At 72.0% G+C, this 57,671-nt stretch carries 44 protein-coding genes (1 of these 44 running past the window's edge); 27 read left to right on the forward strand and 17 right to left on the reverse strand.

The window, feature by feature from the left end; all coding sequences use genetic code 11:
- The first annotated feature begins 133 nt into the window (after window positions 1-133).
- Entirely contained in the window at window positions 134-2,038 is a 1,905-nt protein-coding gene (locus ACIQMX_RS31685) for an alkyl sulfatase dimerization domain-containing protein (protein ID WP_363076703.1), read from the forward strand.
- Between the two features lie 78 nt (window positions 2,039-2,116).
- Here the strand turns inward: ACIQMX_RS31685 and ACIQMX_RS31690 are convergent, their stop codons facing one another.
- The 3 genes from ACIQMX_RS31690 to ACIQMX_RS31700 form a co-directional block, all read right to left on the reverse strand.
- The gene (locus ACIQMX_RS31690; protein ID WP_363076705.1) at window positions 2,117-3,292 is read right to left on the reverse strand and encodes a macrolide family glycosyltransferase; all 1,176 of its coding nucleotides are present in this window, start codon (window positions 3,290-3,292) and stop codon (window positions 2,117-2,119) included.
- Window positions 3,293-3,523: 231 nt separating this feature from the next.
- Window positions 3,524-4,165, reverse strand: coding sequence for a CatB-related O-acetyltransferase (locus ACIQMX_RS31695; protein WP_402483243.1), 642 nt, complete (start codon window positions 4,163-4,165; stop codon window positions 3,524-3,526).
- A gap of 103 nt (window positions 4,166-4,268) precedes the next feature.
- The gene (locus ACIQMX_RS31700) at window positions 4,269-5,675 is read right to left on the reverse strand and encodes a lipase family protein (RefSeq protein ID WP_402483246.1); all 1,407 of its coding nucleotides are present in this window, start codon (window positions 5,673-5,675) and stop codon (window positions 4,269-4,271) included.
- Window positions 5,676-6,156: 481 nt separating this feature from the next.
- On the opposite strand from ACIQMX_RS31700, the gene ACIQMX_RS31705 reads away from it, so the two are divergent.
- Window positions 6,157-7,686, forward strand: coding sequence for a glycoside hydrolase family 43 protein (locus ACIQMX_RS31705; RefSeq protein ID WP_402483249.1), 1,530 nt, complete (start codon window positions 6,157-6,159; stop codon window positions 7,684-7,686).
- 60 nt (window positions 7,687-7,746) lie between these two features.
- Here the strand turns inward: ACIQMX_RS31705 and ACIQMX_RS31710 are convergent, their stop codons facing one another.
- Window positions 7,747-8,457 (reverse strand): hypothetical protein, encoded by a 711-nt coding sequence (locus ACIQMX_RS31710; protein ID WP_402483252.1) that lies wholly within the window; start codon window positions 8,455-8,457, stop codon window positions 7,747-7,749.
- A 208-nt stretch (window positions 8,458-8,665) separates the two neighbouring features.
- Here ACIQMX_RS31710 and ACIQMX_RS31715 point away from each other — a divergent pair, with 208 nt between their 5' ends.
- Entirely contained in the window at window positions 8,666-9,454 is a 789-nt protein-coding gene (locus tag ACIQMX_RS31715; RefSeq protein ID WP_363076713.1) for an IclR family transcriptional regulator, read from the forward strand.
- Between the two features lie 71 nt (window positions 9,455-9,525).
- Here the strand turns inward: ACIQMX_RS31715 and ACIQMX_RS31720 are convergent, their stop codons facing one another.
- A complete protein-coding gene (locus ACIQMX_RS31720) occupies window positions 9,526-11,826 on the reverse strand; it encodes an FAD-dependent oxidoreductase (RefSeq protein ID WP_402483255.1) in 2,301 nt (766 codons plus the stop codon).
- Window positions 11,827-12,257: 431 nt separating this feature from the next.
- Between ACIQMX_RS31720 and ACIQMX_RS31725 the strand changes: the two genes are divergently transcribed.
- The 4 genes from ACIQMX_RS31725 to ACIQMX_RS31740 all read left to right on the forward strand — a co-directional run bounded on the left by ACIQMX_RS31725 (window position 12,258) and on the right by ACIQMX_RS31740 (window position 17,014).
- A complete protein-coding gene (locus ACIQMX_RS31725) occupies window positions 12,258-13,184 on the forward strand; it encodes a sugar ABC transporter permease (protein WP_363076717.1) in 927 nt (308 codons plus the stop codon).
- Window positions 13,184-14,104, forward strand: a complete 921-nt coding sequence (locus ACIQMX_RS31730) for a carbohydrate ABC transporter permease (RefSeq protein WP_363076719.1) — start codon at window positions 13,184-13,186, stop codon at window positions 14,102-14,104. Before ACIQMX_RS31725 ends, ACIQMX_RS31730 begins: the two co-directional genes overlap by 1 nt.
- Window positions 14,105-14,180: 76 nt before the next feature.
- Window positions 14,181-15,488 carry an extracellular solute-binding protein gene (locus ACIQMX_RS31735; protein WP_363076721.1) on the forward strand — a complete coding sequence of 436 codons (1,308 nt, stop codon included), beginning with the start codon at window positions 14,181-14,183 and terminating at the stop codon, window positions 15,486-15,488.
- A 221-nt stretch (window positions 15,489-15,709) separates the two neighbouring features.
- The gene (locus tag ACIQMX_RS31740; protein WP_402483259.1) at window positions 15,710-17,014 is read left to right on the forward strand and encodes a BNR-4 repeat-containing protein; all 1,305 of its coding nucleotides are present in this window, start codon (window positions 15,710-15,712) and stop codon (window positions 17,012-17,014) included.
- A gap of 89 nt (window positions 17,015-17,103) precedes the next feature.
- Here ACIQMX_RS31740 and ACIQMX_RS31745 read toward each other — a convergent pair whose 3' ends face one another.
- From ACIQMX_RS31745 to ACIQMX_RS31760, 4 genes are all read right to left on the reverse strand, one after another.
- Window positions 17,104-18,816, reverse strand: coding sequence for an aldehyde dehydrogenase family protein (locus tag ACIQMX_RS31745; protein WP_402483262.1), 1,713 nt, complete (start codon window positions 18,814-18,816; stop codon window positions 17,104-17,106).
- Between the two features lie 65 nt (window positions 18,817-18,881).
- Window positions 18,882-20,177, reverse strand: coding sequence for an MFS transporter (locus ACIQMX_RS31750; protein WP_402483264.1), 1,296 nt, complete (start codon window positions 20,175-20,177; stop codon window positions 18,882-18,884).
- Window positions 20,178-20,266: 89 nt separating this feature from the next.
- Window positions 20,267-21,196 (reverse strand): TauD/TfdA family dioxygenase, encoded by a 930-nt coding sequence (locus tag ACIQMX_RS31755; protein WP_363076729.1) that lies wholly within the window; start codon window positions 21,194-21,196, stop codon window positions 20,267-20,269.
- Window positions 21,197-21,681: 485 nt separating this feature from the next.
- Window positions 21,682-23,202 carry a class I adenylate-forming enzyme family protein gene (locus ACIQMX_RS31760; protein ID WP_402483267.1) on the reverse strand — a complete coding sequence of 507 codons (1,521 nt, stop codon included), beginning with the start codon at window positions 23,200-23,202 and terminating at the stop codon, window positions 21,682-21,684.
- A gap of 73 nt (window positions 23,203-23,275) precedes the next feature.
- On the opposite strand from ACIQMX_RS31760, the gene ACIQMX_RS31765 reads away from it, so the two are divergent.
- The 3 genes from ACIQMX_RS31765 (at window position 23,276) to ACIQMX_RS31775 (ending at window position 26,790) form a co-directional block, all read left to right on the forward strand.
- On the forward strand, window positions 23,276-23,893 hold the full coding sequence (locus ACIQMX_RS31765) for a TetR/AcrR family transcriptional regulator (protein WP_363076733.1): 618 nt from the start codon (window positions 23,276-23,278) through the stop codon (window positions 23,891-23,893).
- Between the two features lie 32 nt (window positions 23,894-23,925).
- Window positions 23,926-25,584 (forward strand): acyl-CoA dehydrogenase family protein, encoded by a 1,659-nt coding sequence (locus tag ACIQMX_RS31770; RefSeq protein ID WP_363076735.1) that lies wholly within the window; start codon window positions 23,926-23,928, stop codon window positions 25,582-25,584.
- A gap of 129 nt (window positions 25,585-25,713) precedes the next feature.
- A complete protein-coding gene (locus tag ACIQMX_RS31775) occupies window positions 25,714-26,790 on the forward strand; it encodes an NAD-dependent epimerase/dehydratase family protein (protein ID WP_363076737.1) in 1,077 nt (358 codons plus the stop codon).
- A 58-nt stretch (window positions 26,791-26,848) separates the two neighbouring features.
- Here ACIQMX_RS31775 and ACIQMX_RS31780 read toward each other — a convergent pair whose 3' ends face one another.
- Window positions 26,849-27,955, reverse strand: coding sequence for a HAMP domain-containing sensor histidine kinase (locus ACIQMX_RS31780; protein ID WP_363076739.1), 1,107 nt, complete (start codon window positions 27,953-27,955; stop codon window positions 26,849-26,851).
- Complete coding sequence (locus ACIQMX_RS31785) at window positions 27,952-28,737, reverse strand: response regulator transcription factor (protein WP_363076741.1); 786 nt, start codon at window positions 28,735-28,737, stop codon at window positions 27,952-27,954. The genes ACIQMX_RS31780 and ACIQMX_RS31785 overlap by 4 nt, the downstream gene beginning before the upstream one ends.
- A 123-nt stretch (window positions 28,738-28,860) precedes the next feature.
- Here ACIQMX_RS31785 and ACIQMX_RS31790 point away from each other — a divergent pair, with 123 nt between their 5' ends.
- The 3 genes from ACIQMX_RS31790 to ACIQMX_RS31800 are packed head-to-tail and all read left to right on the forward strand — an operon-like array spanning window position 28,861 to window position 31,060.
- Window positions 28,861-29,565, forward strand: coding sequence for a glycosyltransferase family 2 protein (locus ACIQMX_RS31790; RefSeq protein WP_402483272.1), 705 nt, complete (start codon window positions 28,861-28,863; stop codon window positions 29,563-29,565).
- Window positions 29,562-30,239: a DUF2064 domain-containing protein gene (locus ACIQMX_RS31795; protein WP_402483275.1), complete on the forward strand. Its 678-nt coding sequence runs from the start codon at window positions 29,562-29,564 to the stop codon at window positions 30,237-30,239. Before ACIQMX_RS31790 ends, ACIQMX_RS31795 begins: the two co-directional genes overlap by 4 nt.
- Window positions 30,236-31,060 (forward strand): class I SAM-dependent methyltransferase, encoded by an 825-nt coding sequence (locus tag ACIQMX_RS31800; protein ID WP_402483277.1) that lies wholly within the window; start codon window positions 30,236-30,238, stop codon window positions 31,058-31,060. The genes ACIQMX_RS31795 and ACIQMX_RS31800 overlap by 4 nt, the downstream gene beginning before the upstream one ends.
- 325 nt (window positions 31,061-31,385) lie before the next feature.
- On the opposite strand, the gene ACIQMX_RS31805 is transcribed toward ACIQMX_RS31800, so the two are convergent.
- Window positions 31,386-32,696, reverse strand: a complete 1,311-nt coding sequence (locus ACIQMX_RS31805) for a molybdopterin-dependent oxidoreductase (protein ID WP_402483280.1) — start codon at window positions 32,694-32,696, stop codon at window positions 31,386-31,388.
- A 177-nt stretch (window positions 32,697-32,873) separates the two neighbouring features.
- On the opposite strand from ACIQMX_RS31805, the gene ACIQMX_RS31810 reads away from it, so the two are divergent.
- The 10 genes from ACIQMX_RS31810 (at window position 32,874) to ACIQMX_RS31855 (ending at window position 45,107) form a co-directional block, all read left to right on the forward strand.
- On the forward strand, window positions 32,874-34,268 hold the full coding sequence (locus ACIQMX_RS31810; RefSeq protein ID WP_402483282.1) for a hypothetical protein: 1,395 nt from the start codon (window positions 32,874-32,876) through the stop codon (window positions 34,266-34,268).
- Window positions 34,269-34,426: 158 nt separating this feature from the next.
- The gene (locus tag ACIQMX_RS31815; protein ID WP_363076753.1) at window positions 34,427-35,035 is read left to right on the forward strand and encodes a hypothetical protein; all 609 of its coding nucleotides are present in this window, start codon (window positions 34,427-34,429) and stop codon (window positions 35,033-35,035) included.
- Window positions 35,036-35,528: 493 nt separating this feature from the next.
- On the forward strand, window positions 35,529-36,548 hold the full coding sequence (locus tag ACIQMX_RS31820) for a LacI family DNA-binding transcriptional regulator (RefSeq protein ID WP_363076755.1): 1,020 nt from the start codon (window positions 35,529-35,531) through the stop codon (window positions 36,546-36,548).
- 86 nt (window positions 36,549-36,634) lie between these two features.
- On the forward strand, window positions 36,635-37,927 hold the full coding sequence (locus tag ACIQMX_RS31825) for an extracellular solute-binding protein (protein WP_402483285.1): 1,293 nt from the start codon (window positions 36,635-36,637) through the stop codon (window positions 37,925-37,927).
- Window positions 37,924-38,859, forward strand: coding sequence for a sugar ABC transporter permease (locus ACIQMX_RS31830; RefSeq protein ID WP_363076759.1), 936 nt, complete (start codon window positions 37,924-37,926; stop codon window positions 38,857-38,859). The genes ACIQMX_RS31825 and ACIQMX_RS31830 overlap by 4 nt, the downstream gene beginning before the upstream one ends.
- A 1-nt stretch (window position 38,860) precedes the next feature.
- Window positions 38,861-39,718 carry a carbohydrate ABC transporter permease gene (locus ACIQMX_RS31835; RefSeq protein ID WP_363076761.1) on the forward strand — a complete coding sequence of 286 codons (858 nt, stop codon included), beginning with the start codon at window positions 38,861-38,863 and terminating at the stop codon, window positions 39,716-39,718.
- 5 nt (window positions 39,719-39,723) lie between these two features.
- Window positions 39,724-40,803: a glycosidase gene (locus tag ACIQMX_RS31840; RefSeq protein WP_402483289.1), complete on the forward strand. Its 1,080-nt coding sequence runs from the start codon at window positions 39,724-39,726 to the stop codon at window positions 40,801-40,803.
- On the forward strand, window positions 40,800-42,062 hold the full coding sequence (locus ACIQMX_RS31845) for a Gfo/Idh/MocA family protein (RefSeq protein ID WP_402483291.1): 1,263 nt from the start codon (window positions 40,800-40,802) through the stop codon (window positions 42,060-42,062). The genes ACIQMX_RS31840 and ACIQMX_RS31845 overlap by 4 nt, the downstream gene beginning before the upstream one ends.
- Complete coding sequence (locus ACIQMX_RS31850; protein WP_402483293.1) at window positions 42,059-43,627, forward strand: glycoside hydrolase family 13 protein; 1,569 nt, start codon at window positions 42,059-42,061, stop codon at window positions 43,625-43,627. The genes ACIQMX_RS31845 and ACIQMX_RS31850 overlap by 4 nt, the downstream gene beginning before the upstream one ends.
- A 91-nt stretch (window positions 43,628-43,718) precedes the next feature.
- Window positions 43,719-45,107: a phosphomannomutase/phosphoglucomutase gene (locus ACIQMX_RS31855; protein WP_363076769.1), complete on the forward strand. Its 1,389-nt coding sequence runs from the start codon at window positions 43,719-43,721 to the stop codon at window positions 45,105-45,107.
- A gap of 229 nt (window positions 45,108-45,336) precedes the next feature.
- On the opposite strand, the gene ACIQMX_RS31860 is transcribed toward ACIQMX_RS31855, so the two are convergent.
- The 4 genes from ACIQMX_RS31860 to ACIQMX_RS31875 all read right to left on the reverse strand — a co-directional run bounded on the left by ACIQMX_RS31860 (window position 45,337) and on the right by ACIQMX_RS31875 (window position 50,396).
- A complete protein-coding gene (locus tag ACIQMX_RS31860; RefSeq protein ID WP_402483296.1) occupies window positions 45,337-46,767 on the reverse strand; it encodes a cellulase family glycosylhydrolase in 1,431 nt (476 codons plus the stop codon).
- A gap of 783 nt (window positions 46,768-47,550) precedes the next feature.
- Complete coding sequence (locus ACIQMX_RS31865) at window positions 47,551-48,309, reverse strand: SDR family NAD(P)-dependent oxidoreductase (RefSeq protein WP_402483299.1); 759 nt, start codon at window positions 48,307-48,309, stop codon at window positions 47,551-47,553.
- Between the two features lie 47 nt (window positions 48,310-48,356).
- The gene (locus ACIQMX_RS31870) at window positions 48,357-49,691 is read right to left on the reverse strand and encodes an MFS transporter (RefSeq protein WP_402483302.1); all 1,335 of its coding nucleotides are present in this window, start codon (window positions 49,689-49,691) and stop codon (window positions 48,357-48,359) included.
- A 120-nt stretch (window positions 49,692-49,811) separates the two neighbouring features.
- Window positions 49,812-50,396: a TetR/AcrR family transcriptional regulator gene (locus tag ACIQMX_RS31875; protein ID WP_402483305.1), complete on the reverse strand. Its 585-nt coding sequence runs from the start codon at window positions 50,394-50,396 to the stop codon at window positions 49,812-49,814.
- Between the two features lie 474 nt (window positions 50,397-50,870).
- Between ACIQMX_RS31875 and ACIQMX_RS31880 the strand changes: the two genes are divergently transcribed.
- Together ACIQMX_RS31880 and ACIQMX_RS31885 are read left to right on the forward strand one after the other, a co-directional pair.
- Window positions 50,871-51,833 (forward strand): glycoside hydrolase family 11 protein, encoded by a 963-nt coding sequence (locus ACIQMX_RS31880; protein WP_402483308.1) that lies wholly within the window; start codon window positions 50,871-50,873, stop codon window positions 51,831-51,833.
- A 90-nt stretch (window positions 51,834-51,923) separates the two neighbouring features.
- Window positions 51,924-52,919 carry a polysaccharide deacetylase family protein gene (locus ACIQMX_RS31885; protein ID WP_402483311.1) on the forward strand — a complete coding sequence of 332 codons (996 nt, stop codon included), beginning with the start codon at window positions 51,924-51,926 and terminating at the stop codon, window positions 52,917-52,919.
- A 195-nt stretch (window positions 52,920-53,114) separates the two neighbouring features.
- Here ACIQMX_RS31885 and ACIQMX_RS31890 read toward each other — a convergent pair whose 3' ends face one another.
- Complete coding sequence (locus tag ACIQMX_RS31890) at window positions 53,115-54,590, reverse strand: flavin-containing monooxygenase (RefSeq protein ID WP_402483314.1); 1,476 nt, start codon at window positions 54,588-54,590, stop codon at window positions 53,115-53,117.
- Window positions 54,591-55,064: 474 nt separating this feature from the next.
- On the opposite strand from ACIQMX_RS31890, the gene ACIQMX_RS31895 reads away from it, so the two are divergent.
- Window positions 55,065-56,264 carry an MFS transporter gene (locus ACIQMX_RS31895; protein ID WP_363076787.1) on the forward strand — a complete coding sequence of 400 codons (1,200 nt, stop codon included), beginning with the start codon at window positions 55,065-55,067 and terminating at the stop codon, window positions 56,262-56,264.
- Window positions 56,265-56,629: 365 nt separating this feature from the next.
- A protein-coding gene (locus ACIQMX_RS31900; RefSeq protein WP_402483317.1) for a PP2C family protein-serine/threonine phosphatase crosses the window boundary here: on the forward strand, window positions 56,630-57,671 show its 5' portion. The gene runs 674 nt beyond the window's last position; the window shows 1,042 of its 1,716 coding nt (coding positions 1-1,042); its start codon is at window positions 56,630-56,632; its stop codon lies off the right edge, out of view.

The raw sequence follows: 57,671 nt of genomic DNA on the forward strand, positions 1-57,671 counted from the left end.
AGAACACGTCACTCACTGTCACCGTACCGGTCCACCCCAGGCGACCCGCCGCCCATTCCTTGATCACAAAGGCCGGAGGTTGAGAAACAGGCACTGACCGGCCGGTGGCCGCGACGGACGGGAGCTGTTCGTCATGACCTACACGCCCAAAGGCGCCACGCCCACCACTGCCGCGGCGAACAGGGCGGCCGTGGCCGGGTACGACATGGACGACCGGCAGGACTTCGCCGACCGGGACCGGGGCTTCGTCGCCCCGTTGCCCGACAAGCTGTACTCGACGGACGGGCGGGTGATCTTCGATGCGTCCCGGTACGACTACCTCGGCGACGACGCCCCCGCGCCGGACACCGTGCACCCGAGTCTGTGGCGTCAGTCGCAGTTGATCCGCAAGGGCGGCCTGTACAAGGTCGTGGACGGCGTCCACCAGGTGCGCAACAACGACATCGCCAACCTCACGGTCATCGAGGGCGACACCGGTCTGGTGGTCGTCGACTGCATGGCCTCGGTCGAGGCCGCGAGCCAGGGCATGAGCATGATCCGCGAGCATGTCAGCGACAAGCCCGTCGCGGCCGTGATCTACACCCACACCCACATCGACCACTACGGCGGCGTCAAGGGCGTGGTGAGCGCCGACGACGTGGCCGCGGGCAAGGTCCCGATCATCGCCCCGGGCACCATCGCCTCGTTCGACAAGCACGCGATCGGCGAGAACGTGATCGCCGGCAACGCCATGTCCCGGCGCGCCTCGTACGCGTTCAACAGCCTCCTCGCCCCCGGTCCCGGCGGCTGTGTCACCTGCGGCATCGGAATCGGCACCGTGCCCGGTGTGACGGTCTCGTACATCTCGCCGACCGACTCCATCACCGGGACGGGTGCGAAGCGGGAGCTCGGCGGTCTCGAGTTCGAGTTCCTCTACGCCCCCGACACCGAGGCGCCCGAGGAGATGCACATCTGGATCCCGCAGCTCGGAGCGCTGACCTGTGCGGAGAACGCGAACCACTCGCTGCACAACATCCAGACGCTGCGCGGCGCGCGGACCCGCGACGCCCGCAACTTCGCCCGCTACCTCGACGAGACGCTGGAGCGCTGGGGCGACGAGGCGCAGGTCCACTACGGGCCGCACACCTGGCCGGTGTGGGAGAACGGGCAGGTGACGGCGTTCCTGGAGTCGCAGCGCGACACGTACAAGTATCTCCACGACCAGGCGCTGCGGCTGGCCAACAAGGGTTACACGCCCCTGGAGGCGGCCGAGGAGATCGAGCTGCCCGAGGAGCTGGGGCGCAAGTGGTTCAACCGCGGCTACCACGGCACCCTGCACCACGACGTGCGTGCGGTGTTCACCAAGGAACTCGGCATGTGGGACGGCGACCCGGTCTCGCTGCATCCGCACCCGCCGGTCGAGGCCGCCCGCCGCTTCACCGAACTCATCGGTGCCGAGAAGATCATGGACGAGGGGCGGCGCGCCCTGGCCGACGGCGACTACCGCTGGGCCGCTCAGATCCTGCACACCCTGGTCTTCGCCCAGCCGGAGAACCGGGCCGCCCGTGATCTCCAGGCCGACGCGTACGAGCAGATGGGATACCAGGCCGAGGGCCCGCAGTGGCGCGGCATCTTCCTCACCGCCGCCATGGAACTGCGTCAGGGAATCCAGCCGGCCACCTTCGCCACCGCCAGTCCGGACACCATCCTGGCCATGCCCATCGACATCCTCTTCGACTTCGCCGCCGTGCATCTGATCGGCGAGAAGGCCGCGGAGGCCGGCCTGCGCATCGACTTCCGCTTCACCGACCTCGACGAGACCTGGACGATGTGGGTCGCCCGTGGTGTCCTGAACGCCCGCCGCGGCGCGCACCCCGACACCGCGCTCACCGTCACTGGCCCCAAGGCCGCGCTCGTCGGTGCACTGCTGAAGCCGGCCGCCGCGCCGGACCTGGCCCAGGGCGGGAAGATCACGCTCGACGGCGACGCGACCGCTCTGCGGACGCTCGCCGGGCTGCTCGACGAGTTCGACCCCGACTTCCCCGTGGTCACACCGTGAGAGCCGGATACGTCTCCTGACGGGCCGGCCGGGCGGCGGCGAAGGCCGGAGTGACCCGGCTTCGCCGCCGCCGGCGGATCAGCCCAGCAGCTCCTCGATGAGGTCGGCGGCCCTCGGGGTCCCGCCCTCGGCCCGTACCCCGGCCCTCAGCCGTGCCGAGCGCTCGGCGACCCCGGGGTCGGCGACGAGCTCGGCCAGTGCGGTCCGCAGCACCTCGGCGGTGGCGTCCTCGGTGTCGATGCGGCGGGCCACGCCCAGTTCCACGAGCCGGTCGGCGTTCATGAACTGGTCGGCGCCCTGCGGAACGGCGATCATCGGCACGCCGGTGTACAGCCCTTCGGCACTGCCGCCCATCCCGGCGTGGGTGACGAAGGCGTCCGCCTGTTCCAGGATCGCGAACTGCGGTACCCAGGAGTGCACTTCGACGTTGTCCGGGATGGCGCCCAGCTCCGCCCGGTCGGTGTGCCGGCCGATCTGGAGGACGACGTGCCAGCCGGGCAGGTCTCCGTACGCGGCCAGGCACCTGCGGTAGAACTCGGGCCGGTCGGTGTAGGCCGAGCCCAGCGAGACCAGCAGTACGCGCTCGGCGTCGGCGGGGCGGGTCCAGCTCTGTTCGGCGCCGCGTCCGCCGAAACAGGGGCCGACGAACGTCACGGTGTCCGTGTCGACGTCCTCGCCGTGCGGCTGCATCGCCCGGGGGATCAGGGCGAGGGTGTGCTCGGGACGCCCGGCGAAGGCGTCCATGTCGGTGGTGGACGCGCCGCATTCGGCGAGCCAGCGGGTGAACTTCGCCCGGTACGCGCCGGCTCCGGGCAGCGCCCACAGATGAGCCGCCACGTCCCGCTCGTACCCCTCCCAGGCGACCATGGCCGGGGACAGCTGCATGAGCGGGCGCTTCTGCGATTCGGCCAGCGCACGCGCCGCGTACGCCCCGATGTCGTACAGGTACAGGTCCGCGGGGTCGTCGTCGTAGACGGCCCTCAGCTGCGGGAGCGCCTGGACGGCGTCGTCGAGGAAGAGGCCCATCGCGCCGATGGCGTCGTCCGGCCAGTTGTTGTCGGCGACCGGCAGGGTGGAGCCGTACGGGACGAACTCGGCGCCGGTGACCGTGATCCGGTCGGCCACCGCCGGGTCGTTGGCGTACGTCACCCGGTGGCCGCGGGCCACCAGTTCACGGATGACTTCGAGGCTCGGCAGGACGTGGCTGACGGCGGGGATGCCGACCATGGCGATGTGGGCACGGCGACGTGACATGGAAGATCACTCGATTCAGGTCTACGGCGAATAGGGACACGGCGGACCGGTGCGTCGGCCGCTGCGGCCCGGAATCCGGGTCGTGGGCGCGCACGGGGCGTACCGGACGGGGACGGGGACACTGCCCCGTCCCTCGTCAGCCGTAGAGCTGGCGGAAGAACATGCCGAGGACGATAGCCGGTGCCCGGGCCCGCCGCACATGGATTTCGCCGGGCCCGGGCGCAGCCGCCGTCACGCGGTCGGGGCGGCGGCTTCGAGCGCGTCGACGGTGCCCGACATGATCGTGCGCACATGGGTGGTGATGTGCTTCGCCGGCCAGTCCCACCATGCCACGGCGAGCAGCCGGGCGATGTCCCGGTCGTCGTAGCGGGTGCGGATGAGGCGGGCCGGGTTGCCGCCGACGATGCCGTAGTCGGGCACGTCCTTGGTGACGACGGAACCGGCACCGATGATCGCGCCGTTCCCGATCCGTACGCCGGGCATGACGGTCGCGCCGTGGCCGAACCAGACGTCGTTGCCGACGACGGTGTCCCCGCGGTTCGGCAGTCCGGTGAGCAGGTCGAAGTGGTCGGCCCACGATCCGCCGAGCGTCGGGAACGGGAAGGTGGAGGGGCCGTCCATACGGTGGTTGGCGCCGTTCATGATGAACCGGGTGCCCGTACCCAGGGCACAGAACCTGCCGATGACCAGCTTCTCCGGGCCGTAGTGGTAGAGGACGTTGCGCGTCTCGAACAGCGTGGCGTCGTCCGGGTCGTCGTAGTAGGAGTACTCCCCGGCCTCGATCAGCGGAGACTTCACCAGGGGCTTGAGCTGCACCACCCGTGGCTGTCCGGGCATCGGGTGGAGAACGGTCGGGTCGGCCGGTAGGGGCATGTCGTGCGGTTCCTCACGGGGCGGCGGGCAGGACCGGTCCATGATCGGGCCCACCGCCCCGCGGCGACAACGGTTTACCCGCGACCGCACTCCGCGTCGGAGGTCAGGGCTGGAGCGGCATCGTCCAGCAGTTGGACGATGTTCCCTTGCCCGAGAGCCTGTCGGTCATCCAGGAGATCGCATCGCCCTGATCGGTGATCAGCGGAACCAGGTGGTTGGTGAGGAGCTTGTCGCCGAGGTTCGGCAGGACGATGGCGTCGTAGGTGACGTCGGCTCCCTTGCGGCACCAGTCCACGGCGAGTTGGCGCGCCTGGGTGTGGGGCACGATGTCGTCCTGCACCCCGGTGGCCAGGCGCACCGGGCCGGTGGGCTTCAGCGTGCCGATGCGCTGCCGGTCGAGAGCGGCCTGCGCCTTGGGCTCGGCGGCGATGACGTCACCGAGGGACTTCCCGCTGGTGGTCCATTTGCTGCTCTTGGTGAAGCCGAAGCCGAAGATCGCGTCGCCGACGCACATGGTGGAGGCGTCCTTCAGCGCGGCCCGGCCGGCGTCGTTGACGTTCGCCTCGACGACGTCCCTGAGGTCGGCGTCGGCCTGGGCGAAGCCGTTGATCGACCAGGCCAGGGCGCCGGCGAGGGCGCTGCCGTCGATGCCCTTCATGGTCGCGGTCAGGTCGGCGGGCGGCGCACCCGCGTACGTGCCGGAGAGCTTGACGTCGGGTGCGTAGGCCGACTGGAGTTCGGCCGCGGACGCGCTGGCTCCGCCGCCCTGGCTGTAGCCGTACAGGCCGGTGCGCGAGTCGGGTGTGATCGAGGCGCCGGGCAGCTGGTGCGCGGCACGGACCGCGTCGAGCAGGGCGTGGCCCTGGTCGAGCCGGTTGACGTAGGTGTGGAGCCGGTCGGTCGTGCCGAGGCCGACGTAGTCGGTGACCACGACGGCGACGCCGGCGGAGAGCAGCCGGTAGATCGCCAGGGTCTCGTATCCGACCGAGACGGTCTCGGGGGTCAGGGCCAGCGGGTGCTGGAGGCTCAGGGAGGGCGCGCACTGGTCGCCCTGGCCCACGGTTCCCGAGGCCAGCGCCACCAGCGGGCGCGGGCCGGAGCCCTTCCAGGCGGCGGACGGCTCGATGTAGGCGCCGGTCACCGCGACGGCCTGACCGCCCGAGTCGGTGGAGCGATACATCAGCCGGGTCGCGGTGCCCGGCATCGGGCGGCCGTCCAGACCGGGCAGGCTGAGCCCGAGCGGCAGCGGCTCGTGGCGGATCACCGCGCCGTTGGCGGAGGGCAGTTCGGCCGGCGGGTTGTAGAAGCCGGGGATGGTGACCCCGCGGGACACGACGGGCTGCGGCCCGTCGGTGGCGGACGCGGGTGCGGCGTACGCGGCCACACAGGCCGCGGCGGTCACGGCGACGGCCACCGCGCGCATGCCACCGGGGCGTGGCCCGCGGGCGGGCGAAACCATGGGGGACGTCGTGGGGGCGGGGGACGGCGAACGGGTGCTCTTGCGGCTCACAGCTCACTCCTCGCTCTGCTCGGAATGCAGGTGATCGCAAGCTAGCAGCGGCACTTACCGAAGGTAACCCGCCAGTAAGTTACGCTGTGGTAACTGTCGGGCCGGGCCCGGCGCGCGGCGACGGCCCAGGGCGGCACGGCAGCCCGTGCCGCCTCCGTACGTCAGGGAAGAACGCCGCCCGGGCGGCCTCCACCCCGCGGCGAGCCGGCCCCGCCCCCGGCGCCGCCCAGGCACCGGACGTTCCCTCAACGCGGCTGTCGCGCAACCGACTTCACCCGCCACGCCATGCCGCGCCCGGGCGCCTGCCGACCGCGTGTGCACGCCCGCGGCGCCCGTACGGGGCACGCCCGGACGGGCCGCCCCTGCCCGAAGACCGTTGACAGCACCCTGCCCCCGTGCGACTTTCGAAGCGCTTCGACGAACGTGGCGGTGCGGCTGGAAGCGATTCCCGCCACCCGGCCATCCACACCCTGGGACGGACATGGCGCTCTTCGACAACCCCGTGATACCCGGCTTCAGTCCGGACCCGAGCATCTGCCGGGTGGGCGACGACTACTACGTGGCGACGTCCAGTTTCGAGTACGTGCCGGGGGTGCCCCTGTGGCACAGCCGCGACCTGGTGAACTGGCGGCTGATCGGCCACGCGCTGGACCGGCCGGGCCAGTTGGAGCTGCCGGAGACGGTTCCGGCCTCGTGCGGTGTGTACGCGCCCACCCTGCGGCACCATGACGGGCTGTTCTGGATGATCACGACCGTGGTCACCGACGCCGGCACCGTCCTGGTGACCGCGAAGGACCCCGCGGGTCCCTGGTCGGACCCGGTGCCGGTCGGCGTACCGGGCATCGACCCCGACCTGGCCTGGGACGAGGACGGCACCTGCTGGTGCGTATACTCGGACGACGGCATCCACGGGGTGCGCCTCGACCCGGAGACGGGGCGGCCGCTGGGCGAGCCGGTGGCGTTGTGGTCCGGCAGCGGACTGCAGTACCCCGAGGGACCGCACCTGTACCGGATCGGCGACTGGTGGTACCTGCTGCTGTCGGAAGGCGGCACCGAGCGCGGGCACGCGATGTCGGTGGCCCGGGCCCGCAGCCTGCCGGGGCCGTTCGAACCGCATCCGGACAACCCCGTGCTCTCCCACCGCAGCACCGGCCACCCCGTCCAGAACATCGGCCACGGTGACCTCGTCCAGGCGCAGGACGACACCTGGTGGATGGTGCTGCTGGGCACCCGGCCCCGTGGCGACACCCCGAAGTACCACGGCCTGGGACGGGAGACGTTCCTGGCACCGGTCCGCTGGGAGGACGGGTGGCCGCTGCCGGGGCCGGTGGACCTGCGGGCCGAGGCCCCGGCCCTGCCGCCGCACCCGTGGCCGGACGAGGCGGACCGGGACGACTTCGACTCCCCCGCGCTCGCGCCGCACTGGGTGTCGCTGAGGCGGCACGACCCGGCCGCCGTCCGCCTGGACGAGCGACCCGGGCACCTGGTCCTGCACGCCCGCGCGGACAGCCTCGACTCGCCGGGCGCGCTCGTCGTGGGGCGGCGCCAGCAGGACCCCGACTGCACCGCCCGCACGCGGATCGACGTCGCGCCGGGAGGCCTGGGCGGACTCGTCGTACGGATCGACGAGGCACACCACTACCGGGTGGAGACGGACGGCGCCGGCACGGTCCACGTCGTCGCCAGGATCGGCCCGCTGTGCCACAGCGTGGCCGAACGCACCGTGCCGCCGGGCCCGTTGACCCTGCGGATCGACGTCACCACCGAGGTCACCCTGCCGCCGTCCGTCACGGACCCGCGGGCAGCTGCCTCGCCCGGCCTCCGGATCGGCGCGCCCGACACCCTCCACCTGGGCTACGAGACGGACGGGGGCGGCTTCGAGGTCCTGGCCGCCCTCGACGGCCGCTACCTCACCACGGAGGTGGCCGGAGGCTTCACCGGCCGGGTCGTCGGCATGTACGCGACCCGGGGCAGTGCGGCGTACGACTGGTTCGGCCTGCGCCCGGCCTGACGCCGGGGGCGGAGCAGGGGCGGGGGCGCGCGGCGCGCTCCCGCCCCTGCCGCGCGGCGCTCAGTTCTGGTTCACCGGCCAGACCGCCGCGGGGTCGCAGTGGGCCGGACACGCCATCAGACAGACCTCGTTGCCGAGGAACATCCCGTAGGTGTCGGCCCCCACGCTGCAGGGCTGCTCCGGCAGGCCGGGACGGACCGCGAATTCCATGCCCTCCGGCACCTGGCAGAGGAATTCCAGATCGGCGCCGCACGCGCAGGTGCAGTACTCGGGATCCTGCGCCCAGGACGGCGTACCGCCCAGCTTGAACAGCTGGGCTCCGATGCCGCGCGGGCTGGGCACGTCGTCGAAGGGCCGCAGCGTCAACGGCAGTGCGCATACGGCGGGTTCGGGCTCGGCGGCCGGAAGTTCCGCCTGCCGCTGGAGCAGAACGCGCCAGAAGGGTCCCGGGCAGTGCGATTGCGGAGCGTCCCGGTACCGGGGCACGAGCCGCCCGCCGGCGCACTCGGCATCGGACGCCTCGTGGTGCGCTCGGCAGTGGAACAGCAGCAGGTGGTCCCCGCCGAAGGGCCCCATGTCCGCGGGCACGTCGAGCTGGAAGAACAGAGCCGGCCTCTCCCCGCAGAAGCACACGGGCCACTCCTGCCCGGGGTCGAGGAAGGGCCGGCCGCCCAGCGAGTCCCGCACCGGCCGGTCCAGCGGTTCGGCTCCGACCTCGATCACGCGTGCGGGCAGCGCCGTCCGCGCCTTACCTGCGCCCCGTCCATTCATCCGCTCACCCCAAGGCTGCCCTCCGACAACCCGGTCGCGGGCGATCAGGCCTGACCGCGACGGGCCCGGACACGATGTCCGGCCTCCCGGATGGCCGGAACGGGCGGCATTCCGCACCCGTTCCGGCCCTGGATTTCGCAGCCGCCGCACGGGCCGACGCGATATGCTGATGCAGAATGTGCAAGCGATTTGCAAAATGAGGAGGGTCATGGCTATTCGGGCGACCGACGCCGGGACGAACCAGAGCGTCGAACGAGCCGTCTCGGTGCTGCGCGCACTCGACTCGGGCCGCGCCGAGCTGCGCGTCTCCGATGTCGCCGAACTCACCGGGCTGGGCTCCTCCACCACCTCGCGGCTGCTGTCCACCCTCGAACGCCTCGACATGGTCGAGCGCGACCCGGTCAGCAACCTCTACCGGCTCAGCCTCGGCATCCTCCCCCTCGCCGCCACCGCCACCAACCGGCATCCGGTGCACCGTGCCGCCCGCATGGTCCTCCAGGACCTCGCCACCCGCACCGGGCTGGGGGCCAACGTCGCCATCCGCCGCGGCACCGAGCTGATGTTCCTGTGCAATTTCGAGGGAGCGCGCACCCCGAAGTCGTACACGCAGGCCGGACACACCGCCCCGCTGCACGCGACCAGCATCGGCAAATGCCTCCTCACCGGGCTCACGCCCAAGGAGCGCCGCACACTGCTTCCCGAACCGCTGGCGGCACACACGGACTACACGACCACCAGCCACGATCTCCTCGACGCCGAGATCGACACCGTCCGCCGCACCGGCTACGCCGTCGAAGCCGAGGAACGGGCCCTGGGCCGGGCCTCGCTCGCCGCTCCGGTCCGTGACTCCTCGGGCGACGTCGTGGCCGCCATCTCCCTGTGGGGCCCCACCTCCCTCCTCGGCGGTCACGCCGATGAGGAAGGACAGCGGCTCGCGCTGACCCGTGAGGTCATCGAGGCCGCCGACGCCATCAGCCAGGCACTGGGCGCCGTCTGATTCATCCGCAGCCGCCGAAAGGGGGCCCGTACAGGCCGGCCGGCCTGTACGGGCCCTCTTTCGCCGCGTGCCTACGCGCCGTACGCCTTGAACGCGATCACGTGCGCGTGCCGCGCCCCGTGCGTCGCGTCCACCACGAGCCGCAGCGCGTCGGTGCTCACCGGTCCGCCGTCCGCGCCGCTCAGACCGTGCACGCGGTGGCGGCGGCGGTTGCCCGTCACCGTGAGCAGGGTGGTCCAGGTGCCGTCGGGCTCGCGGCTCTGGAGGCGGTAGTCGCGCACCAGTTCCGGCATGACCTCGAACGGGGTGCGGTGGCGGTGCAGGTTGTTGAGGTACTCGTCGACGTCGTCGTCGAACACCACGCGCACCTCGGCGAGCCGCTGCACCTCGTCCCAGTCCAGGCGCAGCCACTGCCCGGCCCGCTCCGGGTCCGCCAGCGGCCCGGACGACCACATCTGCGGCCCGCCGTAGGGGCGCTGGAATCCGCCGACGGCCCGCTCGGGCAGGAACGCCCCGGTCTCCGGGGCGGCGCGGAAGCCGAAGGTCCGGCGGCGCAGGCCGCGGGCCTGCCACTCCAGGACCAGCTGGCCGTCCTCCTCGGGGATGTCGTGGTCGACGGCCACATCGCCCTCGGCCCTGCTGCGCAGCGCGAGAACCCCGTCGGTGCGCACGGGGACGAGGACCAGCGCCGCGCCCGGACAGGCGCGGACGATCAGGACGACGTTCTCCGGGGCGTCCGGGCGGTGGCCGAGGGAGGCCGTGACCCAGTGGGGGCCTCCGGCCGGGACGCTCACCGTGGTGGTGAGCAGGTGGTCGGCGGGCACGGCGTTCTCGGGGCGGCCGGTGCTCCACAGCTCCACCGTGAGCTCGACGGCCCGCCCGTCCGGGGCGCCGTGGACCAGCAGGTCGACCGTGTCGAGCGCGGGGTCGACCGGCAGCAGCAGCGCGAGGTCACGGGTGAGCGGGTACGGCTCGCCGGGCGCGGCCGGGGCCGGCTCCGCGGCCAGACGGTTCTGGTACGAGGAGGCGGTGACCCGGGCCGTACGCGCCAGGTTGCCGGGGTCGTCGTCGGACAGGCCGATCACCGAGGCGTCCTGCCGCAGCAGGGCGCGGCGCACCAGCTCGGGGCGGGTGGTCGCGAGTTCGCGCGGGCCGATGCCCTCGGCCACGCACAGCGCGGCGGCCGTGCCCGCGGCCTCGCCGAGCGTGGCGCAGGTGGCCATCACGCGGGTGGCGCCGAAGGCGATGTGGGTGGCGGATATGTTGCGCCCGGCGAACATCAGGTTCGTGACGTTCACCGAGTAGAGGGAGCGCAGCGGGATGTGGAAGATGCCGTCCGCGTAGCGCTGGCGGGCGCCGGGCTCGTCGGCGTACATCCCCTGCACCGGGTGGAGGTCGACGGACCAGCCGCCGAACGCGATGCGGTCGTCGAACTGCCGCTGCTCCAGGACGTCCTGCTGGCTCAGCACGTGGTCGCCGAGGAAGCGGCGGTACTCGCGCTTGCCCGGGAGGCTGCCGACCCACTCCAGCGTCAGGTTCTCGGCGTCCGGGAACTCGCCGGAGTTCTTGATGTGGTCCCAGATGCCCATGACCACGGACTGGAGTTCGTCGCGGATGCGCTCGTTGTCGTGGACGGTGTCGAGCTCGCCGCCCCACTCGACCCACCAGTAGTCGCAGCCGTTGTCGCCGGTGCGCAGGACACGGTTGCGCAGGATGGGCGTGGTGGTGAGGTCGCGGGCGGACGCGGGCGGCACGAACTTCACCGGCCGGCCCAGGTCCTTGGTGTAGAAGAGGATCGTCGACCCGAGCAGCGCCTCGTCCGCCTCCTCGGGCGCCCAGGGCTCGCCGAACTCCGCGCGCGCCTCGCGGCCGATGCGGTGGCGGGCGCCCGCGAGGTGGCCGAGCAGGCCGTCGCCGGTGCAGTCGAGGAACTGCCGGGCGTGGAAGGTGATGCGCCGCTCGGAGCCCATCATCCAGCCGGTACAGGAGTGCACCTCGCGTGCGTCGTCCGGACCGCTCGCGTCGACCTCCCGCACGTCGGTGTTGAGGTACAGGTCGATGTTGGGTTCGGCCCGGACGGCGTCGAGGACCACCTGGTCCCAGTAGTACGGGTTCCCCTCGGGGTTGCGGTACTGGTTCTCGGTGTAGAGCTCGCCCATGATGCCGGTCTCCCGGGCCCAGCGGTGCACGCCGTGGGCGGAGGCTCCGCAGACCCAGACCCGGACCTCGCTGCTGGCGTTGCCGCCCAGCACGGTCCGGTTGTTGACCAGGGCGACGCGCCGGCCGAGCCGGGCCGCGGCGATGGCCGCACAGGTCCCCGCCAGGCCACCGCCGATGACGGCGATGTCGTAATGGACCTCTTCTTCCCGCACGGGGCGGCCTCCTCGGTGTGAAGCACGGATTCCCTCCGCCGCAGCGGAGCGACCACGAACGTACATCACATCCATATTGTGCAACCACTGTTCAGCCAGTGGGATGTGTTGTAAGTTTCCGGCGCAGCCAACGATGCCGTCGGCGAGGGCTACCGTTCGAGTTCACGGCAGGTCAAAAGCCTCGTCGGTTCCACACAGAACCGACGATTCACCGACCAAAAGGGTTGACGCCTTCGCACGATATGGAGAACGATCCCGCATGCTGCAACTTGTGTTCAGTGCGGCAGCATGACCTTCACACAGGGCCTCGGCCGGCGCACGGGACGGCGCGGCTCACGGCTCACGTCCGGCCGCATCGTCTCCGCCCCCGGAGCGCAGCCACGTGGCACGCCCTGCACCACCGCTCCCGCCCCGTTCGAGAGGACTGATCCATGAGTACGGCCGCACCTCCACGGAAGGCCGCTCCACGTCGTGAGCGGACCGGTGGAAAACTCTCCAACGGCGCGTTCGCACTGCTGCTGACCGCACCGGGGATCGCGCTCTTCGCGACGATCATCATCTATCCGCTGGTGTCGGCCCTGTTCACCGGCTTCTTCAAGCAGGACCTGCGGCTGCCGGGACGGGAGTTCGTCGGGCTCGACAACTTCACGTACTGGCTGGACGGCGACTTCCTCACCATCCTCAAGCAGACCCTGGTCTTCACCGTCGGCGCGACGATCGTCCCCTTCGTCCTCGGGTTCGCGCTCGCGCTCGCGCTGAATTCGGGTCTGAAGGGCAGCGGCTTCATGCGCGGCCTGTTCCTGTTCCCGTGGGTGATCCCGGGCGTGGTGGTCTCCTTCCTGTGGATGTGGATCTTCAACGCGAACTACGGCGTGCTGAACGGCGTCCTCATGGAGACCGGGATCATCGACGAGTCGGTGTCCTGGCTCGGCCAGCCGGGCACCGCGATGCTCGCCGTCATCGTCACCAAGACCTGGGCGAGCTTCCCCTGGATGATGGTGATGCTCCTGGCCGGTCTGCAGACCGTGCCCAAGGAACTGCACGAGGCGGCCTCCATCGACGGGGCCGGCTCGATCCGGCGCTTCTTCGCCGTCACCTGGCCCCAGGTGCGCGGGGTCGCCACGATCGTGCTGCTGCTGGAGTTCATCTGGAACTTCCAGCACTTCGACACCATCTACGTGCTCACCGGCGGCGGGCCCGCCGGTGCCACCGAGACCTTCGCGACCGCGGTGTACCAGACCGCCTTCAAGGGCTTCGACATCGGCCGGGCGACCGCGCTGGGCGGCCTGTGGATGGTGCTCCTGCTCCTCCTCGTCGTCGTCTACCTCAGGATCACCGAGCGGAAGGGCGACGCCTGATGACCTCCACGACCTCCACCCCGCTGCCCGGCAGCGACCGGCTGCGGCCGTCCGCCGTCTCCGCCGGGCAGAAGACGTCCCGCCGCCGGATGCGCAAGGACCTCCTGCGCTCACGCGTCGCCGCCTGGACCGCGATCCTGGTGATCGGCGCCTTCGGCCTCCTGCCGGTCTACTGGCTGCTGGCCACCGCCCTGAGCAGCCCGGACCAGGCCTTCCAGTTCCCGCCGAAGTTCGTTCCCACCGAGATCACCTTCAGCAACTTCACGGCGCTCGCCGACAACGACCAGCTGATCAAGTACCTGGTCAACTCGCTCGTCGTGGCCTCGATCACCGCGGTCCTGAGCGTGATCGTCGCCACGTACATGGGGTATTCGTTCTCCAAGTTCCGCTACCGCGGCCGGCGCTCGCTGATGCACATGGTGCTGGCCTCCCAGATGTTCCCGCAGGCGCTCCTGCTGGTGACGCTGTACGCCGTCTTCTCCAGCTTCGGCCTGCTGAACACGTACACCGCGCTGGTGCTGTCCTTCACCACCTTCACGATGCCGCTGTGCGTCTGGATGCTGAAGGGCATCTTCGACACCATCCCGGACGCCCTCCTGGAAGCCGCGTCCATCGACGGCGCCTCCCGGTGGCGGACGCTGCACTCCATCGTGGCGCCGCTGGCCGCGCCCGGAATGATCGCGGCCGGGCTGTTCGCCTTCGTCCGCGGCTGGAACGACTTCATCTTCGCCGTGACGCTGGCCGACAAGGAGAAGCAGACCCTGCCGCCCGGCCTCGTCTCCACCTACATCGGCGAGTTCCAGGCCGCCTGGCCCGAGCTGATGGCCGCCTCGCTCGTGGTGTCCATCCCGGTGGTCGTCGCCTTCATGTTCCTGCAGCGCTACCTCGTCGGCGGCATGACCGCCGGCTCGGTCAAGTAGCCCCCGCACGCCCTCTTCCGCACCCTCCCCCTCCTTCCTCCCTCCCCTCCCTTTCCTCTTCTCCCGTGGAGACACCATGACCACCTCTGGCATCAGCCGCCGCGGCGCGCTGCGCATGTTCGGTATCGGCGCGCTCGGTATGGCCGGCGTCGGCGCGCTGGGTGCCTGCGCGCCGTCCCCGTCCAACTCCGGCAGCGCCTCCAACGGAGGCGACACGAAGTCCAAGGACTTCGACTTCACCTCCTGGTCGCTCAACGAGGAGGCCGCCAGACCGGCGATCGAGAAGATCATCGCCGCCTGGGAGAAGGCCGAGAAGTCCAAGGTCCGCGCGGTCTCGTACCCGTACAACGAGTACCTCAGCCAGCTGACCCTCAAGCTCGGCGGCGGTGAGACCACCGGCGCGATACACCTCGACATCGCGTGGCTCGCCGCGGTGGCGCAGATGGGCAAGCTCGCCGACCTCGGCTCCGTGGCCCCGAAGGGCGGCTACACGGACGTGGCGCTGAAGAGCGGCGTGTACGACGGCAAGCAGTACGGCCTGCCGTGGAACACCGGCTCGATCGGCGTGATCGCCAACTCCAAGCTGCTGGCGAAGGCCGGGATCGAGAAGCACCCCACCACGGTCGAGGAGTTCGAGGACGCGCTGCGGGCGCTCAAGGGGCTCGGCGGCGGTGTCGTGCCCTACGCGGCCGCCACGAAGGTCGCGCAGCTCAAGGACATCTTCCCGTGGATGCAGACCTTCGGCTGCACGCTCATGGACGGCGAGAAGGTCACCATCGGTGACGACGCCTCGGTCGACGCCGTCACCTGGTACAAGAAGCTGCACGACGAGAAGCTGATCGCCGCCGACGTGGACCGCTTCGACGCGCGCGCCCTGTTCGGGCAGGGCAAGGCGGCCTTCTACGACGACGCCGTCATCGGCAAGGGCGTGACCGCGGCCCAGTCCAAGGACAAGACGCTGGCCGACGCCATGCAGCCGATGATGCGTCCGGTACTGCGCGCCGGAGACACACCGCAGGCGCTGCTGTGGGGCGGCGTGATCGCGATCGTCAACGGCAAGGGCCAGGACGCGGCGACGGAGTTCGCCCTGCACACGACCTCCGACCTCGCGACCACCTCCGAGTACTTCGCGTCCCGGGCCCTGCCGCCGTCCACCACGGCGGGCCTGGCGGACCCGAAGGTCGCCCAGGACACGTTCACCACCGAGTGGACGGAGAAGATCACCAAGACGGCCACCGGCAGCCCGTTCTGGCAGTTCGCGCAGAACGCGCAGATCGAGGAGGCCGTGGCGAAGCAGGTCCAGGCCGTCCTGGTCGGCAAGTCGAAGCCGAAGGACGCGATGAAGAAGGCCGGCGAGGAGGTCGCCGCGCTCATCAAGCGCTGAGACGGCGCGGGGCGGGCCGGGGCCCGGTGAAGGCGGATCAGCCTTCACCGGGCCCTTCGCCGTGCTGCACGCACATTCCCTCTGGGGTATCTCAAATCCTCATTGTGCAAGCCCTATTCACGATATGGGATCTGTTGTAAATTTCCCGCGCAGCGGAGGAGTGGAACGGCCCAGGGGGCCGCTTCCGCACCCCGACCGTCCCGCCCGCGAAGGAGCTCATCTTGCGACGTCCCACGGCACGCACGTACGCCGCCTCGGCCGCGGCCCTGGCCGCCCTGCTCACGCCCGGCCAGGCCGCCGCCCAGGCCGCAGGAACGGACCGTGCGGCGGTCGCGGCAACGGTGATCGAGAAGGTCCCGTACGCGATGGACTCCTCGAACCAGGCCGCCTGGTGGACTCCCGCCGCGACGTACAAGGGCCGCGGCCAGTACACGTACTTCGCCTTCAACGAGCCCGGCGCGACGGCCGCGACGCACCGCCCGGCCATCGCCCGCCGCGACCCGGACGGCGTGTGGAGCCGGCTGCCGCTGCTGGCCGCGAACGGGCAGCAGGCCGAGTTCCCCGACGACAACGGCCACAACCAGCCGTCGGTCGCGCGCGACGGCAGCGGCCGCCTCCACGTGTTCACCTCCATGCACGCCAACCCCTGGCGCTACTTCCGCACCGAGGCGCCCGGCGGTGACGTCACGGACCACGCGGCCGAACTGCCCGACCAGGGCGAGGCCATCACCTACCCGGTCGTGACCACCGCGCCCAACGGCGACCTCTACTTGGCCGCCCGCGTCGGCGCCGGCTCGGACCAGCGCCCCGGCAAGCTGTACCGCTGGGACAACGCCGCAGCGCGCTGGAGCGTGGTCGCCACGTTCGCCGTCGCGCTGAACCGCTCCGTGTACCCCGACGACCTGACGGTCGACGCCGCAGGGCGCGTGCACCTGCTCTACGAGTGGGCCAAGGCGCCGGCGACCGCGTTCCGGCACCAGCTCTCCTACCTCCGCTACGACCCGGCGACGGGTGCCTTCGCGGACAGCGCGGGCGCGGCCGTCACCACTCCGGTGACACCGGCCACGTCCGACGTGATCCAGGAGCTCACCACGGGTGAGGAGTGGAGCATCGACAACGCCTACACGGGCCCGGCGGTGCAGAGCGCCAAGCTCACCCTCGACGGCTCCACCCCGAAGGTCGCCTACCGCTACCGCTCGGCCGACAGCGCCGGCAACTTCCGCGTGTACTACGCGTATCCGAGCGGCAGCAGCTGGATCCGCCAGACCGTGTACGCCGGCGGCCAGACCGCCGCGGCCCTCGGAATCACCTGGGACGAGACGGAGGCGGGCCGCGTCTACTACGTGACCACCTCCGGCACCGACCGCGTCTTCGCAGCGACCCGCCCCGACACCACATGGACCTCGCAGTCCGCCGCACCGGGCGTGGGCGCGGACCGGCTGGCGGTACGGCGCGACTCGGACGGGAACGACGTGCTGTACCTGCCGGACACGGCGCACAACTCGCTCTACTACGGGCTGCGTTGAGCCTCGGCGCAACCGGAGCCGGGCGGTCGCGTCCGGATCGGTGACAAGAGGCGCTCGGCCGTGCCGAGCGCCTCTTGCCCCTGGAGAGCTCAGCCCCGCAGCGCCGACAGGAAGATGCCCGGCAGCCTGCGGAGCTTCGGCGCGGCCGTGAAGGCGGTCAGCCGCCGCATGGTCGTCCGGCCGGTCCTGTTGGTGACGAAGTACGGCGGACGCGGCGAGAGCGAGGGCGAACCCGTGAACAGGCCGCGGGGCGACGGGGCGAACGGGGCCCGGAGGACCGTCTTCTCCACGTCCTCCAGCATGAAGGCGTTGTGCACGAAACCGATTCCGCTGCCGATCTCCTGGCGGGTGTGCCCGGGAAACGCGCCCCACGGCGTGTATCCGAGGAGGAAGCCGAACGCCGACCAGCAATTCACCCCGAGCGTGCCGTAGCGCAGTGCGGCTATCGCGGTGTCCACCGCCTCGCGGTGCTCGCGTTCGGTGCGGGGGTGGACCAGCAGGGTGGCGCCCAGAGTGCCCGGCAGGGATTCGTTGGCGAAGTCGGTGGCCCGGCGCAGGTATGCGGCCGGGTCCCGGCCCTCCAGGCGCACCACTCCGAGCGCACTGGCGAAGACCTCGTCGGTGAGCATCGGGTCGTCCGGGCGCGTGATGTCGGGCACCAGCGCCCCGCAGGCGGCACCGGCGAGGAACTCGGTCCCGGGATGGGCGTCGACGACGCCGCGCAGGCGTCCGGCCGCGCCCGGGTAGTAGTCGCTGCGGGGCGGGAGTTCGCGCAGCACCCGGCGGATCTCGTCGAGCAGCCGCTCGGTTCCGTCCCAGTCCCGCGGCACCACGAGGATCTGGCTGGCGACGCAGTTGTGGCCCGAGTTGTTCATCTTGCTGGTGACGATGTGCTCCGCCTGGAAGCGCAGGTCCGCGTCCGTCCACGGCCCCGGGGTGACGATGCAGGGGCTGACTCCACCGAGCTCACTGGTGAACGGCTTGTCGTTCAGGGGGGTGTCGTCACTGCGGCGCTGTCGTGCCGGCTCGTCCGTGCCCCAGACGATGGCGTCGTGGGTGCGCTCGCTGCCCGTCACATGGATGGTGTCGATGCCCTCGTGCGCGGCCAGGTAGGCGCCCTCGGCGGGGCCGCCGTCCACGAAGCGGACCCATCCGCACTCCACGAACTCCGCGAACACCTTCTCGAAGTGCGGCCGGAGGTAGTCGTTGACCGGGTTCATCTTGGCGATGACGACCTGGTTGTCCAGGTACAGCTTGTGCACGATGTCGAGCGGGGTGATGGCCGCTACGTTCCCGGCGCCCAGGACGAGTGCCACGGCCGGCGCTCCCGGGCGGCCCCGGTAGGCGCCCGCCGCCCTGGCGAGCACCTGTTCGCGCGTGGTGCCGGGCAGCGTCCACACCTGTGCGGAGAAGCCGCTGAGCAGGAGGCGGTCCGTGCCGGTGGCGGGGAAGACGTCGACCACGGTGCGCCCGCCGCGGTCCCGGACGGACCGGGCCGGAACCGGGTCACGGCCGTCGGCGAGCCTGCGCAGTACGTGGAGGTACGCGCTCACGGTCTGTGCCAGGGCCCAGGGTGCGGTGACCCAGTCCTCGGCCGCCCAGGGCGAGTCGGCTCCGTAGCCCTTGGCGCGTGCCGCGTCGGCGACCATGGCGGGGGCGCCTTCGGCGATGCGGGGCAGCATTCGTTCCAGCAGGCCGATGCGTTCGGCCGGGCCGGTCGGGATCCAGGTCTCCGCGCCCTCGCGCAGTGCGGTCACGGCCTGGTCCAGGGGTGCGGTGTCGAGTACCGGTGCGGCGCTCACGGAAAGGCTCCTCGGTGTGGGGGTCGGGGCGGACGGGGCGTCGGCCCCGGGTGCGGCGGCGGGGGTCACCGCGCCAGCCGGGCGGTGTCGCGGGCCGGGTCGATCAGAAGGAAGGAGGCCGCCGCCCCGATCACGAGCAGCACGCCGGAGAACGTGACGGCGAGGTGGTAGCCGTCGTTGCCCCGCGCGTCGACCAGCGCGCCGACGACGGCCGGTGCCGCGAGGCCGGCGGCCGTGACGACCGCGTTCATCGCGCCCAGCGAGCCGCCGCTCCGGCCGGCGGGGGCGAGTTCGGCGACCGTGGTGGCCGCGACCGTCGCGTAGGAGCCGCCGAGACCGAATCCCAGGGCCACCAGCACGGTCTTGCCCGTGGAACCGTCCACGAAGGTCTGCGCCAGCAGACACGCCGCGCCCAGGCCGAGCAGCCATCCGCCGACCCAGCCGCGTGCCCGGCGGCTGCTGACTCCGCGTCGCATGAGCCGGCCGGTGATCCCGGCCTGGGCGAGCAGCGCCACGGCGCCGACGGCCCAGGGCACGACGATGAGCACGGCCGCCGTGTGGGCGGGGTGCCCGAGGGCGTTGCGCAGGTAGGACGGCAGCCAGACCAGCATCAGCGCCACCGACCAGTAGCTCGTGAAGTAGGCGAGGGTCGCCCCGATCCAGGTGCGCGTGGCGAGGATCCGCCCGTACGGAACGGGAGCGGCCGCCCCGGTGCCCGGCAGCGGCCGCTTCTCCTCCGTGCGGTGGCCGCCGTCCGCCCCGAACAGCTTCCAGGCCAGGGCCCATACGAGACCTGCCGCGGCCAGCACCCACAGCGCCGCCCGCCAGCCGTGGTGCTGGATGACCCAGGACAGTCCGGGCGCGGAGACGATGACGCCGAGCGTCACGCCCAGCGTGATCAGAGCGCCGGGCAGGTTGCGCCGGTGGTTGGGGAACCAGGCCAGGGTCGCCTGCTGGGCGACGGGGAAGGCCGGTCCCTCGGCCGCGCCGAGGACCACGCGCGAGCCGACCAGCACGGCGAGGCCGCCGCCGATCGCGGCGGGCGCCTGGGCGACCGACCACAGGACGGCCATCACCAGGAGCAGCAGCCTCGGTGACACCCGGTCGGCGACGAGGCCGACAACGACGGCCGAGACGGAGAAGAGAAGGAAGAAGGCGCTGTTCGCGAGGCCGAACTGGGTGGCGCTCAGGTGGAGATCGGCGCGGATCTCGTCCGCGGCCAGGCCCAGTACGGACTTGTCCGCGAAGTTGACCATCATGAAGACCACCAGCAGGGCGGTCACGGTCCAGGCCTTGGCGCCACCGCCCCGGGGGTCGGTGGTCCCGGAGGACCGCTGGGACAGAGTCGGTGCCGTGTTCATGGGTCCTCCGTGAGGCGGCGGGCGGGCGGGGCGTGGAGGCGTGGCGGTCCGCGCGAGGGACCGGGTCCCGGCGCGCGGACCCGGGCGGTTCAGGAGAGCGGCACTCCGGCGACGGCGATGCGCTCCATCACCCGGCGCTGCGGGAAGTAGTCGCTGATCGCGTAGTGCTGGGTGGCGATGTTGTCCCAGATCGCCACGGAGTCCCGCTCCCAGTGGAAACGGACCTGGAACTCGGGGACGCGGGCCTGGAGCACCAGTTCGTCCAGCAGTTCACGGCTCTCGGCGTCGGAGAGGCCCACGATGCGGGTGGTGAACGGCTCGTTGACGTAGAGGAGTTTGCGGCCGGTGCGCGGGTGGCGCACCACGACGGGGTGCTCGACCGGCGGCAGGCTCTCGCGGAAGTGCGCGATCTGCTCCTCGGTCATGGTCGATCCCCAGCTGGGAACCCAGTCGTGCACGGCGGTGAGGTTCTCGATGCGGGTCTTCATCGCGTCGGAGAGGTTGTCGTACGCGGCTCCCATGTCGGCCCACATGGTGTCGCCCCCGGCGGCCGGCACCTCGACGGAGCGCAGGACCGAGCCGAGCGCGGGTGCGGCCATGAAGGAGTGGTCGCTGTGCCAGATGTTCTCGTTGCCGACGGCCATGGCGTCCTTGGCCAGGCGCGACACGCCCGCCGTCCCGGACTTCGGGAAGAACGGGTTGGCCTCGGGCGGCCCCCAGACCGCGGCCAGGTCGAGGTGGTGCTGCGGCTCCAGTCCCGTCTGCCCGCGGAAGAAGATCACTTTCCACTCGCTGAGCGCCTGGCGCAGTTCCGCGGCGGTCGCCTCGTCGAGCGGCCGGGACAGGTCGACGCCGCTGATCTCCGCCCCGATGTGCGGAGTCAGCGGGCTGATGCCGAGGATCCGGTACTGCACGGGCTCGGCACCGGGGGCGAGGCGCTCCAGGGTCCGGCGGCCGTAGCGCATCAGCGGCTTGTCGAGTACGGGCTTCGGGCCATCGGTGGTGACGGTGGCGGCCATGGGGTTCCTCCCACAATCGACGTTGATTACGTAACCGGCAGTATCGATATAGCGTCGCGACGGGGCAAGGGGTCTGGAGGAAAAGATTCCGGAAGTGGCCAGGGGACGGGCCGGCCCCTGGCCAATTCCCTGGCCAGGGACCCAACAAGGCTCAACAGGGGCGGGGCGCAAGGCCCCTGGAGGACGGCATGCGGCAGATCCGGCTGCACAGCGACAGCGGCGGACGGAAGGAGGGCGCGGCCGGGCGACCGCTCCGCACCGGTGCGGGGCGGGAAGGCGGACGGTCGCGCGAGCGGCCCCGCCGGCTCACGACGGGACCCCCGCCCGGCCGATCGGGTCCACCACGGAGGAGGCGAGCGCCTCGTCCGGCACCGCCTGTTCGGTGCCGGCCGGAACGCCGACGACGGCACCTGGGCTGCCGGTACGCCCCGGCGCGCGCCGCCGACAGGGCGAGCAGCGCGGCCGCGAGGACGGGCAGCGGGCGATCAGCCGGTCAGACCGCTGCGCAGCACGTGCTTGGTGACCTTTCCCGAAGGCGTCCGGGGCAGCTCCGGCCGCAGGACCAGTTCGCGCGGGATCTTGTAGCGCGCGAGGCGCGGCTCCAGCCATTCCCGCAGATCGGCCAGGCTCGGCCCGGCGTCGCTCCTCGGCACCACGACCGCGACCACGGTCTCGCCCCACTGCTCGTGCGGACGGCCGACGACGGCCACGTCCAGGATGTCGGGGTGACCGCGCAGAACGCCCTCCACCTCCTGGGAGGCCACGTTCTCCCCACCCGTGATGATCATGTCCTTGAGGCGGTCCACGACGGTGACGAAACCGTCCTCGTCCACCCGGCCGAGGTCGCCGCTGCGGTACCAGCCGCCCAGGAACGCCTCCTCGGTGGCCTTCTCGTCATCGAGGTACCCGACCATGCGGGTGTCCGACCGCAGCCAGATCTCCCCCGTGCGGCCCGCGGCGGCGTCCGTGCCGTCCTGCGTCACGATGCGCAGGTCGACGCCGACCATGCCGCCGCGCCCGATCGAACCCGCCTTCTCCACCTGCTCGCCGGGCGACAGCGAGGCACCCACGGGTCCCATCTCGCTCATGCCGTAGACCTGGTGGAAGTTCTCCGAGCGGTACGCCTTCATCAGCCCGCGGACCGTGTCCGCGTCCATCGGTCCCGCCCCGTAGATCCAGGACCGGACCGAGGAAAGGTCGTACGTGTCGAAGTCGGGCACCGCCTGCACCGGGGCGATCAGCGCGATCGGCGCCCCGAACACCGCGGTGATCCGCTCCCGTTGGACGGTCTCCAGCATGACGCGGGGATCGTACTCGCGCTGGAGCACGACGGTGCCGCCCAGCAGGAGGGTGCCCATGGCCCAGTTGTTGAGCGGGGACGCGTGCCAGATCGGCATGCAGACGAGAAACCGCTCGTCGCGGCGGAGAGGCAGGGTGGCCGCCGTGTACGTGGCGGTCAGGGCGATGCCCCGATGGGTGTGCACGCAGCCCTTCGGGCGGCCGGAGGTGCCCGAGGTGTACAGGATCTGGGCGATGCCGGTGTCGGGCCCGGGCTCGCCCTCCCATTCGGCCGCCCCGGCGATCAGCGCCTCGAAGGACCCGGCGGGCGGCTCGCCCGCGGGCGCGTCGGGATGACTCACCAGCCAGCGCACCTCGACGGCCGCGCCGGTGGCCCGCTCGCCGATCTCCTGGTCGACGAGCGCCAGCCGGGCACCGCAGTGCCGTAGCTGATGCTCCACCTCGGCGGTCTGCAGCTTGTGGTTGACGGGCACCAGCGTGGCACCGGCCAGCCAGGCGCCGAAGGCGGCGAAGAGGAAGGCCGGGGTGTTGTACGTCATCACGGCCAGGCGGTCCCCGGGCCCGAGACCCGCTTCCCGCAGCACGGTCGCCGTACGGCGGACGGCGGCGCCGAACTCGCCGTAGCTCCATCGCCGGTCGCGGTGGACCAGGGCTTCCTTGCGGCCGGCCGAGCGGACGACGCTGTCCAGCATGGCACTGAGGTGCACGCCTTCTCCTGGGATCGCGGGCCGGGGCGTCCGGCCCTTGTCGGGAAACTATGAATGATGGTTCACTTCTTTCATGGCCTACCGCAAGACCCCAGCCGAAATTCAGCGTCTCGAATCGGCCCGTGAGCATCTCGTCGCCCGGGCGACCGATGTCGTCGCCGAAGTGGGCTGGTCAGGAGCGTCCGTGACCGCGGTCGCCGACGCCGCGGGCATCGCGGCGGGCTCGGTGTACCAGCACTTCGCGTCGAAGGCCGCTCTCGCGGTCGAGGTCTTCCGGCGGGCGGCGGGGCACGAGGTGGACGTCCTCGAATCCGTGCTGAACGGTTCCGGGACCCCGGTCGAGCGGCTCGCCGACGGCGTCCGGGTCTTCGCCCGCCGCGCCCTCGAAAGCCGCGGCCTCGCCCACGCCCTGCTCGCCGCGCCGGCCGACGCCGCGGTCGGCGCGGAGCGGCTCGTCTTCCGTCGGCGCTACCGCGCGCTGTTCGCGGAGGTGATCCGCGAGGGCATGGCGCAGGGCCTGCTGCCGCCCCAGAACGGGGAGGTCACCGCCGCCGCCCTCACCGGCGCGATCGGCGAGGTCCTCGTGGCACCGCTCGGCGCACCGGCCGGGGACGACCGGGACATCCTCGCCGAGCTGACCGCCATGGCGCTGCGCTGCGCGGGCGCGGCCCCCTCGTCCGCGCACCCCTGATCCGTCATCCGTCCTGCCCAGGAGGGCTCCCCATGCCTGCGTCGCCCGCACCCCACAGCCGTCCCACCGCCACCACCCACGAGGTGACGAACCAGCCGCCGCCGCTGACCGGCCACGATGTCGCCGACGACCCGGTGCTGATCGAGGGCGTCCGCCGCGAGGGCGCCGCGTGGTACCTGGACGACCTGCACCGGCTGGGCCGCCGCGCCGGCAGCGAGGAGGCGCAGCGCTGGGCGGACGAGGCGAACCGCCAGGAGCCGAGGCTGCGCACCCACGACCGCTACGGCAACCGGATCGACGAGGTCGAGTTCCACCCCTCGTACCACGCCCTCATGGACGTGGCGATCAGCGAAGGCCTCGGCGGCGCCGCCTGGGCCGACGAACGTCCCGGCGCGCACGTGGCGCGCGCGGCGGGCTTCATGGTGTGGAGCAGCACGGAGGCGGGCCACGGCTGCCCCGTCTCGATGACGTACGCGGCGGTCCCCGCCCTGCGCCACGCCCCGGACCTCGCCAAGACGTACGAACCCCTGCTGACCAGCCGCGTGTACGAGTCCGGGCTGCGCACCCCCGCCGAGAAGCCGGGGCTGCTCGCGGGCATGGGCATGACGGAGAAGCAGGGCGGCACCGATGTGCGCGCCAACACGACCGCCGCCGTACAACAGGCGGACGGCACCTGGCGGTTGCGTGGCCACAAGTGGTTCACGAGCGCCCCGATGAACGACCTCTTCCTCGTCCTCGCCCAGGCCCCGGCGGGCCTGTCCTGCTTCCTGGTCCCGCGGGTCCTGCCGGACGGCAGCCGCAACACGTTCCGGATCCAGCGCCTCAAGGACAAGCTCGGCAACCGCTCCAACGCCAGCAGCGAGCCGGAGTTCGACGACACGGTGGCCTGGCTCGTCGGCGAAGAGGGCCGGGGCGTGCGCACCATCATCGACATGGTCACCATGACGCGTCTGGACTGCGTCCTCGGTTCCGCCGCGGGCACCCGTGCGGCGCTCGCCCAGGCGACGCACCACGTACGTCACCGGTCCGTGTTCGGGGCGAAGCTCATCGACCAGCCCCTGATGCGCAACGTCATCGGCGATCTGGCGCTGGAGTCCGAGGCTGCGACCACACTGGCGCTGCGCCTGGCCGGGGCTGCGGACCGCGCTCAGCAGGGCGACGCCCAGGAGCGCGCCTTCCTGCGGCTTGCCACCGCGGCCGGCAAGTACTGGGTGTGCAAGCGTCAGCCGGCTGCCGTCGCCGAGGCCCTCGAATGCCTGGGGGGCAACGGGTACGACGAGGAGTCCGGCATGCCCCGCCTCTACCGCGAGGCCCCGCTCAACGGCATCTGGGAAGGCTCCGGCAACGTCAACGCCCTGGACATGCTGCGCGCCCTGGCGCGTGAGCCGGAGTCGCTCCAGGCCCTGCGCACGGAGATCGAGGCCGCCGCCGGGGGCGACCGCCGCCTGGACTCCGCCTGGCGGGAGCTCCAGGGCGAACTCACCCTCACCGAGGACGCGCCGCTCCGCGCCCGCCGGGTCATCGAGCGCGCGGCGCTCGTCCTCCAGGGCTCCCTGCTCGTGCGCCACGCGCCGGCCGCCGTCGCCGACGCCTTCTGCGCGTCCCGGCTGGCCGGCGACCGCGGTCTGGCGTTCGGAACGCTGCCGCCCGGGACGGACTTCACCGGGCTGCTCGCCCGGCTGCCCGTCTGACCGGGCTTCCGCGGCCGGCTCACCGTCATGACCCGGCCGCGGCCCGGCGTACCTGCCTTTCCCTTACGGTCCTGTGACGTGCCGCGTCGCCGGCGCCCGGCCCGTCCCGCGCGGCCTACGGTGGGTGGCATGCGGGTACTGGTCACCGGCGGCGCCGGGTTCATCGGTTCGGAGATCGTGCGGACCCTCGTTTCGGCCGGGCACGAGGCGGTGGTGCTCGACGCCCTGCTTCCCTCGGCGCACGGAGCCGGCGCCGCCGTGCCGCCCGGCGCCGGCGGCGGGTTCGTCGTGGCGGACGTGCGCGACCGCGAGGCCGTGGACCGCGCGCTGTGCGGGATCGACGCGGTCTGCCACCAGGCGGCGATGGTCGGCCTCGGCAAGGACTTCGCGGACGCGCCGGACTACGTGGGGTGCAACGACCTCGGAACGGCCGTGCTGCTCGCCGCGATGGCGGGCGCGGGGGTGCGGAACCTGGTCCTCGCCGGATCGATGGTGGTCTACGGGGAGGGCCGGTACGACTGCCGCCTCCATGGCCCGGTCCGGCCGGGCCCCCGGGCGGAAGCCGATCTGGCCGAGGGCCGCTTCGAGCCCCGCTGCCCCTCCTGCGGCACGGATCTGGTCCCCGGACTCGTCGGCGAGGACGCGCCGGTGGACCCGCGCAACGTGTACGCGACGACCAAGCTCGCCCAGGAACACCTGGCCTCCTCCTGGGCGCGGGCGACGGGCGGGCGCGCGGTGTCGCTGCGCTACCACAACGTGTACGGGCCGGGCATGCCCCGCGACACCCCGTACGCCGGTGTCGCCTCCTTCTTCCGTTCGGCCCTGGCCCGGGGCGAGGCGCCCCGCGTCTTCGAGGACGGCGGCCAGCGGCGGGACTTCGTCCATGTACGGGACGTGGCCGCCGCGAACGCGGTCGCGCTGGAGGCGGTCGCGGCACGCGGACCCGGCACCTTCGCCGCGTACAACACCGGGAGCGGGCAGCCGCACACCATCGGCGAGATGGCCACCGCCCTGGCCTCGGCCCACGGGGGCCCGGCCCCGGTGGTCACCGGTGAGTACCGGCTCGGGGACGTACGCCATGTCACGGCGGACTCGCGACGGCTGCGCGAGGAGCTGGGCTGGAAGCCTGCGATGGGGTTCGCCGAGGGAATGGCACGGTTCGCGGCGGCGCCGCTGCGCGAGGGGGCCGGGGTGGGGGCGGGGTGACCCTCGGGCCACCGGCAGCGTCGATTCGAAGCAGCAGCCGCCAGGGGCGGGATGACCCTCACGCCACGGGCAGCGTCACTTCGAAGCAGCAGCCGCCGGTGACGTTGCGGACGTCCGCCCGGCCAGCGTGCGCCTCGACGATCCCGCGCACGATGGCGAGGCCGAGTCCCGCCCCGGCCGGAGGCGTACGGGCGTGGGTGCCGCGCCAGCCGGTGTCGAAGACCCTGGGCAGATCCTCCTCCGGGATCCCGCCGCAGCCGTCGGTCACCGAGAGCACCACCCCGCCGCCCGTGCGGTGCGCGGCCACCGCGACCGTGCCGTCGGCGGGAGTGCGTCGGATGGCGTTGATCAGGAGATTGCCCAGAACGCGGCTCATCTCCTTGCCGTCGACCTCGACGGGCACCGCCTCGATCCGGTCGCCGACCAGCCGCACCCCGTGCTCGCGGGCCAGCGGATCCGCGCCGGCCAGCGCGTCGCCCACCAGGTCGTAGACGGACATCCGGGTGGGGGCCAGGGTGAGCGAACCGGCGTGGATGCGGGAGAGTTCGAAGAGGTCGCCGACCATGTCGTTCATCCGCTCCACCTCGGTGCGTATCTGCCGCAGATAGCGCCGTGAGTCGACGGCCATGCCGTCCTCCAGCGCCTCGGACATGGCACGCAGACCGGCGAGCGGGGTGCGCAGGTCGTGCGAGATCCAGGCGACGAGCTCCCGCCGCGAGGTCTCCAGGGCACGCTCCCGCTCGCGCGAACTGTCGAGCTTGGCGCTGGTGGCGGCCAGTTCGCGGGTGAGCGCGGCGAGTTCGGCGGTGGCCGGGGCCTCGGGGGCCGCGAAGGTCCCGCCGTCGCCGAAGGAACGGGCGGCCAGCGTCAGATCGCGGCTCCTCGCCGCCACCCAGCGGCCCAGCAGCATCGCGGTGACGAGCGAGACGACGGCGGCCATGGCGACGACGGTGGTGACCACGGTGAGGTCGTGCGGCGACAGGAACATCGCCCAGGCGACGGTCAGGGTGCCGGCGAGCATCGCGGTGACGGCCACGGCGGCGACGACGGTCAGCGAGACGACGAGCGAACGGTGCCGGGAGATCCGCAGCACGATCGCGCCGAGCAGTCCGGCAGCGGCGGCGCCCAGGAAGGCGAAGAGCGCGATGAGGAGCATGTCGGTCATGACGGCTCCCCCGGACCCGGATCCGCGGGAGCGGCGGGTCCGGCGGTCCGGGCCGAAGGCAGGTCCAGCCGGTAGCCGACGCCCCAGACCGTCCGGATCAGCTCCGGGCGCGCCGGGTCGGCCTCGACCTTCCCGCGCAGGCGGCGCACGTGGACGGTCACGGTCGACAGGTCGCCGAAGTCCCAGCCCCAGACCCCGTGCATCAGCTCCTCCCGGGTGAAGGCCCGGCCCGGATGGCGCAGGAGGAAGGCGAGCAGGTCGAACTCCCGCAGTGTGAGGGCCAGCGCCCGGCCCGCGAACGTCGCGCTCCGGGCCGACGGGTCCAGGACGAGACCGGCGCCCTCGATCAGTGCCGGGCGGCCGGGCGGCGTCGCGGCTGCCCGGGCGCGGCGCAGCACGGAGTCGACACGCAGGACGAGTTCGCGGGGGCTGAACGGCTTGGTGACGTAGTCGTCGGCCCCCGTCTCCAGGCCGAGGATGCGGTCGTCCTCGTCGCCGCGCGCGGTGAGCATGATGACCGGCACGGGCCCCTGCGCCCGCATGCGGCGGCAGACCTCGAATCCGTCCATGCCCGGCAGCATCAGGTCCAGGACGGCCAGGTCCGGGCGCCGGGCGGCGTACTGTTCGAGCGCGGCCGGGCCGTTCGACGCCCGCGCCACCTCGTACCCGGCTCCGGTCAGGTAGCCGGTGACGACTTCCGCGACCGTGGGGTCGTCGTCCACGACGAGGACGTGGCCGCGGGCGGCGGGGCGGCGCTGCGAGGCGTCCGGGGTCGGCTGCATGCCACCACCTTGGCACCTGCGGAGATGGAGCACGGACCCTCCTGGTCCGCCGCCTGCCGACGTCCACGTTTCGTAAGATCCCGGAACCCGATTTGTCGGCTTTCTCTCCGTAGGGTGAGCCGCGTGATTCCTTCCTCCGATACATCCGGCCCCCGCGCCGACCTCGTCCTGCCGTGTCTGGACGAGGCCGCCGCCCTGCCCGCGGTGCTGGCCTCGGTCCCTCCCGGCTGGCGGGCGATCGTCGTGGACAACGGTTCGACCGACGGCTCGGCGGAGCTGGCCCGGTCTCTCGGCGCGACGGTGGTGCATGAACCGCGGCGGGGCTTCGGCGCGGCCTGTCACGCCGGGCTGCTCGCCTCCGAGGCGGAGTTCGTCTGCTTCTGCGACTGTGACGGCTCGCTGGATCCCGGGCTGCTGGCGGGGTTCGTCCGCCGGGTCGCCGGCGGGGAGAGCGACCTGCTGCTCGGCCGTCGTCGCCCCGAGAGAGCGGGCGTCTGGCCGCTGCACGCACGGGCGGGCAATGCGGCACTGGCCCGGATGCTGCGCCGTCGCACCGGTCTGCGGCTGCGCGACCTGGGACCGATGCGGGCCGCGCGCCGGGCCGATCTGCTGGCACTCGGGCTGACCGACCGTCGCAGCGGATACCCCCTCCAGATGGTGGTGCGTGCGGCCGACGCGGGCCTGCGCGTCGCCGAGACGGACGTCCCCTACCTCGCCCGGACGGGGAAGTCGAAGGTCACCGGCACCTGGCGGGGCACCTGGCACGCGGTGCGCGACATGCGCGCCGTCCTGGCGGAGCCACCGGTCCGGACGGGGGCCCTGCGGTGAACGCGTCCGAGTCCGTCGCGGACCGCCCGGCCCCGGCCGGCGCGACGACCCTCCTCGTCATCGCGAAGGAACCGCTGCCCGGCCGGGTGAAGACCCGGCTCACCCCGCCCTTCTCCCCCGCCGAGGCCGCGCGCCTCGCCGAGGCGGCACTGGCCGACACCCTGCGCACCGTCCGGGCGCTGCCCGCCGCGCGGCGGGTGGTCGTCCTCGAAGGGAGGCCCGGGCCGTGGCTGCCGCCCGGTATCGAGGTCGTGGCCCAGGGCCCGGGAGGTCTCGACGAACGGCTGGCCGCCGCGTTCGGCGCCTGCACCAGTCCGGCCCTCCTGATCGGCATGGACACCCCGCAGTTCACGGCGGCCGATCTGGCCCCCGCCCTCTCCCCCACCGGCTGGGACGGCTGTGACGCCTGGTTCGGTCCCGCCGAGGACGGCGGGTTCTGGGCGCTGGGCCTGGCCGAACCCGACCCCGGGCTCCTGCGGGGCGTGCCGATGTCCGTGCCGGAGACCGGCTCGGTGCAGCGGCGCCGGCTGGTCGACGCCGGACTGTCCGTCCGCGACCTTCCCCTGCTGCGGGACGTGGACACCGCGGCCGACGCCACGTACGTCGCCGCACGCGCACCGCACGGACGGTTCGCCGCCGAACTGGCCCGGCTGACCCGGGCGGCCGTCCGATGAACCGCACAGGCCGCGATCCGGGCGTGCTGAACCGCCCGCACGAGGACGTCACCGCGTGGGACACCGGCTCATGGGGCACCGATCCCTACGCCAACGCCCTGCGCAACGGACACGGTCCGCTGTTCCTGCGCCGTGCGGACGGCTGGCTGCTGCCCCTGGAAGTGGAGCGCTGGTGTGCCGGCGCGGACGCCGCCGACCTGTCCGCACTGCGCCGTTGCGAGGGCCCCGTCCTGGACATCGGCTGCGGGCCCGGGAGGCTGGTGGCCGCGCTGGCGGCCCGCGGCCACCGCGCGCTCGGCATCGACGTCAGCGAGGCCGCGGTCGACCGGACCCTGCGGCTGGGCGGCTCCGCGCTGCGCCGCTCCGTCTTCGAACCGCTCCCGGGCGAGGGCCGCTGGGGCACCGTGCTGCTCCTGGACGGCAACATCGGTATCGGCGGCGACCCGTCCGGCCTGCTGCGGCGCACGGCGGACCTGCTGGCCCCGGGCGGACTCCTCATCGCCGAGACCGCACCCCACGACATCGACGAGCGGGTCCGGGTGCAGCTGGACGACGGGGGCGCGGCCGCCACCACACCGGCGGCGGCAGCCCCGTTCCCGTGGGCCCGGCTCGGCACCGCCGCCCTGCTGAGGTATGCCCGTCCCCACGGGCTGCACTCCGTCGATCAGTGGGACGCGGACGGCCGCTCGTTCGTCTCCCTGCGCCGCTGCCGCAGCATCCGGACGGCCAGCCAGACGCCGGACACCAGGAACAGCGCGGCCGTGGTCAGCAGCCAGTTCCCCAGGAACACGTCGGGAGACAGTCCGCTCGCGCCTTCGTAACGCTCCGTCTGCCGGGTGATCAGCGGAAACCACATGAGCAGCAGCAGACCGGAGAGGAGCACCGGCACCCGGACGAAGTTGACCAGGCCGGAGCGCCGGCCGACCGACCGGCACAGCAGCCGGTCCGCGCCCGCGTAGACCGGTACGAGCACCAGGTCGTGCACGAGGGCGGCGCCGACGAACCACACGATCACGCCGAACGTGTCCCCCGCCAGCAGCCGCACGCCCGCATAGCCGGCCAGGGCGAAGGACGCGGCCATCAGCACCAGGTGCAGCGGCCCCTCCCCGTACCACCGTCGCAGGACCACTCGCGGGTTCGCCCTGTTCACAGCTCTCCGAAGGTCAGCCGGGACACCCATTTGGTGTTGAGTACGCCGGGAGCGGCCGGGACGATGATCCGTGCCGGATATCCGTGATCGGGTGTCAGGTCCTCGCCGTTGACCTGCAACGCGAGCAAGGAGCGCGGGTCGCGCACCTGGTTGTCGCGCAGGGCGGCCCGGCGGAACGGCCCGCTGCGCTGCAGTGATTCCACCAGGACGCCGGGCGGCCGGTCCGGATGTCCGGCGAGCGCGGCCAGATCTCTCAGCCGCACCCCGCGCCACCACTGGTCCGAGGTGGACCAGCCCTCCACGCACGCGATCGGGAGCGCCGCACTGTACTGGTCCATGGCCAGGAGCTGTTCCCGGGTGAACCGGAGGTCCCCGGCCGGCCCGCTGACGGTCAGCCACCAGCCCTCCCCCGTATCGGCGGACGTCACACCGACCGCGGCGGCCGTCTTGTTGATCTGGAAGCCGCCCGGCCCGGAGCCCGGCTCGGCCGCGCCGTGCGGAGTGAGCACCGCCAGACGCCGCAGCGGCCCGTCGAAGCTCCGCCCGGCGGAGGTGATCAGCAGGACCAGCGAACCGGCACCGACCACGGACAACGCCCCGCGGCGGGACAGCGTCGGCGGCGCCGGTGCGGGCGACTCCAGCGGATCGTCCGGCACCTTCCCGCTGAGCCCGCCCGACCGCAGGACGCGTACGGCCTGCGGCGCCCGGAGCCCGGCATGGGCGAGGAACGCGGCGAAGAACACCCACGCACCGTAGAAGTGCAGCGGGTAGAAGGAGCCGGGGAACAGGTACTCCAGCTGGATGTTGAGCAGCCCGGTGACGAACTCGAACAACGCCCCGCCCACCAGCAGAAGCAGGGAGATCCGCTCCAGCGCGTGCCCGACGGAACGGACCGGCGGCAGTGCGAAGAGCTTCGGCACGACGGACCAGAGCTTCGCCAGCAGAACGGGCACGAGCACGATCCCGAGGGTGACGTGGAGCCCCTGCGTCAGCCGGTACAGCCAGTGCGGACCGGTCGGCCAGGAGAAGAGGTAGAAGCCCAGCAGACCCTTGTCCGGCGTCTTGTCGTTGACCGGGTTCAGGTCCGGGTTGTAGGCGGCGTACGACAGCAGGCCGGTCACGAAGAGCACGGTGATCCCGGCGAGCAGCACGAGGCCGAGCACCGCGGTGAACCGCACACCCCGCACCGGACTGCGCCAGAACCCCGGTGCGGAGGGCAGGTGTTCGAGGACCGTCGTCGCCCCTCCGCCGAGGAGGCGGGAGAGGAACGCGGGTGGGGTCGGACTCTGCCGACGGCTGTCTCCCATGCCCCGACGCTATGCCGGGGACGGAGGGGTGAGGCGGTTACGACTCCTGACGAAAGGATGACGTCACCCCTGCGAGGGCACGGGCAGCCACGCCCCGGAGGGCCGGGAATCTGACGGTTCGGTGACGCGCCCCGTCAGGGGGCGTGCCCGGCGCCCCGCCGTGCGTACGGTGCCTGCGTGAAGACCGAGGACCGTACCGAACCCGCCACCGAGCCGCTCCCCGCACAGCCCCCCGGGCACCGCCGCGACTTGGCCGCCGCCGCCGCGGGCGTCGTACTCGTCGCCGCGGCCGTGCTCGTCGGCAGGGCGTTCGACGACCCGCTCCGCACCCTGGTCGTCCACTGGCCGCCGCTGCTCGCGCACTGGTATCCGCACGTCGGGCCCGGCACCTTGGCGGCGCCCGCCGTCGCCGTCGCCGTGATCGCCCACGGCCCCGTCCTCGCCGGCCGGCTGCGCTGGCGCGCGCTGCTTCTCAGCTGCTACGCCGCCTCGCTCGCCTGGGTCCTCTCGCTGGCACTGATCGACGGCTGGGACCGCGGGATCGCCGAACGGCTCACCACGAAACACGAGTACCTGCGGGTCATCGGCCGTTTCGACGACATCGGCGCCGCCCTGCGCGGCTTCAACGGGCACATCCTGGCCGGGCAGCCGGACAACTGGCCCGCCCATGTCGCCGGACACCCGCCGGGCGCCACGCTCACCTTCGTCCTGCTGGACCGCGTCGGGCTCGGCGGCGGCGCCTGGGCCGGGGTCTGGTGCATCGTGACCGGCGCCCTGGCCACGGTGGCCGTCCTGATCACCGTCCGCACCCTGGCGGACGAGCACACCGCCCGCCGCGCCGCGCCGTTCGTCGTCCTCGCACCGGTCGCGGTCTGGGCCGGCACCTCCGCGGACGGCTACTTCACCGCGGTGGCCGCCTGGACCGTCGCGCTGCTGGCCCTGGCCGCGACGCGCACGGTCCGCAGCCCCGCAGCCGCCGCGTCGGGCGCCGGTCTCCTCTACGGGCTGACGTGTTACCTCAGTTACGGTCTGACACTCATCGCGATCCCGCTCCTCGCCGTCCTCGTCCTCACCCGCACCCTCCGGCCGCTCCCCCTCTTCGCGCTGGGGGCCCTGGTCGTTCCGGTCGCCTTCACGCTCGCGGGCTTCAACTGGTGGGAGGCGTACCACCTGCTCGTCGAGCGCTACTACCAGGGAGCCGGTGGCGTCCGTCCCTACGGGTACTGGGTCTGGGCCAACCTCGCCTGCACCGCGATCGCGATCGGACCGGCGACTCTCGCGGGTCTGCGCCGGAGTACGGCGGGGGCTCCCGGGGCGGTACGCACCGTGCGATCCGGGACAACGGCCCCCGCACAGGCCCTGGTCCTGCTCGTCTCGGCGGCGCTCCTGGCTCTGCTTGCGGCCGACCTGTCCGGAATGAGCAAGGCGGAGACGGAACGCATCTGGCAGCCGTTCATGCTCTGGCTTCTCCCCGCCGCCGCCCTCCTGCCCGCACCGGGCAGGCGCGGCTGGCTGGCCGCGCAGGCGGTCGTGGCCCTGACGGTCAACCACCTGCTCTGGACCGGCTGGTAGCCGGCCGGGCGGCAGAGACGGCCCGTGCCTGCGACCTGTTCGCGGGCGCGCCGCCGGCGCTCCCGCTTCACTCCGCGGAGTGGAGTCCGCAGCCCACGGGGGTGGTTTCGGCCTCGCCGGGCTCAGGTTCCCGTGCTGGTCTGCCGAACGATCAGCGCATGTCACTGAAGAGTCTGCGTTCGCTGACCCGCCGCGTGGTTCCCACCCTGCTGGTCGCCCAGGTCGTCCTCCTCCCCCTCCAGCCCGCCTCCGCCGCCGAGCGGGCGGCCCAGCCGTGCCGATCGGCCGCCGCCTGCGGTTCGGTGATCGTCGCGCCTGTCTCCCAGGCCGCCCCGGACCACGGCGCCTGCACCAGCCCGGAACCGGTCGTGTGCCTGATCCGGAGCGAAACGCCGGAGGAGCGGGAAATCGCCCGTGACCAGCGGATGCGTTATCACCAGCTCCTCGTGGACATGGAGCGCACGGAGTGCGCCATGCGCGCCGAAGGGCGCTCGGAGGAGGACATCGCCCGCGCACTGGTCCAGATGCGCAACGACGCCAAGGACGTCATCCGGGCCGGCATGACCCCGGAGCAGGTCGCCGAACTGGAGGCACGCAACCAGAAGAAGTACGGCAACCCGCTCGGCCCGACAGCGGACCAGCTCTATCTGAAGTACGGCTCCTGGGAGAAGGTCGCCGAGGCCGCCACGCGTTCGAGCGCGGCCGTGGACCGCGAGCTCGGTCTGGAGTTCCGCCACTGCTCCTGTGACGTGCTCCAGGCGGCCTGATCCGACGCCGGACCGGTCCGCCTGCCTCCGCGGACGGACCGGTCCGGCCATCGACGACGGCTGTTGGGGAGGATCTGAACTCCCTTGCACTGGAGGGCACATGACGGCGAGCGGCTCGTGACGCGAGAGCATCCACACGCGAGCGAGGCCGGTCCGGCATGTCAACTTGCCCTCACATAAGGGCACTTGAGTTCCTGCATCCACAAGGCCGCCTCGCACGCGTCCCGTTCGCCGTCATCCGGACCCCCCACACCGACCGGGGCCCGGAACGGCGCAGCACCCGGCGCCCCGCGCGCACGCGCCACTCGCCCCGGCCCCACGGCGCGCTCCCCGGCCGAACGCGGCCACTCCCCACCCGGTCGGGTGACGTGGATCACAGACCTCGAAGCCTTGACGCCATGCACTCAAACCGGTTTGGCTGGCCTCCTTCAGTCAATCAAACCGGTTTGAAGGCGGGTCGTCACCGACCCGCCGACAAGGGAGTCCTGGCGCCATGGCACGCAAGCCCACCATCGCGGACGTCGCACGACGTGCGGGTGTCTCACGTGCCACCGTCTCCTTCGCCCTGAACGACCGCCCCGGTGTCGCCGAGGAGACCAAGATCCGGATCCTCGCCGCCACCGAGGAACTGGGCTGGACCCCCAGCCGCAAGGCCAGGGCGCTCTCCCTGGGCAAGGCCGGAGCGTTCGGCCTGGTCCTGGCACGCGATGCGGAGGAGATCGGGGCCGACCCGTTCTTCCCCGCGTTCATCGCCGGCGTCGAGGCCGTCATCGGCCAACGGGGCGACGGGCTCATGGTCCACGTGACCACACCCGGCCAGGAGCAGGCCGTGTACCGGCGGCTGGCCGCGGAGCAGCAGGTGGACGGCGTCCTCCTGACCGACCTGCGCCGCGACGATCCGCGCCCCCCGCTCCTGCGGGAGCTCGGTCTGCCCGCCGTCGTGGTGGGTCAGCCGGAATGGGGCGGTGGCCTGCCCGCGGTGAGTCTGGACGACGAGCCCGCCTACACGGCCGCCGTCCGGGCCCTCGCGGAGCTGGGCCACCGTCGCATCGCCCACGTCGAGGGGCCGCAGGAACTCCTGCACGCCCACCGGCGCCGGACGGCGTGGGAGACGACGCTGCACGCCCTCGGCCTGCCCGAGGGACGGGTACTGCCCGGCGGTTTCAGCCCCGAAGGCGGCGCCCGGGCCACCCGGGAGCTGCTGACGTCGGCCGAACCGCCGACCGCGATCGTCTACGGGAACGACCTGGCCGCGATGGCCGGTCTCTCGGTCGCCCAGGAACTGGGCGTCCGGGTCCCGGACCAGCTGTCGCTGGTCGGCTACGACGACGCCCCCCTGACGCGGTACAGCTACCCGCCGCTCGCCTCCGCCCGTGCGGACGCCCGCGGCTGGGGCGAGGCGGCGGCCCGGGCCCTGGACGCGGTCATCGCCGAAGGCGCCGCCGATCATGTGCGGCTGCCCCCGGCCCAGTTCGTTCCCCGCGCCTCCATGGGGCCCGCGCCCCGGGTGTGACACGGGGCCATCCATCGGTCGTGCCGGCGGCGACCGGGAATTCCGTGCGGCGACGAGGCCGCACGTGAACAGTTCGGAGATCAATCATGCTGAGGAGAACGGCGTACGCGCTGCTCGTACTCGCCCTCGCGGGCGCGGCGACGGCCTGCGGCCGGCCGGCTCCGGATCCGGTCGCCGCCGCTGCGGCGCGCGGTCCGATCACGGTCTGGCTGTCCAACAACGCGCAGGAGGTGCAGTGGGGCAGGGCGATGGTCTCCGCATGGAACGACCGCCATCCCGACCAGCACGTCACCGCGCAGCAGATCCCGGCAGGCAAGACGTCCGAGGAGGCCATCAGCGCCTCGATCATCGCGGGGACGACGGCCTGTCTCGCCTTCAACACCTCGCCCGCGGCGGTACCGACGTTCCAGAAGCAGAACGGACTCGTCTCCCTGAGTGACTTCCCGGACGGCGAGAAGTACATCACCGGGCGGGGCGGTGCCCTGACCGAGCAGTACCGCTCCACCGACGGCGCGTTCTACCAGCTGCCGTGGAAGAGCAACCCGGTCATGATCCTCTACAACAAGAAGCTGTTCGCGAAGGCCGGACTCGATCCGGAGCACCCGAAGCTCGCCACGTACGAGGAGTTCCTCGACACGTCCCGCACGCTCGTGCGCAGCGGCGCCGCGAAGGCGGCGATCTGGCCCTCGCCGAGCAGCGACTTCTTCCAGCCCTGGTACGACTTCTATCCGGCGTTCGCCGCGCAGAGCGGCGGCAAGCAGCTGATCGAGGACGGCAAGCCGCAGTTCGACTCGGCCGCCGGTCACCGGGTCGCGGACTTCTGGCGCTCGCTGTACGCCGAGAAGCTGGCCCCGCAGGAGGCCTATCCGGGTGACCCCATGAGCGACGGGAAGACCGCGATGGCGACGGTCGGGCCGTGGGCCGTGTCCGCGTACAAGGACAGCGTGGACATCGGTGTCGCGCCGGTCCCGACCGCCGACGGCGGCGCCGGGAAGCACTCCTTCAGCGACGAGAAGTCCGCGGCCATGTTCAGCTCCTGCGAGAACCGCGCCACGGCCTGGGACGTGCTGAAGTTCGCGACCTCCACCGCGCAGGACGGCGCGTTCCTCGAAACGACCGGTCAGATGCCGATGCGTGAGGACCTGACGTCGAAGTACGCCGGCTACTTCCGGGCGAACCCGACGTACGAGGCCTTCGCCGAACAGGCGGAGCGGGTCGTCGAGGTGCCCAACGTGCCGGGCTCCATCGACATCTGGCAGGCCTTCCGCGACGAGTGGACGAAGTCGGTCGTGTTCGGCCGCGAATCCACCCGGACGGGTCTGCGCAACGCCTCGTCCGAGATCACCGACCTGCTGAACGAGTACGGGGACCCGTCATGAGCGTGAACCTTGATGCGGCGCCCGCCGCCGTACGGACCCGTGCGTCCGCCCCTCGCCGCAAGGCCCGCGCCCGGTCGGCGGTCGGCGCGCTGTTCGTGTCGCCGTACGTGCTGTTCCTCGTGGTGGTCTTCGCCGTCCCGCTGGTCTACACGGTGTGGATCTCCTTCCACCGCTTCTACTTCACCGCGCCGGGCACCGACATCGACTCGCCGTGGGTGGGTCTCTCGAACTACCGGGACGTCTTCACCGATCCCGTGGTCGGCCAGGCCTTCCTCAACATCCTGATCTTCCTGGTCATCAACGTGCCGCTCACCGTCGGCCTCTCGCTGGTCCTGGCGACGGCGCTGAACGCGAAGATACGGGGCCGGTCCTTCTTCCGTGCCGCGTTCTACGTCCCGTACGTGACGGCGAGCGTGGCCCTGGTCGCCGTCTGGCAGTTCCTCTTCGGGTCGGACGGGTTCGTCAACCACCTGCTGGGCTCGCACGCACCCGATCCGTCGTGGCTGGTGAACTCGCATCTCGCGATGCCGATGATCGCCGTCTTCGTGACCTGGAAGCAGCTCGGCTTCTTCGTGATGCTGTACCTGGCGTCGCTGCAGAACGTCGGCAAGGAGCTGTACGAGGCGTCCGCCATGGACGGCGCGGGCCCCGTGCGCCAGTTCTTCTCGGTGACGGTGCCGGGCGTCCGGCCGGCGACGACGCTCGTCGTGATCTACGCGATCATCACCGGCGCCAACCTGTTCAGCGAGCCGTACCTGCTGACCGGTGGCGGCGGCCCCGACCACTCCTCCACCTCACCGGTCCTGCTGATGTACCAGAAGGGCATCGAGCAGGGTCACCCCGACTTCGCGGCCGCGCTCGGCGTCGTCCTCGTCGCCTTCGTCATGGTCGTGTCGCTCGCCGCCCGCAAGCTCACCGAGAGGGGCGACTGACATGAGCGCCACCGCACCCGGCCCCGCACGCCGCCTGTCCGCCGGCAGCGCCGTCCGCTACGTCCTGCTGTCGCTCGGCGCCGTGGCCTTCCTGTTCCCCTTCTACTACATGATCGTCGGCTCGCTGCGCGGGAAGACGGTCGGTGACCTGTCCGCCGCGGTTCCGTCCGGCCTGACCGGTGGCAACTACACGGCGGTCAACAGCGCGATCTCGCTCGGCCGGTCCCTGCTCAACTCGGGGATCATGACGATCGGCGTCCTGGTCTGCACGCTCGTGTTCGGGGTGCTCGCCGGCTACGCGCTGGCCCAGCTCCGCTTCCGAGGCAAGGGCGCGGTCTTCGCGGCCCTGCTCCTCGTCCAGATGATCCCCTTCCAGCTCCTCACCCTGCCGCTGTACGTCCTGGTCGTCCGCGACTACGGTCTCGGCGACAACTACTTCGGGATGATCCTGCCGTTCGCGATCAACTCGACGGCCGTCTTCCTGTTCCGCCAGTTCTTCGCCCAGATGCCCCAGTCCCTCTTCGAGGCGGCCCGCATCGACGGCGCGAGCGAACTGCGCATCCTGTGGCGGATCGCGCTGCCGATGGCCCGGCCCGCCGTGCTGACCGCGCTCCTGCTGACGTTCATCGGGCCGTGGAACGAGTTCCTGTGGCCCTTCCTCGTCACCAAGGACGCCGACATGCAGCCGCTGGCCGTCTCGCTGGCGAGCTTCCTCTCCAACCTCCAGGGCACGGTCTCCAACCCGGCCGGTGCCCTGCTGGCCGGCGCGTGTGTGCTGGCCCTCCCCGCGGTGGTCCTGTTCCTGCTGTTCCAGCGCCACTTCACCTCTACCGACATCGACTCCGGAGTAAAGGGCTAATCGCCATGAGCAACACCACCGTCGCCACCCACATCCCCTACCGCATGGTGCGCAAGGGCGTGGTCATGTCCCCGCTGGCCGGCGAGGCGAACGAGGTCGAAGGTGTCCTGAACCCCGCCTCCGGCCGCACCCCGGACGGCAGGCTGCACCTGCTGCCGCGCCTGGTCGCCGAGGGCAACGTCTCGCGCGTCGGCCTCGCCGAGGTCACCTTCGACGAGGCGGGCCTGCCCAACGGCGTCGAGCGCCGCGGCACCGTCCTCTCGCCCGACGAGGGCTGGGAGCGGGGCAAGAACAACGCCGGCGTCGAGGACCCCCGCATCACCTGGGTCCCGTCCCTCGGCAAGCACGTGATGAGCTACGTCGCCTACGGCCCGCTCGGCCCGAAGCCCGCGCTCGCCGTCTCGGAGAACCTCACCGACTGGACCCGTCTCGGCCCGATCCAGTTCGCGTACCAGCCGGACCTGGACACCGACCTCAACCTCTTCCCGAACAAGGACGTCGTCCACTTCCCCGAGCCGGTCCCCGGCCCGGACGGCGAGATGGCGTACGCGATGCTGCACCGCCCGATGTGGGACCTCGGCTGGTTCCGCCCGGGCGAGGGCGTGCACCTGCCCGCCGGTGTCACCGACGAGCGCCCCGGCATCTGGATCAGCTACGTACCCGTCGCCGAGGTCCGGGCCGACATCAGCGCCCTGACCCGCCCGCGCGACCACCGTCTGCTGGCCCTGTCCGAGTTCCCCTGGGAGTCCCTGAAGATCGGCGGCGGTCCCGCCCCCATCCGCGTCCCCGAGGGCTGGCTGCTGATCCACCACGGTGTGTCCGGCCACATCGAGAACCCGTGGGAGCAGAACCAGGACGTGTCGTACGCGGCCGGCGCGATGATCCTCGACGCGGCCGACCCGTCTCGGGTCATCGCCCGCTCCGACAAGCCGCTGATGGCGCCGGAGACCGAGGAGGAGATCTCGGGCACGGTTCCGAACGTCGTCTTCCCGACGGCCATCGAGGAGATCGACGGCGAGCTGTACGTGTTCTACGGCATGGCCGACGCACACATCGGCGTCGCCCTCCTGGAGCGCACGGCGTGAGTGACGGCGCCCTCGGTGTCGGCCTGGTCGGCTGCGGAGGTTTCGCGGAGTTCGTCCTGGACGCGGTGGCCGGCCTGCCGGGTCTGCGCCTGGCGGCGGTCGCCGACCCGTCGCCGGGCCGCGCGGACCGGCTCGGCGCGCGGCACGGCGTCCCGGCGCTCGGCTCGCTCGACGACCTCCTCGCACGGGACGACGTGGCGGCCGTACTGATCGCCACGCCGCCCGCCACCCACGCCGCGATGGCCACCGCCGCGCTGCGTGCGGGACGCCACGTCTTCTGCGAGAAGCCGCTCGCCACCACGACCGAGGACGCCTCGGCGGTCGCCCACGAGGCGCGGCTCGCCGGGCGCGCCCTGGTCGTGGACCACGTGCTGCGCTACAACCCGCTGCTGCGGGCCGTACGGCACCTGACCGAACGGGGACTGCTCGCGCCCCCGCGCCGGTTCCTGTTCGAGAACGACGCCTCCGACGAGGACCTGGGCCCCGGCCACTGGTTCTGGGACCCGGCGCACAGCGGCGGCATCTTCGTGGAGCACGGCGTCCACTTCTTCGACGCCGCCCGCACGCTGCTCGGCTCCGACCCGCTCAGTGTGCGGGCCACCGCCGTCGGCCGCCCCGGCGGCCCGGTCGACATGGTCAGCGCCGACGTCGTCCACCCGGGCGGCGTGCTCGCCTCGCACCTGCACTCCTTCACCCACGCCCATCGCGCCGAGCGGCAGCTCATGCGCCTGGACCACGGGTTCGCGGAGACGCGGATCAGCGGCTGGATCCCCGTACACGGGGAGATCACGGCGTGGGCCGACGAGACGGACGCCCAGGCATGGGAGGAACTCCCTTCCCTCCAGCATGACTTGCTGGCCGTCGAGGGATTCCGTCCGCACGGCGGCGAACGGATCACCGTCCACGTCGAACGGAACGCCGGCCCCGCCGCCCCGGCCCGCGGCCGGGGCGAGGAGCGCACGGTGCCGCACCGCGTCACCGCCGTCCTCGACCTCGGCGGGGAGGCGAACAAGCCCTACGTGTACGCCCAGAGCGTGCGCGCGGCCATGGCCGACCTGGTGCGGGCGGCCCGTGAGGGCACGCCTCCGGTGGCGGACGCGGTGAGCGGCTTCGCCGCGGTCGCGGTCGCCGAGGCGGCCACCGTCGCCGCCGCGACCGGCCGGGAACAGAGCGTCCTCGCGCCCGGAGCGGCCCTGCCGGGCCTCGGCCCGGACCTCACCGGATACGACCCTGACCTTCCCGAAGGAGCACGCGCATGAGCTGGTGGCAGGACATGGTCTGCTACGAGGTCCACCCGCGCGCCTTCGCCGACTCGGACGGCGACGGCACGGGCGACCTGCCGGGACTGACCGCGCGCCTGGAGCACATCCGGGACCTGGGCGCGGACGCCGTGTGGTGCACCCCGTTCTACCCGTCGCCGCTGGCCGACGGCGGCTATGACATCGCCGACTACACGGGCGTCGCCGCCGACCTGGGAACCGACGCCGACGCCGCCCGGCTGACCGCCCGCGCCCACGAGCTGGGCCTCAAGCTCATCGTCGACCTCGTCCCGAACCACACCTCCGACCGGCACCCGTGGTTCCTCGACGCCCTCGCGGCCGGGCCGGGCACGGCGGAGCGGGAGATGTACCTCTTCCGGACCGGCCGGGGCGCGGACGGTGAACTCCCGCCCAACGACTGGCAGTCGGCGTTCGGCGGCCCGGCCTGGACACGCGTCGCGGACGGCGAGTGGTACTGCCATCTGCACGCCCCCGAGCAGCCCGATCTGAACTGGCGCAACCCCAAGGTCCGCGACGCCTTCACCGACGTCCTGCGCCACTGGCTCGACCGGGGCGTGGACGGTTTCCGCGTGGACGTGGCGCACGCCCTGTTCAAGGCGGAGGGTCTGCCCGACGCGGGCCCCGCCCAGCACGCCGACCCCCTGCGCAACCACCTGATGCCGTACTACGACCAGGAGGAACTGCACCCGCTCTACCGCGAGTGGCGGGCGCTGCTCGACACCCATCCCGCGCCGCCGGGCGCCGTCGCCCCGCGTGAGCGGGTGATGGTGGCGGAGTCGGCGGTCTTCGACCCGGCGCGGCTGGCCCGCTACATCCGGCCAGACGAGATGCATCAGGCCTTCAACTTCGCCTTCCTGGAGGCGGCGTGGGACCCGGCGGAGCTGCGCGGGGTCATCGACGGCTCGTTCGCCGTGCCGGGTGCCGCCGTCACGTGGCTGCTCTCCAGCCACGACGCGGTCCGCCCCGTCACGCGGTACGGCTCCCTCGCCCGCGCCCGCGCGGCCGCGCTGCTGATGCTGGCGCTGCCCGGATCGGCGTACCTCTACCAGGGCGAGGAACTGGGACTGCCGCAGGCCGACGTGCCCGTCGACCGCATCCGCGACCCGCTGTGGGAACGCTCCGGCCACACGGACCGCGGCCGCGACGGTGCTCGCGTGCCCCTTCCGTGGTCCGGCGACCGGGCACCGTACGGCTTCACCGCGGCGGCCCCCGGGGACACGTGGCTGCCGCAGCCCGGGGACTGGGCCGGCCTCACCGTCGCCGCACAGCACCTGGACCCCCGCTCCACGCTCGCCCTGTACCGGGCGGCCCTACGGCTGCGCCGCGCTCATCCGGCACCGGACCCGGCGGCCCCGCCCACCTGGCTCTCGGCCCCGGACGCACCCGTCCTGGCCTTCCGGCGCGGGCAGCTGACCTGCGCCGTCAACCTGGGCTCCGGGCCCGTACGCCTGGCCGAACTCGGTCTGCGAGGCAGCCCGCTGCTGAGCAGCGGCCCGCTGGACGGCGACACGCTGCCACCCGACACGGCCGTCTGGCTCTCCTAGCGGCGCCTGGCAAGCCGCCCTCCCGCCGCCCTTCCGTCCCACCTCAACCCGCCCCGCCCCGCCCCGCCCCGCCCCGCCCAAGGAGACACCGATGACGACGCCCGCGACCGACGCGAAGCCGCGCACCGACCTGTCCGGACTCGTCAAGGCGTACGACGTGCGGGGCGTGGTCCCCGACCAGTGGGACGAGTCGACGGCTGAGCTGTTCGGCGCCGCGTTCGTCCGGGTCACGCGGGCGGAGGCGATCGTGACGGGCCACGACATGCGGCCCTCCTCCCCCGGCCTGGCCCGGGCCTTCGCCCGCGGCGCCACCGCCCAGGGCGCCGATGTCACCGAGATCGGCCTCTGCTCGACGGACCAGCTCTACTACGCCTCCGGATCGCTCTCGCTGCCCGGCGCGATGTTCACCGCATCGCACAACCCTGCGCAGTACAACGGCATCAAGCTGTGCCGTGCCGGCGCCGAGCCGGTGGGCCAGGACACCGGTCTCACCGAGATCCGCACCCTGGTCGAGCAGTGGTCGGACCACGGGGCCCCGGTCCCCGCCGGCCGCACGGGTTCCGTCACCGCGCAGGACACCCTGGCCGGGTATGCCGCCTGTCTGCACTCCCTCGTCGACCTGTCGGCGATCCGCCCGCTGAAGGTCGTGGTGGACGCGGGCAACGGCATGGGCGGACACACCGTGCCCACGGTCCTCGCCGGTCTGCCGCTGACCGTCGTGCCCATGTACTTCGAGCTCGACGGCACGTTCCCGCATCACGAGGCCAACCCGCTGGAGCCCGCCAACATCGTCGATCTGCAGGCCCGCGTCCGCGCCGAAGGCGCCGACCTCGGGCTCGCCTTCGACGGCGACGCCGACCGCTGCTTCGTCGTCGACGAGAACGGCGCCCCGGTCTCGCCGTCCGCCATCACGGCCCTGGTCGCCTCGCGTGAACTGGCCCGGCACCCCGGCGCCACGGTCATCCACAACCTCATCACCTCCCGTGCGGTGCCCGAGGTGATCCGCGAAGCGGGCGGGACCCCGGTCCGTACCCGCGTCGGCCACTCCTTCATCAAGGCCGAGATGGCCCGCTCCGGCGCCGTCTTCGGCGGCGAGCACTCCGCGCACTACTACTTCCGCGACTTCTGGAACGCGGACACCGGCATGCTGGCCGCCCTCCACGTCCTCGCCGCCCTCGGCACCCAGGACGGCCCGCTGTCCGCGCTGACCGGCCGCTTCGAGCGCTACGCGGCGTCCGGCGAGATCAACTCCACCGTCACCGACCCGGCCGGTCGCACCGCCGCCGTACGCGCGGCCTGGGCGGCCCGCCCGGACACGACGGTCGACGACCTGGACGGGATGACGGTCAGCGGTCCGGACTGGTGGTTCAACCTCCGGCCGTCCAACACGGAACCGCTGCTGCGGCTCAATGTGGAAGCGGTGAGCGAGCCGCTGATGCATGCCGTGCGGGACGAGGTACTGGCGACGGTCCGCGGCTGAGCCGTCCTCGGGCTCGACACCGCGCGGACGCCGCCCGGCGCCTCGCCCCCGATGCTCAGTGGCAGCCCGTCTCAAGGGAGTTCGGGCTGCCACTGCGCTCCGCTCTCAGGATTCTTGAGCGGGCGGGCCGTTCTGCCGGCCCGACGACCGGCTACCGGATCCGCGCGAGAGACCGTCCGCCCGCCCCGGCGCACGGGAACGGGGGAGGGAGCCCCCCGCACGCGCGCTGTCAGCTGTCGGCGCCACTGCCCGGGACGACGCAGGACCGGTTGTCCTCCCAGCCCCACCCGTCACCATCGGGGTCGGACGAGCTGCCGTGGACGCAGTACGGGTACCCGTTGGGCGCCGTACCGCCCCCGGTCCCGCCGCCGTCGGCGCCGCTGCCCGGGACGACGCAGGACCGGCTGTCCTCCCAGCCCCACCCGTCACCATCGGGGTCGGACGAGCTGCCGTGGACGCAGTACGGGTACCCGTTGGGCGCCGTGCCGCCGCCGGTCCCGCCGCCGTCGGCGCCGCTGCCCGGGACGACACAGGACCGGTTGTCCTCCCAGCCCCACCCGTCACCATCGGGATCGGACGAACTGCCGTGGACGCAGTACGGGTACCCGTTGGGCGCCGTGCCGCCCCCGCCGCCCGGCTCGCCACCGCCGCCGTAGACGGTGGCGGTCACGGAGGTGGCGGCGATGCCGTTGGCGCCGTTGATGAAGCGGTTGCCCCAGTTCGTCAGGGAGTTCGCGTCGAAGCCGTTGGCCATGTCGAGGTACTCGACGCCGCTGCCGTTGCCGCTCCAGGACCAGCCGATGTAACCCACACCCAGGGACTGCGCGGTCGCCATGATGGCGTCCTCGTCCGGATTGCCGTCACTGTGCTGGTCCCCGAACTCACCCACGACGATGGGCAGTTTGTTGTCGGTGAAGTGGTGCAGGTAGTCCTGCACCTCGGCGGCGGTGTCGTACACGCCGTACATGTGGATCGAGAAGACGGTGTTGCGGTCGGGGTCGGAGGCGAAGACCGAGGCCGCGTTGTCCCGCATCGTCCCGGACCAGTCCTGGCCCCAGTTGGGGGCGTCCACCATCAGGGCGTGGTCGATGCCGGCGTTCCGCAGCTTGCTGATCGCGCTCTTGGTCGCACCGGTCCAGGCCGCGGCGTTCGTATTGCCGTACGGCTCGTTGCCGATGTTGACGACGACGTAGTCCTCCTGGCCCGCCAGCGCGCTCTTCACGCCGATCCAGTAGTCGGCGGCCTTGTCCAGGGTGGTGGCGGCGCCGTCCTCGCCGTAGCCGGTGGTGTCGTGCACCTCCAGCACGCAGATGACCTCGGCGGCCTTGCACTGGCCGATGAGGGCGGAGACCTGCGAGGCGCTGGTCTTCGTCCACCGGTCGCCACTGCTGAGGACGACGCGGACGGTGTTGGCGCCCTTGGCCGCTATGTCGGCGATGGCGGTCGTCTGCTCCGGATACCAGGTGTAGGCGTGGTTGATGCCGCGCATGACGAACGCGTTCCCGTTCGCCTCGACCACCCGTCCGTCACTGACACGGATGCCGGTGGGCGCGGCCTCGGCCGCGCCGACGGAAGGGCCGGCGAGCGAGCCCAGCAGGCCCAGGGCGGCGGCGAACGCCATGCCCGCCGTGGTGATCAGGGTGCTTCTCGGCTTTCGCATTTCTCTCCTCGGATACCCATGCGGGTGGGGTGGGGTGCGGGAAGGAGCACGGAGCGGGACGACGTCACCGGGCGGGCAGCGCCTCGTGACAACGATGTCCGACGATCGCTCGGCCCCTGCGGGCACGCTGGGTGAGCGCCGCACGCACGTCGGCGGGAGTGTCGCCGAAGGCAGGCTTCGCGGGCGTCGTGAGGGTGGGGGCGGTGCCGGACAACTGACGTCGGCCGACTGCGACTTCGGCCGGATGCGGCTCGAACGGGTCGTCGCCACACCATGAGGCACCGGGCGTTACGACCCTGTCAAGAGCGAGTTCACGATCCGCCCACCTCGCATGTCGTGACTCACAAAACTAAACCGCTAAACCCCCTGGCCAGCCCAGAGGTGACTCATCGGGCAGTCATTCACCAGCAAAAACAGAAGCAGCGCGACTGATTGACAGCCACACGACACGCCCCTACGTTCCTCCTCGATAAACCGGTACAGGGCCGGAGTCCAGTGCGCCGAGCCGCAGCATCCGGCCCCGTCCACCCGCCGTTTCCTCCGGACGAAAGAGACGCCGTGCGCAGTCACGCCCCACACCCGGACCAAGGCGTCACCGGACCTCGGTATGCCCGTTCCCGGCCGCTCCGGCGGGCACCCGTCCACCGCAGGCCGCGGCGCGAGGCCCTGAACCCGCAGAGGCCGGGCACCTTCCCGTCCGGACCGCCGGCACGCGGCGCTCCCGGAGACGTACGCCCCGGGAGCGCCGGCGGGCGACGGTCCGCCCGCCGGTGGCCCGTCCCGTCAGGCCGAGGCCCCGCTGTCGACGACCAGGTCGGTGCCAACCACCGCGCCGGCCGCGGGCGAGGCGAGATACAGCACCGCGGCCGCCACTTCCGCGGCCTCCGCGAGCCGGCCGAGCGGATTCTCCGTCTTCACCCGCTCGGCCCGGTCGGCCTCGGTCTCACCGGGACGCAGCGACATGGGGGCGGCGGAGGCGCCGGGACTGACCGCGTTGATGCGGATGCCCTGGTGGATGTGGTCGAGCGCGGCGGCGCGGGTCAGCGCGGAGACCGCCGCCTTCGAGGTGATGTACGCGGCGGCGTTGGGGATCCTCAGGTGTGCGCCCAGATTGGAGGAGATGTTGACGATGGTGCCGCCACCGTTCTCCTTCATATGGGCGATCTCGTGCTTCATGGCCAGCCAGACGCCGGTCACATTGGTCCGCAGCACGGCGTTCCAGTCCTCCTCGCTCACCTCGCCGACGGGTACGGCGCCGCGGAGTATGCCGGCGTTGTTGACCGCGATGTCCAGTGCGCCGAAGCGGGTGACGGTCTCGCGTACGAGGTTCTGGAGCCGGCCGGAGTCGGTGACGTCGACGGTCACCGCGGCCGCCGTGCCGCCGGCCGTCTCGATGAGGCCGACCGTCTCGTCCAGGGAGGCCGCGGTGCGCCCCGCCGCGACCACGGATGCGCCTTCGGCGGCGAAGGCGAGCGCGATGGCGCGGCCCAGGCCGGAGCCCGCGCCGGTGACGAGGACGGTCCTGCCGGTGAAGCGGTTCATTTCGACGACTCCCTGGTTGAAGGGTTTTATTGGGTACTGGGTGCTGGTTACTGGGTGCGGTGGTTCGAGAGGCCCACGGCGACGAGGACGGTCCCTGTCGCAGCCAGGGCGGCGGCGTCGTTGCCGAGCGCGAGCAGGACGGTGAGGAGAACGGTCGGGCCGCACTCCATCGCGGTGTTCAGCACGCCGCCCGCGAGCCCGGTCTGCTCCTGCGGTACGCCGTCGGTGGCGAGGACGGAGGCGCCGGCGAAGGAGGCCGCGGTACCGGCCGGCAGCAGCACGAGGCCCGGCAGCAACCCGTACGTGTAGCCGGTGTGCGCGTCGAGCCCGGTGCACGCGAGGAGGATGAGCCCGGCCGCCCCCGTGCCGAGTCCGGCGGCCGTGACCGCGCGGGGCCCGTACCGCCCGATGAGCGGTCCCGCCGCCCGGCCCGAGGCGATCAGGGCGACGGCGAACGGTACGAAGGCGGCCGAGGTCTGCACCTGTGACCAGCCGCGCACCTGCTGGAGGTGGAGCGAGAGGACCACGAAGGTCATCGCCGTCCCGCAGGCGCTCGACGCGATGGCCGCGAGAGCGAGGGACCGCCGCCGGTCGAGCAGGAAGCGGGGAGGCAGCAGCGGGTCGCGGGCCCTGCCTTCGGCGTACCGGAACGCCGCCAGCAGCGCGGTCCCACCGAGCAGCGGGACGAGCACGCCGGCCGATGACCAGGGCCGGGCGTCGGTGACGACGAGCCCGTAACTGACGAGAGTGATCCCGGCGGTGGCGAGCACGGCGCCCGGCAGGTCGAGGCTCCTGCCCGGGTTCGGTGCGGTGTCCGGCAGCAGCCGCGGCGTCAGGGCGAGGGCGGCGAGGGCCACCACGAGCGGCAGGGCGAAGGTCCAACGCCAGGAAAGCAGCGCCGAGATGACCCCGGAGAACAGATTGCCGGCGGTCGCGCCGAGAACGGAGAGGCCGCCCCAGGTCGCCATCGCCTTGCCGTAGTCGGGCGGGAAGGGGAAGACGGCGCGCAGCACGGCCATGGCGGCCGGTGCGACGAGTGCCGCGCCCGCGCCCTGGGCGAAGCGCGCCGCGAGCAGGGCCCCGATACCGGGGGCGAGTGGGGCGGCGGCCGAGGAGACCGCGAAGAGCACCAGGCCCGCGGTGAGGGTGCGCCGCCCGCCGTAGCGGTCGGCCAGGCGTCCGCCGAGGAGCACCAGCCCGGCGAAGGTCAGCCCGTAAGCAGCGCTGAGCAGAATCAAGTCGGCGCGTTCCAGGCTCAGTTCGGTCCCGATGCGGGGCAGCGGAACGGCGATCGCGGCGAGCGTGAAGATCAACGCGGTCTGGACGACGCCGAGAAGCGCGAAGGCGTACCGGTACCGCATGGCGGCGCTCGCGGCGGTCATGTCTCCCCCTGATATTTGACCGAGCGTTCCATTATTTGACCACGCGCAAGGCGCACAAGGGACCACGAAGGCCCCCGGTGACACACCCGGGCCGCACCCGCGGACTCCGTCGAACGTGATTCAGTCCAGCAACGTCAGCGCCTGCTCGGCCGCGTCCCGCACCCGGGCCGGATCGTTCGACGCCTTGCCCACGACCCGGATGCCCTGCAGCAGAACGAGCAGCATGCGGGCCAGCGCACGCGGATCACGGTCCCCGGAGAGCTCACCCTGGGCCTGCGCCCGCACGAGCGCGGAGTGCAGCGGCACCTCCAGACGCTCCCAGCTGATCTCGACCCGGCGGGCCGCCGCGGGGTCGTGCGGGGCAAGCTCGGCCGCCGTATTGGTGACGAAGCAGCCGTTCAGCCGCTCCTGCGGCGCGGCCGCCTCCTCGGCGAAGCGGCGCACCACCGCCCGCACCGCGGGAAGGGCGGGGCCGGGCTGGGACAGCTCGGCCAGAAGGAGCGGGTCACGCATCTCGGCGTACCGGTCCATCGCCTTCAGATACAGCTCGTTCTTGCCGCCGAAGGTCGCGTAGATACTGGCGCGCCCGATACCGAGATGCTCGACGAGGTCCGCCACCGACGTCGCCTCGTAGCCGCGCCGCCAGAACAGCTCGAGGGCCGACTGCAGCGCGGCGTCCGGGTCGAATTCCTTGGTCCTGGCCACATCGAGGACCCTAGACCCATCTGGAACGATCGGTCAAATAACTCTGCGCTGCGGCCAGTGCACCGACCTTCCCGCCGGAGCGGCACACCGGTCGAGCGAGTTCGAAAGTTTCGAAGCAAGCCATGACTCACAATGGATCACTCATCCCACCACCGACAACAAGCAACACGTTCCATCCATTCGACTTGCCTCATGAACTGCGCATACATCACTCACACCCCCTCCCCGATGAGACCGAAGGTTTCGCAACACTTGCCGAAACTATTGACAGCTGTCAGGGGCAGACCAAGACTCCGTGATCGGGCCGGACATCGTCCGCCGACTGCCGAATGAGCCCAACCACGCGACAGATCCGCTGTGTTGGGGAAAGGAGGCAGGAGGCCGTCCGGTATCGCTCCGCCATCCCATCCTCTGGAGGACACCGACATGAGCGCACCCGTGCCATCGCCTCGCAGACGCAGACCAGGCCGCTTCATGACCCTGCTGAGAAGCTCCTGGGCGATCGCCCTGGCGGCGGTCGCCGTGCTGCTGCTGCCCAACGCCGCCAGCGCCGACACCGTCATCAACTCGAACCAGACGGGCACCAACAACGGTTACTACTACTCGCACTGGAGCGACGGCGGCGGCTCGGTGTCGATGACACTGGGCTCGGGCGGCACCTACGGCTACCAGTGGAGCAACGTCGGCAACTTCGTCGGCGGCAAGGGCTGGAGCACGGGCGGACGCAAGTCCGTGAACTACTCCGGCAGTTTCAACCCGTCGGGCAACGCCTACCTCGCACTCTACGGCTGGACCACCAGCCCGCTGGTCGAGTACTACGTCGTCGAGAACTTCGGCACGTACCGCCCCACCGGAACCTTCAAGGGGACGGTGACCAGCGACGGGGGCACCTACGACATCTACGAGACGACCCGGGTGAACCAGCCCTCGATCGAGGGCACCAAGACCTTCAAGCAGTACTGGAGCGTCCGCCAGTCGAAGCGGACGGGCGGCACCATCACCACGGGCAACCACTTCGACGCCTGGTCGAGCCACGGCATGAGCATGGGCTCCTTCAACTACATGATCATGGCGACCGAGGGCTACCAGAGCAGCGGCAACTCCAGCATCACCGTGAGCGAGGGCGGTTCCGGCGGCGGCACGGGCGGCGGCGGAACAGGTGGCGGCTCCGGAGGCTGCACCGCGACGCTCTCCGCGGGAGACAAGTGGAGCGATCGCTACAACCTCAACGTCTCGGTCTCCGGCGCCGCCAACTGGACCGTCACCATGAAGGTGCCCTCGCCCGAGAAGGTGCTGTCCACCTGGAACGTGAGCACGAGCTACCCGGACAGCCAGACCCTGGTGGCCAAGTCCAACGGCAGCGGCAACAGCTGGGGGGCGACCATCCAGACCAACGGCTCCTGGACCTGGCCCACAGTCACCTGCAACGCCAGCTGATCCCACCGGATCCGCAGCAACCCTCACCTTCACCACGCGTCCGGCCGCGCTCCCCCGGCGCGGCCGGACCTCCGCCACCAGGAGGACTCCATGCGTCTGTTCCCCCGCCGTCGCCCGGCCGCCCTGGCCGCCGGCCTCGCTCTCGCCGCGACGGCCTCCCTGGGCCTGACCGCCACGGCCGCCGCTCCCGCACAGGCCGCCGCCTGCAACGGCTACGTGGGCCTCACCTTCGACGACGGCCCGTCCAACGACCACACGCCCGCCCTGCTCAACGCTCTCCGGCAGAACGGCCTGCGGGCCACCATGTTCAACGAGGGCCAGTACGCCGCCTCCGCCCCGAGCCAGGTGCGGGCCCAGGTCAATGCCGGGATGTGGGTCGGCAATCACAGCTACACCCACCCCCATCTCATCCAGAAGAGCCAGGCCGAGATCGACTCCGAGGTCTCCCGGACCCAGCAGGCCATCGCCGACGCGGGCGGGGGAACGCCGAAGCTGTTCAGGCCGCCGTACGGCGAGACCAACTCCACCCTCAAGGCCGTCGAGGCCAAGTACGGACTGACGGAGGTGATCTGGGACGTCGACTCGCAGGACTGGAACGGTGCCGGCAGCGACGCGATCGTGCAGGCCGTGGGACGGCTCACCAACGGTCAGGTCATCCTGATGCACGAGTGGCCGGCCAACACCCTCGCCGCGATCCCGCGTATCGCTCAGTCACTCGCATCCCGCGGTCTGTGCTCAGGCATGATCTCGCCGCAGACCGGCCGGGCCGTCGCTCCCGACGGCAGCGCCGGCGGAGGCGGGACCGGTGGCGGCGGTACCGGCGGCTGCACCGCGACGCTCTCCGCCGGGCAGCAGTGGAGCGACCGCTACAACCTCAACGTCTCCGTCACCGGCGCCGCCGACTGGACCGTCACCATGAACGTCCCGGCCCCCGAGAAGATCCTCTCCACCTGGAACGTCAGCACCGCCTATCCCAGCGCCCAGGTCCTGACCGCGAGGCCCAACGGCAGTGGGAACACCTGGGGGGTGACGATTCAGACCAACGGATCCTGGACCTGGCCGACGGTGTCGTGCAGCACGGGCTGACCGTCCGAGGGTACGACAGCATTCCCGGGCGCGGTTGTACGGTGCAGGGTCCGCGGGCGAGGGAGCAGGCGGCAGGACCGGTCGGAACCTGTTCCCTCGCCCCGGGCCGCACAAGCCCGGGCGCACCGCTGCTCAAGGGCCGGGTTCCGCGTGTCCGCACCGGATCCGCCGAACCGGTCTGCGTGCCGCTCCCTTTCACTCCGTCGCATGCGAGCGCCGGCGCGACAGGCCCGCGTAGCGCCGTGCGATCGCTCCGGGGAGCAGGTACTCGGCCGGCAGGTTGCGGGCGCCGCGCGACCGCAGGCCCATGTCGTGCAGGAGTTCGTCCGCGCAATGGATGTCGTAGGGACCGAAGTCGTAGCCGCCGGAGCCCGGCAGGACCCGTTCCTGCCAGGCCAGTCGGGCGTCGATGGCCTCGCACATCTCCTGCTCGCCCGGGGTGGTGCGCAGCGTGGCACGGAAGTGCCGGGTCAGCCAGTGTGCGGTGAGTTCCATGCCCATGATGTTGTTGAAGACCTGCCGGAATCCGACGAACGCCAGCCGGTCGGCGCCGGGAGGAACGATGCCCCGGTAGAGCCTCAGCCGGCCCGCGGAATCGTGCACGCCCACGCCCACGCCCGGGTCCAGGAACGGGAACACTTTGTGGTGCCCGGTGGCGAACACGATGACGTCCGCGGGCAGTTCCTCGCCGGTCGCCAGGAGCAGTCCCTGGCCGGTGTATGCCGCGACGGCGCTGATCCTGGGGGCGATCGAGCCACGGCGGAGGGCCCGCGTGTAGCCGCGTGGCATCACTCCCGCGTGAACCAGGTGGAAGGGAAGCGCATGAGTGGGCCGCAGCCGCTTCGGCAGCCGGTACAGCCCGGCCGACAGGAGCATGTCGCGCGTGATGAGCCACCACAGAGCCCGCTTCACCCGCTCGTCGATGCGGTCGATCGGACGGATGCAGGCCGGGTCGTGGTAGCGGGGCAGGAGCGCCTCGCCGAGCCGGGTGAACAGGATCCACTTGTAGCCGACCAGCCCGAGCAGAAGCCGCTCGGGAATCATCCAGTTCACCTTGCGCTGCACGATCGTGGCCGAGGCCGCCTCACGTGCGGCCCTGGTGACCAGGTCCAACGCGGACTTGCCGCCACCCACGACGACCACGCGCCGGCCGGTGAACGTCCCGGCCCGCACCTCGTTGGAGTGCAGCACAGTCCCGTGGAACGACTCCCGCCCGGGCAGCTCGGGTACCCGGGCGTGGTGGTGGGCCCCGCTGGCGACCACCACGTAGTCGAATGCTTCGCGGTGGACCTCCGCCGACTCGTCCCCGGCCGGCCGGGAGCCGATCAACCAGCCGGAGGAGCCCGTCCGCCCGGGACCGTCCACGGGCCGGATGGAGATCACCTCGGTGCCGGGCCGGACGCGGTCCAGCACGCCAAAGGTCCTGGCGTAGTCCTCCAGGTACCGTTGCGTGTCCACCGCCCCCGCGAAGTGGAGGCTGTTGGGCAGATCAGCGAACTCGAAGATGCGAAGCGCGGACTGACTGGCCAGCCCGTCGTAGCAGCCTTCCGCTGACCAGATCCCACCCACCTGCTGGTACTTGTCGAAGACCGTGACGTCGAAGCCGTTCTCCAGCAGCACCTTGGCGGTGACGATTCCCCCGGGTCCCGCTCCGACGACGCAGGCTCTCATCAGCAGCCACTCTCCTGGACGATCGGCGCAGCCGGCTCCCTCATCATCCCGGATACGGCCCCTCGTGCCCACCCCCCGGCCGGGTGAGCCGGGGCCGCCTCCGCTCACCTCCCGATACCTCCAACTACACTGATTTCAGAGCTACTTGGTACAGGGCTTCCGGCAAGGGCGACGAGTCGGGCACCGAGTCCCGCGCCCCCGGGGACCACATGACGTCAGCGGCACCGCCGCTGCCGCGCACCGCGCCCCAGCCTCCCCGAGGAGCACGTGGACCGCGGCCGTCACCAAGGCGCTCACCGGCGCGCTGCGGCTCGGCGCCGTCCCGGCCCGGACCGGTGTCCCGAGCCGACGGCATCACCTGCCCGGACAGCCCGGCTGCTTCCCGTACGCACCGGTCCGAGGGCATAGGGTCGGCCTTCCGCCACGGCGTGCGCCTCCCGGCGGAGCAAGGCGTCGACTCATGAGGGACTATTCGTGAACATCGGTGGGCAACGCGGTGCGATCGCCGCGGTGCAGGTGCTCGGCCTCGCTGTGTGGTTCTCCATGTCGGCGGTGGTGCCCAGCCTCCGGCACGACTGGGGACTCACGGCCGGCGGTGCGGTGTGGCTGACGGCCTCCGTGCAGATCGGATTCGTCGCCGGGGCCGTCGCATCGGCGACCCTCAATCTGGCCGACCGCATTCCGCCTCAGCGTCTGCTCGCCGCCAGTGCCGCGGCAGCAGCCGCCTGCACCGTAGTGCTGGCCCTGCTCGCCGACCAGCTGGCCGTCGCCGTCCCGCTGCGCTTCATGACCGGAATGTTCCTCGCCGGGGTCTACCCCACCGGCATGAAACTCATGGTCTCGTGGGCCGGGAGTGCCGGACGGGGCAGGACCATGGGCGTCCTCATCGCCGCCCTCACCCTGGGCTCCACGCTCCCCCATCTGATCGCCGGGGTGGGATCGCTGCGCTGGCGCCATGTGCTGCTCGCCGCCGCGGCAGCCGGTTTCGTGGGTTCCCTCATCGCGCTGCTCCTGGTCCGCCCCGGCCCCTACGCAGCGAAGTCGGCACCTGCCCGCAATCCCAGGTACGCGCTGAACATGTTCACGGAACGCGGGCCACGACTGGCGAACCTCGGATACTTCGGGCACATGTGGGAGCTCTACGCCCTGTGGACATGGATCCCGACCTACCTCCTGGCGACCTCCGCCTCCCAGGAGCTTCCCGGCTCGGTGGAGATCACGGTGTTCCTCACCATGGGAATCGGCGGAGCCGCGGGTTGCCTGCTCGGCGGCTGGGGCGCCGACCGCTTCGGCCGCCCACCCGCCGCCATGGCGGCTCTGCTTCTCAGCGGCCTGTGCTGCCTGGTCTCCCCGTTCTTCTTCCATGCCTCCTCGCTGCTCCTGTTCGCCTTCTGCGCGCTGTGGGGTGCGGCAGTGATCGCGGACTCGGGCGTGTTCTCGACCTCCCTGAGCGAGGTCGCCGACCACCGCTACATCGGAACGGCCCTCACCGCCCAGACCGCCATCGGATTCGCCCTGACCGTGGTCACCATCCAGCTCACCCCGCTGCTGGCCGAGGCCATCGGCTGGCGATACGCCTTCCTCCTCCTGGCACCCGGTCCGCTGGCCGGCGCCCTCGCCATGTACGCCTTCGGCAGGAGCGCCGCCGTCGCGGCTCCGCAGAGAAGTCCCTGAGGTTCGGCGAGCCTGCGCGATCCGGAGCCGGGTGCGGCGCCCGCGCCGATACGCAGCGACGCGTGAACGCGGACGGGCGGCCCGTGGCGATCGGCTCGTGGACGGAGCCGGAGAGCACGAAGCCGATGACCCCGCCCTCGCCGTTTCCCGTCCGAGGCCGGAAAGGCAGGCCCTCCGGCCCGCAGCCTCCTCCCCCACCCGCACCGGACCCCGGTGAAGGGCCGGCCTGCCGGCAGCGCCCGCCCGGCGCCGCGACCCGGGCGTGACCGCCACCCGGCCCACACCGGCTGGCGGGCCCCGCCGCTGGGCTCGATGCTGTTCCCGGCACCGTCGGTATCCCCGTTCCGAGAAGGGCCCCTTTGCGCATGGACGACCCCTCTCCTCCGGGCAGCGTGCGCTCCCGCCTGGAACTACAGGCGATCCAGGAGCTGTTGGAGTCCCAACGGCGCCGGGTCACGGCCCTCGCCAACCGCGACCGGACCGATTCCCCCGCCGCCGCACATCCGGCCGCGCCGCCCGCCCCGCTCCCGCCCTCCGGCCAGGAAGTTCTCGACGCCCTCCCCGTACCGGCCCTGCTGCTGAGCCCCGTCCTCGGCGAGGACGGCGAGCTTCGGGACGCCCGCTACCTGAGCCACAACCCCTTGGCCCGCGCCGACGCGGTCTCCCGGTTCCCCCAGGGCTCCGCTCCTCCATGGACCTCGCCGGCCCTGCTGCTCGAACGCTTCCCCGGCCTGGCCCGTACGGCGGTCCCCCGCATGCTCGCCGACACCCTCCGCCTGGGTACTCCACAGGGGCCCGAAACGGTGCAGTGGCTGGTGTGCACGGACGCGGGACCGGTACGGATCAACGACGAGGTCCGTGTCGCCCTCTGCGGTGACCACTTCCTGCTGACCTGGGAACGCGGCAACCGGCTCCGCATGGCGGCCGCCGCCCAGCAGCTGGTCCGCACGTGCTGGGCGGAGTGGAATCTCAGCGACGACGGCGTCGAGCCCTCCCGGGGCTTTCGCCACATGCTCGGCCTGGCCGACGACGCCGCCCTGCCCGGCCTCTTCGACCTGGCCGCCGCGGCGATGCCGGACAGCCTGCCCGCCCTCTACCAGACGCTGTACGACGTCATCCTGCGCAAGCGCACCGCCGAGTGCGAACTGCGCCTGCGCGGCCGCGGCAACCGTGTGTTCCGCATGGTCGCCGAGCCCGTACGCGTCGCTCCCGGCAGCCTGGTGTGGGCCTTGCGGGCCGTCCTCATCGACGTCACCACGGACCGGCGGCGGCGCGAGGCGGCACAGCGCTCCGCTCTCGAGGCGCATCGCGAGCACGAGCGCGCCGACGCCGTGGCGGCAGTCGCCGACACCCTGCGCGAAGCGGTGCTGCCCCACTTCCAGGACGAGCTGGACGCCTACGGCCTCG

This window comes from Streptomyces sp. NPDC091416, from assembly GCF_044756845.1.
Classification (GTDB): Bacteria; Actinomycetota; Actinomycetes; order Streptomycetales; family Streptomycetaceae; genus Streptomyces.

What these genes read in the sequence shown, in the direction of transcription:
- ACIQMX_RS31685 (WP_363076703.1), top strand. Translation starts at nt 134, where the DNA reads ATGACCTACACGCCCAAAGGCGCCACGCCCACCACTGCCGCGGCGAAC.
- ACIQMX_RS31690 (WP_363076705.1), bottom strand. Translation starts at nt 3,292, where the DNA reads ATGTCACGTCGCCGTGCCCACATCGCCATGGTCGGCATCCCCGCCGTC.
- ACIQMX_RS31695 (WP_402483243.1), bottom strand. Translation starts at nt 4,165, where the DNA reads ATGCCCCTACCGGCCGACCCGACCGTTCTCCACCCGATGCCCGGACAG.
- ACIQMX_RS31705 (WP_402483249.1), top strand. Translation starts at nt 6,157, where the DNA reads ATGGCGCTCTTCGACAACCCCGTGATACCCGGCTTCAGTCCGGACCCG.
- ACIQMX_RS31710 (WP_402483252.1), bottom strand. Translation starts at nt 8,457, where the DNA reads ATGAATGGACGGGGCGCAGGTAAGGCGCGGACGGCGCTGCCCGCACGC.
- ACIQMX_RS31715 (WP_363076713.1), top strand. Translation starts at nt 8,666, where the DNA reads ATGGCTATTCGGGCGACCGACGCCGGGACGAACCAGAGCGTCGAACGA.
- ACIQMX_RS31725 (WP_363076717.1), top strand. Translation starts at nt 12,258, where the DNA reads ATGAGTACGGCCGCACCTCCACGGAAGGCCGCTCCACGTCGTGAGCGG.
- ACIQMX_RS31730 (WP_363076719.1), top strand. Translation starts at nt 13,184, where the DNA reads ATGACCTCCACGACCTCCACCCCGCTGCCCGGCAGCGACCGGCTGCGG.
- ACIQMX_RS31735 (WP_363076721.1), top strand. Translation starts at nt 14,181, where the DNA reads ATGACCACCTCTGGCATCAGCCGCCGCGGCGCGCTGCGCATGTTCGGT.
- ACIQMX_RS31750 (WP_402483264.1), bottom strand. Translation starts at nt 20,177, where the DNA reads ATGAACACGGCACCGACTCTGTCCCAGCGGTCCTCCGGGACCACCGAC.
- ACIQMX_RS31755 (WP_363076729.1), bottom strand. Translation starts at nt 21,196, where the DNA reads ATGGCCGCCACCGTCACCACCGATGGCCCGAAGCCCGTACTCGACAAG.
- ACIQMX_RS31765 (WP_363076733.1), top strand. Translation starts at nt 23,276, where the DNA reads ATGGCCTACCGCAAGACCCCAGCCGAAATTCAGCGTCTCGAATCGGCC.
- ACIQMX_RS31770 (WP_363076735.1), top strand. Translation starts at nt 23,926, where the DNA reads ATGCCTGCGTCGCCCGCACCCCACAGCCGTCCCACCGCCACCACCCAC.
- ACIQMX_RS31775 (WP_363076737.1), top strand. Translation starts at nt 25,714, where the DNA reads ATGCGGGTACTGGTCACCGGCGGCGCCGGGTTCATCGGTTCGGAGATC.
- ACIQMX_RS31780 (WP_363076739.1), bottom strand. Translation starts at nt 27,955, where the DNA reads ATGACCGACATGCTCCTCATCGCGCTCTTCGCCTTCCTGGGCGCCGCC.
- ACIQMX_RS31785 (WP_363076741.1), bottom strand. Translation starts at nt 28,737, where the DNA reads ATGCAGCCGACCCCGGACGCCTCGCAGCGCCGCCCCGCCGCCCGCGGC.
- ACIQMX_RS31800 (WP_402483277.1), top strand. Translation starts at nt 30,236, where the DNA reads ATGAACCGCACAGGCCGCGATCCGGGCGTGCTGAACCGCCCGCACGAG.
- ACIQMX_RS31805 (WP_402483280.1), bottom strand. Translation starts at nt 32,696, where the DNA reads ATGGGAGACAGCCGTCGGCAGAGTCCGACCCCACCCGCGTTCCTCTCC.
- ACIQMX_RS31815 (WP_363076753.1), top strand. Translation starts at nt 34,427, where the DNA reads ATGTCACTGAAGAGTCTGCGTTCGCTGACCCGCCGCGTGGTTCCCACC.
- ACIQMX_RS31820 (WP_363076755.1), top strand. Translation starts at nt 35,529, where the DNA reads ATGGCACGCAAGCCCACCATCGCGGACGTCGCACGACGTGCGGGTGTC.
- ACIQMX_RS31825 (WP_402483285.1), top strand. Translation starts at nt 36,635, where the DNA reads ATGCTGAGGAGAACGGCGTACGCGCTGCTCGTACTCGCCCTCGCGGGC.
- ACIQMX_RS31830 (WP_363076759.1), top strand. Translation starts at nt 37,924, where the DNA reads ATGAGCGTGAACCTTGATGCGGCGCCCGCCGCCGTACGGACCCGTGCG.
- ACIQMX_RS31835 (WP_363076761.1), top strand. Translation starts at nt 38,861, where the DNA reads ATGAGCGCCACCGCACCCGGCCCCGCACGCCGCCTGTCCGCCGGCAGC.
- ACIQMX_RS31840 (WP_402483289.1), top strand. Translation starts at nt 39,724, where the DNA reads ATGAGCAACACCACCGTCGCCACCCACATCCCCTACCGCATGGTGCGC.
- ACIQMX_RS31850 (WP_402483293.1), top strand. Translation starts at nt 42,059, where the DNA reads ATGAGCTGGTGGCAGGACATGGTCTGCTACGAGGTCCACCCGCGCGCC.
- ACIQMX_RS31855 (WP_363076769.1), top strand. Translation starts at nt 43,719, where the DNA reads ATGACGACGCCCGCGACCGACGCGAAGCCGCGCACCGACCTGTCCGGA.
- ACIQMX_RS31860 (WP_402483296.1), bottom strand. Translation starts at nt 46,767, where the DNA reads ATGCGAAAGCCGAGAAGCACCCTGATCACCACGGCGGGCATGGCGTTC.
- ACIQMX_RS31865 (WP_402483299.1), bottom strand. Translation starts at nt 48,309, where the DNA reads ATGAACCGCTTCACCGGCAGGACCGTCCTCGTCACCGGCGCGGGCTCC.
- ACIQMX_RS31870 (WP_402483302.1), bottom strand. Translation starts at nt 49,691, where the DNA reads ATGACCGCCGCGAGCGCCGCCATGCGGTACCGGTACGCCTTCGCGCTT.
- ACIQMX_RS31880 (WP_402483308.1), top strand. Translation starts at nt 50,871, where the DNA reads ATGACCCTGCTGAGAAGCTCCTGGGCGATCGCCCTGGCGGCGGTCGCC.
- ACIQMX_RS31885 (WP_402483311.1), top strand. Translation starts at nt 51,924, where the DNA reads ATGCGTCTGTTCCCCCGCCGTCGCCCGGCCGCCCTGGCCGCCGGCCTC.
- ACIQMX_RS31890 (WP_402483314.1), bottom strand. Translation starts at nt 54,590, where the DNA reads ATGAGAGCCTGCGTCGTCGGAGCGGGACCCGGGGGAATCGTCACCGCC.